42 protein-coding genes, 1 other RNA gene and 2 pseudogenes (1 of these 45 cut by a window edge) are annotated in these 47,286 nt (G+C 63.0%); 31 read left to right on the top strand and 14 right to left on the bottom strand.

What is annotated here, in order from left to right:
• The 3 genes from rbbA to J5M58_RS02345 form a co-directional block, all read right to left on the bottom strand.
• Positions 1–544 carry the start of a ribosome-associated ATPase/putative transporter RbbA gene (gene rbbA, locus J5M58_RS02335; protein WP_207877053.1) on the bottom strand. 2,177 nt of this gene lie to the left of the window's left edge, so 544 of the gene's 2,721 nt are visible here — the first part of the coding sequence; its start codon is at positions 542–544; the stop codon falls past the left edge of the window.
• Positions 541–1,500 carry an HlyD family secretion protein gene (locus tag J5M58_RS02340; RefSeq protein WP_207877055.1) on the bottom strand — a complete coding sequence of 320 codons (960 nt, stop codon included), beginning with the start codon at positions 1,498–1,500 and terminating at the stop codon, positions 541–543. The genes rbbA and J5M58_RS02340 overlap by 4 nt, the downstream gene beginning before the upstream one ends.
• 247 nt (positions 1,501–1,747) lie before the next feature.
• Positions 1,748–2,197 (bottom strand): EVE domain-containing protein, encoded by a 450-nt coding sequence (locus tag J5M58_RS02345; RefSeq protein ID WP_112249839.1) that lies wholly within the window; start codon positions 2,195–2,197, stop codon positions 1,748–1,750.
• A gap of 178 nt (positions 2,198–2,375) precedes the next feature.
• Here J5M58_RS02345 and J5M58_RS02350 point away from each other — a divergent pair, with 178 nt between their 5' ends.
• Positions 2,376–2,528 carry a hypothetical protein gene (locus tag J5M58_RS02350; protein WP_003253683.1) on the top strand — a complete coding sequence of 51 codons (153 nt, stop codon included), beginning with the start codon at positions 2,376–2,378 and terminating at the stop codon, positions 2,526–2,528.
• Positions 2,529–2,546: 18 nt separating this feature from the next.
• Here J5M58_RS02350 and J5M58_RS02355 read toward each other — a convergent pair whose 3' ends face one another.
• The 4 genes from J5M58_RS02355 to J5M58_RS02370 form a co-directional block, all read right to left on the bottom strand.
• A complete protein-coding gene (locus tag J5M58_RS02355; protein ID WP_207877071.1) occupies positions 2,547–3,155 on the bottom strand; it encodes a 5-formyltetrahydrofolate cyclo-ligase in 609 nt (202 codons plus the stop codon).
• A gap of 80 nt (positions 3,156–3,235) precedes the next feature.
• Positions 3,236–3,415, bottom strand: a non-coding RNA gene (gene ssrS, locus J5M58_RS02360) — 6S RNA.
• Positions 3,416–3,432: 17 nt separating this feature from the next.
• Positions 3,433–3,753 carry a cell division protein ZapA gene (locus J5M58_RS02365; protein ID WP_003259368.1) on the bottom strand — a complete coding sequence of 107 codons (321 nt, stop codon included), beginning with the start codon at positions 3,751–3,753 and terminating at the stop codon, positions 3,433–3,435.
• Entirely contained in the window at positions 3,750–3,932 is a 183-nt protein-coding gene (locus J5M58_RS02370) for a TIGR02449 family protein (protein ID WP_029886233.1), read from the bottom strand. Before J5M58_RS02370 ends, J5M58_RS02365 begins: the two co-directional genes overlap by 4 nt.
• 181 nt (positions 3,933–4,113) lie before the next feature.
• Here J5M58_RS02370 and J5M58_RS02375 point away from each other — a divergent pair, with 181 nt between their 5' ends.
• The 10 genes from J5M58_RS02375 (at position 4,114) to gcvP (ending at position 16,637) form a co-directional block, all read left to right on the top strand.
• Positions 4,114–4,668 carry a YecA family protein gene (locus tag J5M58_RS02375; RefSeq protein ID WP_112249837.1) on the top strand — a complete coding sequence of 185 codons (555 nt, stop codon included), beginning with the start codon at positions 4,114–4,116 and terminating at the stop codon, positions 4,666–4,668.
• A 21-nt stretch (positions 4,669–4,689) separates the two neighbouring features.
• A complete protein-coding gene (gene pepP, locus J5M58_RS02380) occupies positions 4,690–6,024 on the top strand; it encodes a Xaa-Pro aminopeptidase (RefSeq protein WP_112249835.1) in 1,335 nt (444 codons plus the stop codon).
• Entirely contained in the window at positions 6,021–7,220 is a 1,200-nt protein-coding gene (gene ubiH, locus J5M58_RS02385; RefSeq protein ID WP_207877057.1) for a 2-octaprenyl-6-methoxyphenyl hydroxylase, read from the top strand. Before pepP ends, ubiH begins: the two co-directional genes overlap by 4 nt.
• Complete coding sequence (locus J5M58_RS02390; RefSeq protein ID WP_207877059.1) at positions 7,217–7,702, top strand: DUF4442 domain-containing protein; 486 nt, start codon at positions 7,217–7,219, stop codon at positions 7,700–7,702. Before ubiH ends, J5M58_RS02390 begins: the two co-directional genes overlap by 4 nt.
• Before the next feature lie 9 nt (positions 7,703–7,711).
• Positions 7,712–8,929: a 2-octaprenyl-3-methyl-6-methoxy-1,4-benzoquinol hydroxylase gene (locus J5M58_RS02395; protein ID WP_181457295.1), complete on the top strand. Its 1,218-nt coding sequence runs from the start codon at positions 7,712–7,714 to the stop codon at positions 8,927–8,929.
• 211 nt (positions 8,930–9,140) lie between these two features.
• A complete protein-coding gene (locus J5M58_RS02400; protein ID WP_112249830.1) occupies positions 9,141–10,142 on the top strand; it encodes an extracellular solute-binding protein in 1,002 nt (333 codons plus the stop codon).
• Between the two features lie 266 nt (positions 10,143–10,408).
• A complete protein-coding gene (locus tag J5M58_RS02405) occupies positions 10,409–11,926 on the top strand; it encodes an iron ABC transporter permease (RefSeq protein ID WP_243432169.1) in 1,518 nt (505 codons plus the stop codon).
• Between the two features lie 125 nt (positions 11,927–12,051).
• Positions 12,052–13,134 carry a glycine cleavage system aminomethyltransferase GcvT gene (gene gcvT, locus J5M58_RS02410; RefSeq protein ID WP_112249829.1) on the top strand — a complete coding sequence of 361 codons (1,083 nt, stop codon included), beginning with the start codon at positions 12,052–12,054 and terminating at the stop codon, positions 13,132–13,134.
• 51 nt (positions 13,135–13,185) lie between these two features.
• Complete coding sequence (gene gcvH / locus J5M58_RS02415) at positions 13,186–13,569, top strand: glycine cleavage system protein GcvH (RefSeq protein ID WP_112249828.1); 384 nt, start codon at positions 13,186–13,188, stop codon at positions 13,567–13,569.
• A 194-nt stretch (positions 13,570–13,763) separates the two neighbouring features.
• Positions 13,764–16,637 (top strand): aminomethyl-transferring glycine dehydrogenase, encoded by a 2,874-nt coding sequence (gene gcvP, locus J5M58_RS02420; protein ID WP_207877063.1) that lies wholly within the window; start codon positions 13,764–13,766, stop codon positions 16,635–16,637.
• Positions 16,638–16,755: 118 nt separating this feature from the next.
• Here the strand turns inward: gcvP and J5M58_RS02425 are convergent, their stop codons facing one another.
• The 3 genes from J5M58_RS02425 to J5M58_RS02435 all read right to left on the bottom strand — a co-directional run bounded on the left by J5M58_RS02425 (position 16,756) and on the right by J5M58_RS02435 (position 19,367).
• Positions 16,756–17,070 carry a DUF2388 domain-containing protein gene (locus J5M58_RS02425; RefSeq protein WP_112249824.1) on the bottom strand — a complete coding sequence of 105 codons (315 nt, stop codon included), beginning with the start codon at positions 17,068–17,070 and terminating at the stop codon, positions 16,756–16,758.
• Between the two features lie 89 nt (positions 17,071–17,159).
• Positions 17,160–18,845 carry a GspE/PulE family protein gene (locus J5M58_RS02430; protein ID WP_112249823.1) on the bottom strand — a complete coding sequence of 562 codons (1,686 nt, stop codon included), beginning with the start codon at positions 18,843–18,845 and terminating at the stop codon, positions 17,160–17,162.
• A 216-nt stretch (positions 18,846–19,061) separates the two neighbouring features.
• Positions 19,062–19,367, bottom strand: coding sequence for a hypothetical protein (locus tag J5M58_RS02435; protein WP_112249822.1), 306 nt, complete (start codon positions 19,365–19,367; stop codon positions 19,062–19,064).
• Between the two features lie 126 nt (positions 19,368–19,493).
• On the opposite strand from J5M58_RS02435, the gene J5M58_RS02440 reads away from it, so the two are divergent.
• Positions 19,494–19,964, top strand: a complete 471-nt coding sequence (locus J5M58_RS02440; RefSeq protein ID WP_015272225.1) for an Lrp/AsnC family transcriptional regulator — start codon at positions 19,494–19,496, stop codon at positions 19,962–19,964.
• Positions 19,965–20,081: 117 nt separating this feature from the next.
• On the opposite strand, the gene J5M58_RS02445 is transcribed toward J5M58_RS02440, so the two are convergent.
• Entirely contained in the window at positions 20,082–21,449 is a 1,368-nt protein-coding gene (locus J5M58_RS02445; protein WP_112249821.1) for a CYTH domain-containing protein, read from the bottom strand.
• Positions 21,450–21,680: 231 nt separating this feature from the next.
• On the opposite strand from J5M58_RS02445, the gene argE reads away from it, so the two are divergent.
• Positions 21,681–22,823, top strand: a complete 1,143-nt coding sequence (argE, locus tag J5M58_RS02450) for an acetylornithine deacetylase (protein WP_112249820.1) — start codon at positions 21,681–21,683, stop codon at positions 22,821–22,823.
• A 124-nt stretch (positions 22,824–22,947) separates the two neighbouring features.
• A complete protein-coding gene (gene argA / locus J5M58_RS02455; RefSeq protein WP_112249818.1) occupies positions 22,948–24,246 on the top strand; it encodes an amino-acid N-acetyltransferase in 1,299 nt (432 codons plus the stop codon).
• Positions 24,247–24,397: 151 nt separating this feature from the next.
• Here argA and J5M58_RS02460 read toward each other — a convergent pair whose 3' ends face one another.
• Positions 24,398–25,774, bottom strand: a complete 1,377-nt coding sequence (locus tag J5M58_RS02460; protein WP_112249816.1) for a glutamine synthetase family protein — start codon at positions 25,772–25,774, stop codon at positions 24,398–24,400.
• A gap of 574 nt (positions 25,775–26,348) precedes the next feature.
• Between J5M58_RS02460 and J5M58_RS02465 the strand changes: the two genes are divergently transcribed.
• The 7 genes from J5M58_RS02465 to J5M58_RS02495 all read left to right on the top strand — a co-directional run bounded on the left by J5M58_RS02465 (position 26,349) and on the right by J5M58_RS02495 (position 34,658).
• On the top strand, positions 26,349–27,707 hold the full coding sequence (locus J5M58_RS02465; protein WP_112249814.1) for a glutamine synthetase family protein: 1,359 nt from the start codon (positions 26,349–26,351) through the stop codon (positions 27,705–27,707).
• Between the two features lie 47 nt (positions 27,708–27,754).
• Positions 27,755–29,116, top strand: coding sequence for an aspartate aminotransferase family protein (locus J5M58_RS02470; protein WP_112249812.1), 1,362 nt, complete (start codon positions 27,755–27,757; stop codon positions 29,114–29,116).
• Between the two features lie 170 nt (positions 29,117–29,286).
• Positions 29,287–30,384 carry a polyamine ABC transporter substrate-binding protein gene (locus J5M58_RS02475; protein ID WP_085621599.1) on the top strand — a complete coding sequence of 366 codons (1,098 nt, stop codon included), beginning with the start codon at positions 29,287–29,289 and terminating at the stop codon, positions 30,382–30,384.
• Positions 30,385–30,542: 158 nt separating this feature from the next.
• A complete protein-coding gene (locus J5M58_RS02480) occupies positions 30,543–31,637 on the top strand; it encodes a polyamine ABC transporter substrate-binding protein (RefSeq protein ID WP_207877065.1) in 1,095 nt (364 codons plus the stop codon).
• A gap of 71 nt (positions 31,638–31,708) precedes the next feature.
• A complete protein-coding gene (gene potA / locus J5M58_RS02485; protein ID WP_016712588.1) occupies positions 31,709–32,851 on the top strand; it encodes a polyamine ABC transporter ATP-binding protein in 1,143 nt (380 codons plus the stop codon).
• Positions 32,848–33,768, top strand: coding sequence for an ABC transporter permease subunit (locus J5M58_RS02490; protein ID WP_112249808.1), 921 nt, complete (start codon positions 32,848–32,850; stop codon positions 33,766–33,768). The genes potA and J5M58_RS02490 overlap by 4 nt, the downstream gene beginning before the upstream one ends.
• A complete protein-coding gene (locus J5M58_RS02495; protein ID WP_112249806.1) occupies positions 33,765–34,658 on the top strand; it encodes an ABC transporter permease subunit in 894 nt (297 codons plus the stop codon). Before J5M58_RS02490 ends, J5M58_RS02495 begins: the two co-directional genes overlap by 4 nt.
• A gap of 104 nt (positions 34,659–34,762) precedes the next feature.
• Here J5M58_RS02495 and J5M58_RS02500 read toward each other — a convergent pair whose 3' ends face one another.
• Complete coding sequence (locus J5M58_RS02500) at positions 34,763–35,218, bottom strand: transposase (RefSeq protein WP_112249805.1); 456 nt, start codon at positions 35,216–35,218, stop codon at positions 34,763–34,765.
• 525 nt (positions 35,219–35,743) lie between these two features.
• On the opposite strand from J5M58_RS02500, the gene J5M58_RS02505 reads away from it, so the two are divergent.
• Positions 35,744–36,016, top strand: coding sequence for a DUF3077 domain-containing protein (locus J5M58_RS02505; RefSeq protein ID WP_112249803.1), 273 nt, complete (start codon positions 35,744–35,746; stop codon positions 36,014–36,016).
• 466 nt (positions 36,017–36,482) lie between these two features.
• On the opposite strand, the pseudogene J5M58_RS27815 reads toward J5M58_RS02505, so the two are convergent.
• A pseudogene (locus J5M58_RS27815) lies at positions 36,483–36,761 on the bottom strand (RHS repeat-associated core domain-containing protein); the annotation flags it as partial.
• A 241-nt stretch (positions 36,762–37,002) separates the two neighbouring features.
• Between J5M58_RS27815 and J5M58_RS02515 the strand changes: the two are divergent.
• The 9 genes and pseudogenes from J5M58_RS02515 to J5M58_RS02555 all read left to right on the top strand — a co-directional run.
• On the top strand, positions 37,003–38,091 hold the full coding sequence (locus tag J5M58_RS02515; RefSeq protein ID WP_112249799.1) for an efflux RND transporter periplasmic adaptor subunit: 1,089 nt from the start codon (positions 37,003–37,005) through the stop codon (positions 38,089–38,091).
• A complete protein-coding gene (locus J5M58_RS02520; RefSeq protein ID WP_112249797.1) occupies positions 38,088–39,155 on the top strand; it encodes an efflux RND transporter periplasmic adaptor subunit in 1,068 nt (355 codons plus the stop codon). Before J5M58_RS02515 ends, J5M58_RS02520 begins: the two co-directional genes overlap by 4 nt.
• Positions 39,152–42,205: an efflux RND transporter permease subunit gene (locus J5M58_RS02525; RefSeq protein ID WP_112249796.1), complete on the top strand. Its 3,054-nt coding sequence runs from the start codon at positions 39,152–39,154 to the stop codon at positions 42,203–42,205. Before J5M58_RS02520 ends, J5M58_RS02525 begins: the two co-directional genes overlap by 4 nt.
• Before the next feature lie 249 nt (positions 42,206–42,454).
• Entirely contained in the window at positions 42,455–42,637 is a 183-nt protein-coding gene (gene oscA, locus J5M58_RS02530; RefSeq protein WP_003258557.1) for a sulfur starvation response protein OscA, read from the top strand.
• Between the two features lie 48 nt (positions 42,638–42,685).
• Positions 42,686–43,693, top strand: coding sequence for a sulfate ABC transporter substrate-binding protein (locus tag J5M58_RS02535; RefSeq protein ID WP_112249794.1), 1,008 nt, complete (start codon positions 42,686–42,688; stop codon positions 43,691–43,693).
• Between the two features lie 100 nt (positions 43,694–43,793).
• Complete coding sequence (gene cysT, locus J5M58_RS02540) at positions 43,794–44,612, top strand: sulfate ABC transporter permease subunit CysT (protein WP_046613605.1); 819 nt, start codon at positions 43,794–43,796, stop codon at positions 44,610–44,612.
• Positions 44,613–44,623: 11 nt separating this feature from the next.
• Positions 44,624–45,496 carry a sulfate ABC transporter permease subunit CysW gene (gene cysW / locus J5M58_RS02545; RefSeq protein ID WP_025341027.1) on the top strand — a complete coding sequence of 291 codons (873 nt, stop codon included), beginning with the start codon at positions 44,624–44,626 and terminating at the stop codon, positions 45,494–45,496.
• 3 nt (positions 45,497–45,499) lie between these two features.
• Positions 45,500–46,489, top strand: a complete 990-nt coding sequence (locus tag J5M58_RS02550; protein ID WP_013974693.1) for a sulfate/molybdate ABC transporter ATP-binding protein — start codon at positions 45,500–45,502, stop codon at positions 46,487–46,489.
• A 402-nt stretch (positions 46,490–46,891) separates the two neighbouring features.
• Positions 46,892–47,286 (top strand): annotated as a pseudogene (locus J5M58_RS02555) (energy transducer TonB); the annotation flags it as partial.

Consider the following 47,286-nt stretch of genomic DNA (forward strand, 5'->3'; position numbering starts at 1 on the left):
GCTCCCAGAAGCGCCGCCGCGACAGCGGGTCGACACCGGTGGTCGGTTCGTCGAGGATCAGCAGGTCCGGCTCGTGGATCAGTGCGCAGCACAGGCCCAGCTTCTGCTTCATGCCGCCCGACAGCTTGCCGGCCGGGCGCTCGGCAAAGCGCTGCAGGTCAGTGGCCTGCAGCAGGTTGGCCATGCGTTGCTCGCACTCGCGCCGGCCGAGGCCGAACAGGGTGGCGAAAAAGCGGATGTTCTCGCTGATCGACAGTTCCGGGTACAGATTGTTGCCAAGCCCCTGCGGCATGAACGCCACTTTCGGGTACAGCGCCGCGCGATGGCGGCGCTGGCGAATCGAGCCGCCCAGCACCTGCAGCTCGCCCTGTTGCAGGCGCTTGACGCCGGCGATCAGCCCCAGCAGGGTCGATTTGCCAGCCCCGTCAGGGCCGATCAGCGCGCAGCGGGTGCCCGCCGGCAGGCTGAACCCAAGGGGGTGCAGAGCCACCAGGTGGCCATATCGATGGCTGATGCCCTCGGCCAACAGTGCCGGGGCGTTCATTGCAGGTTGGCCGGCCAGTCCACTTCAGCCGTGCGTACATAGCCGGCGCCTGGCATGCCCGGCTTGGCCTGCGGCACGGCGCCCGGGTCGGTCAGGCGCAACTTGACCCGGAACACCAGCTTCTGCCGCTCGTCGCGGGTTTCCACCTGCTTGGGGGTGAACTGGGCCTTGGCCGCGACAAAGGCCACCTTCGCCGGCAGCGCCCGCTCGGGCAGGGCGTCGAGCACGATCCGCGCCTGGTCGCCGACGGTCAGCCGGCCGCTGGTGGAGGCCGGCAGGTACAGGTTCATGTACTGGTCGCTGGGGTCGATCAACATCAGCACACGGCCACCGGCACCCAGCACTTCACCCGGCTCGGCCAGGCGCAGCTGGATGATGCCGTCGATCGGTGCGCGCAGGCTGCTGTCGTCGATTTCGCTGGTGAGTTGCGCCACCTGGGCCTCGGCGGCGCCGATGGCGGCCTTGATCGCCGCCAGCTGGGCGCGGGCGGCGACCACGGCGGCGTTGGCTGTGTCGAAGCGCGCCTGCTGTTGGTCGAGCAATTGCTGGCTGGCGTACTTGCGCTGGAAGATCTCGCGCACGCGCTTGAGCTCCTGGCTGGCCAGCAGCAGTTCGCTCTGGCGCAGCTGCACACTGGCCTGGGCGGCTGCGTAGTTTTCCCGGGCGCGCAGCACTTCAGCTTCGGCCTGGCTGCGTTGGGCTTCCATGGTGCGGGTGTCGATACGCGCCAGCAGCTGGCCGCGAGTGACCTTGTCACCTTCGTCGACCAGCACCTCGGCCAGGCGGCCGGGGATTTTGCTGGCGATCTGCACTTCGGTGGCTTCGAGGCGGCCGTTGCCCATGCTCAGGCCTTCGGGCAACTGGTCGTGGAGCGATTTCCAGTATCCCAGCCCGCCGGCTGCTGCGAGTAGGGCGATCAGCGCGATGGCGAAGATCCTGGGGGCGTATCGGTTCATCGTTCTGCATCCTTGCGGTCATGCACACTGCATCATGGCCTGCGGCCATTGGCGATGTGTTGATATCAATCAAAGGCCCCCACAGTCCCTGTAGGAGCGGCCTTGTGTCGCGAAAGGGCTGCAAAGCAGCCCCGGCAATTCATGGGGTGACGCTGACATCCCGGGGCCGCTGTGCGCCCCATCGCGACACAAGGCCGCTCCTACAGCGGACCGCGCCGGTCAGCAAGATCTGACCTTAGCTGCAGTTTCAACGCAAAGCGACAATCACCGCCCATTGCTCCGGCGTCACCGGCATCACCGACAGGCGGCTGCCCTTCTGCACCAGCGGCAGTTCGGCCAGGCCTGCCTGCTGTTTCAGCCAGCCCAGCTCCAGCACCCGTGGCAGGGTTTGCACATGAGCCACATCCACCGCGCTCCACGGGTTCTTGTCGACCGTGGCCTTGGCATCGTAGTAGTGGCTTTGCGGGTCCAGCGCGGTCGGGTCCGGGTAGGCAGCGCGGGTGATCCTGGCGATGCCGGCGATGCCCGGCTGCGGGCAGCTGGAGTGGTAGAAAAAGAACTCGTCGCCAACGCACATGGCCCGCAGGAAATTACGCGCCTGGTAGTTGCGCACGCCGTCCCAGCGCGCTTCGCCGAGGCGGCCGAGGGCTTCGATGGAGAGCTCGTCAGGCTCGGATTTCATCAGCCAGTAGGCCATGGGTGCTGCTCCTGAAAAGGTTTGAAATAACCTGTTGCACGAAACCGACAGCCGGTTGGCGTCAAGGTTTGCGTGCCGACGCAGGTTGTCGGAAAATGCGCCCCGTTTAAAGCGCGATGCTCCGGTGGTTCCCAGAAAACCGCCGAGCCTGAACAGTTTGCTTGGGGGGCAATCTTCGATGAATCAACGTAAAAAGCCGGATCTGCTGTGGATTCTGGTGTTCATTTTTGGCCTGGGTGTGGTCACTACCGGTTATGCGCAAGGGTTCTGGGAGCGCAAGCTGGACAACGCCTATCAGATGCCGGTCGACGCCAGCCAGCCACAACGTTGATGCCCACGCCGGCGCCGCTCAACGCGGCGCCAGGTACCAGCCACGGTCCGAGACCGTCCCCTGCAGCGGCACATCCCAACTGGCCTGAGCCAGCCGCTCGACCTTCTGGCATTCATGTGCCAGCCCCAACAGCAACGGCTTTTTCCAGGTCTGGCGACGCGCCTGGTAGGCCAGGCTGCGATCATAGAAACCACCGCCCATTCCCAGCCGCCCTCCTACTTCGTCGAAGCCGACCAGCGGTAGCAGGATCAGGTCCAATGCCCAGATCGGCCGCTGGCGCTTGCGGTCGGTAACGGGTTCCGGAATGCGAAAGCGGTTGGGCTTGAGCTTTTCACCGTGCTCGAAGCGCTGGAACACCATGCGCGTGCGCGGCCAGGCGTGCAACACCGGCAGGTAGGTGCGCTTGCCGCGGCGCTGGGCTTCGCGCAGCAGCAGGTATGGGTCGATTTCACCGTCGTTGGGCAGGTACAGGGCAATGTGCCGGGCGCGGCGGAACAGCGGGTGCTGCGCCAGCTGGCGATACAGCCCAAGGGCGGCCTGGCGTTGCTGGGCAGGGGTAAGGGCGCGGCGGGCATTGCGAAGCAGGCGACGAAGCTGGGGGCGGGTGAGCTGCGCGGTGTCGGTCATGGCACGGGCGATCCCAGGTGTGCTGGCCGAGCGCTCGGCCAAAACGAATTGCCCGCCGGAGGGGGCGGGCAAGAGAATTCAGGCTCCCCGATAAGACCGCTATCGGTGTAGCCCTTGAACCCGAAAGTTCAAGGTGGAGATTGCAGGGGGCGTTAAGGCTTTCCGTCGGGCGGACATGCACACCGGCCCCAGCGTGCAACCCCCGTGGTTGTGCGTATCGGCTCAGGGACATAACCGACTGGCGCATCCCCCAGGGAGTGGCGCCAGTATACCAATCTCAGCCGATTTTGGTATCCGCGTCGTCGGACAGTGCCTGGTCGACCCGTTCCAGCAGGTCGCGCACCTGTTCGCGGGTGGTGCCGCCGGCCGGGGCATCGTTGCGGTCTTCCTGGCGGTGCAGCATTTCGTGGGTGATGTTCAACGCTGCCATGACCGCAATGCGGTCGGCGCCGATCACCTTGCCGCTGCTGCGGATCTCGCGCATCTTGCCGTCCAGGTAGCGCGCGGCGCTGACCAGGTTGTTGCGCTCTTCCGGCGGGCAGATGATCGAATATTCCTTGTCGAGGATCTGCACGGTGACGCTATTGCTTGAACTCATGAGTCTTGCTCCAGAGCCTTGAGGCGTAAAATCATCGACTCGACCTTGCGCTTGGCGATCTCGTTCTTTTCGATGAGGTGGGCGCGCTCTTCGCGCCAGGATTTTTCCTGAGCTACTAGGAGTGCATTTTGCCGTTTTAGTTGCTCGACACGTTCGATCAGCAGCTCGAATCGGCTCATCAGTGCCTGCAGGTCGTTCTCTTGCGTGGGTTGCACTCGATTCGCTCCGTCGTTGAGTCACCTGGCGATGATGCCTCTCCCTGGGCGGCGACGGCCAGTGCCGATGGTCTTGGCGCGCCTGCCGGTGCTAGGATACAAGGTCTCCATTCTAGTCATTGCGCCGTCTGGCGCCTAGCTGCCCATGCCCAATACCCAATCGCCCTACATCGCCTTCGCCATGCTGCTGTCCAGCAATGGCCATCCTGTCACCCCGGCCGAACTGCACGGCCTGCTGATCGGCCGCAGCTGCGCCGGTGCCGGCTTCGACGCCGACGGCTGGCTGGCCGATGCGGCCCAGCTGCTGGAAACCGAGCCCGGTGACTCCGTTCGCAACGCCCTGGTCGGCCTGCAGGAAATGGTCAAGGGCGAACTCACCAGCGACGACATGGCGATCGTCCTGCTGCTGCCTTCCGACGCCGCCGCCCTGAGCGACCGCGCCACCGCGCTGGGCCAGTGGTGCCAAGGCTTCATTACCGGTTTTGGCCTGAATGCCGGTGGCAAGGACCTGTCCGACGAGGCCAAGGAAGTGCTGCAGGACCTGGTGGCCATTTCCCAGGTTCAGGAAGCCCTCGAGGAGTCCGAGGATGGCGAGAGCGACTACATGGAAGTCATGGAATACCTGCGCGTGGCGCCATTGCTGCTGTTCTCCGAGCTGGCCAAGCCGGCCGCCCCTGCACCCAAGCCATCGCTGCACTGATCAACCGGGGGTAGTCTGCCCATGAGCCACATTCCCAAGGCCGAGTATGCCCGTCGGCGCAAGGCGCTGATGGCGCAGATGGTACCCAACAGCATCGCCATCCTGCCCGCTGCCGCGGTTGCCATCCGCAACCGCGACGTCGAGCACGTCTACCGCCAGGACAGCGACTTCCAGTACCTCAGTGGTTTCCCCGAGCCGGAAGCGGTGATTGCGCTGATCCCCGGGCGCGAGCATGGCGAATACGTGCTGTTCTGCCGTGAACGCAACCCCGAGCGCGAGCTGTGGGATGGCCTGCGGGCCGGCCAGGAAGGTGCGGTGCGCGATTTCGGCGCAGACGATGCCTTCCCCATCACCGACATCGACGAGATCCTGCCGGGCCTGATCGAAGGCCGTGAGCGGGTGTACAGCGCCATGGGCAGCAACCCCGAGTTCGATCGCCGGCTGATGGACTGGATCAACGTGATCCGCTCCAAGGCCCGCCTGGGCGCCCAGCCGCCGAACGAGTTCGTTGCGCTGGATCATCTGCTGCACGACATGCGCCTGTATAAATCGGCGGCGGAAGTGAAGGTAATGCGCGCTGCCGCAGATATCTCGGCGCGGGCCCACGTGCGGGCCATGCAGGCCTGCCGGGCCGGGCTGCACGAATACAGCCTGGAAGCCGAGCTGGACTACGAATTCCGCAAGGGTGGGGCGAAGATGCCGGCCTACGGTTCTATCGTCGCGGCCGGGCGCAATGGCTGCATCCTGCACTATCAGCAGAACGACGCCCCGCTGAAGGATGGCGACTTGGTGCTGATCGATGCCGGTTGCGAGATCGACTGCTACGCCAGCGACATCACCCGTACCTTCCCGGTCAGCGGGCGCTTTTCGCCGGAGCAAAAGGCCATCTACGAGCTGGTGCTCAAGGCTCAGGCCGCAGCGTTTGCCGAAATCGCCCCCGGCAAGCACTGGAACCATGCCCATGAGGCCACCGTGCGGGTCATCACCGAGGGCCTGGTGGAACTGGGCCTGCTGAAGGGCGAGGTGCAGGCGCTGATCGACAGCGAGGCCTATCGTGCCTTCTACATGCACCGCGCCGGGCACTGGTTGGGCATGGATGTACACGATGTGGGCGAGTACAAGGTGGGTGGCGAGTGGCGGGTGCTTGAACCCGGCATGGCGCTTACCGTCGAACCGGGCATCTACATAGGCGCCGACAATCAGGCCGTGGCGAAGAAATGGCGCGGCATTGGTGTAAGGATCGAGGACGACGTGGTAGTGACCAGGCAAGGCTGTGAAATCCTGACTTCGGGCGTGCCGCGCACGGTCGCCGAGATCGAGGCGTTGATGCAGGCCGCCCGCAAGGACGCGGCATGAACCGGGTAAACCTGGCGATCATCGGCGGCGGCCTGGTGGGCGCGAGCCTGGCCCTGGCGCTACAGGCGGGGGCCAAGGCGCGGGGCTGGAAGATTCTGCTGATCGAGCCGTTCGCCCCGGGTGACAGCTTTCAACCCAGCTACGATGCGCGTTCGTCGGCACTGTCGTTCGGTACCCGGCAGATCTACCAGCAGCTGGGCCTGTGGCAGGCCATCGAGCACCGCGCGGAGCCGATTCGGCAAATTCATGTGTCCGACCGCGGCCGCTTCGGCGCCACCCGCCTGGATGCCCAGGAAGAGGGCTTACCGGCGCTGGGCTACGTGGTGGAAAACGCCTGGTTGGGCCAGTGCCTGTGGCAAGGGCTGGACAGCGAGGTGGTGAGCTGGCGCTGCCCGGCGGAAGTGACCGCGATGCAGGCCATCGAAGGTGGCTACCGTTTGCAACTGAACGACGACACCCAGTTGGAGTGCGACCTGGCGGTACTGGCCGACGGTGGCCGCTCCGGCCTGCGCGAACAGCTGGGCATCCACGTACGCCACACGCCCTATCAACAGAGCGCGTTGATCGCCAATATCACCCCGGGCGAGGCCCACGGCGGCCAGGCTTTCGAGCGTTTCACCGAAGCAGGCCCCATGGCCCTGTTGCCGCTGCCGGATAACCGCTGTGCGCTGGTCTGGACCCGCCAGGGCATGGACGCGCGGCGCCTGGCCGACATCGATGAGCGCAATTTCCTACGCGAGCTGCAGGGTGTGTTCGGCTATCGTCTGGGCGCCTTGCGTCAGGTCGGCGCGCGGCACCTCTACCCACTGTCGCTGATCGAGGCCCAGGAGCAGGTGCGGCCGCATCTGGTGGTGCTGGGCAACGCCGCGCACAGCCTGCACCCCATTGCCGGCCAGGGCTTCAACCTGTCGCTTCGTGACGTGCAGGCGCTGGCCGAGGCACTGCTGGCCGGCCCGCAGCAGCCTGGCGACCTGACCACGTTGCAGGCCTACCACCAGCGCCAGCGCATGGACCAGGCCATGACCATCGGTTTTTCCGACCAGGTCACCCGCCTGTTCGGCAGCAGCCAGCCGTTGCTGGCCGCCGGGCGCAACCTTGGCCTGCTCGGGCTGGACCTGTTGCCACCGGCGAAGAGCTGGTTCGCCAGGCAGGCCATGGGCCTTGGTACCCGCCCCGACCCGCGGGGGCAGGCATGAGCGACGACGCGCGCCGGCTGGCGCGCCGGGCACGCCTGTTGCGCTGGCGGTTGAACCTGTACCCGCCGTATCTGGGGGCCGGTATCCGCGTGCAGCACATCAGCCCGGACCTGCGCAGCGCCAAGGTGGCGATGAAGCTGACCCGCTGGAACCGCAACTATGTCGGTACTCAGTTTGGCGGCAGCCTGTATTCGATGGTCGACCCTTTCTACATGCTGTTGCTGATCGAGCAGCTGGGGCGTGACTACATCGTCTGGGACAAGGCAGCCAGCATCGATTTCATTGCGCCGGGCAAAGGCCCGGTGTATGCCGAACTCCACGTCGATGACGCGCTGCTGGAAGACATCCGCCAGCAGACCGCCACCGGCAAGAAATGCCTGCCACGTTTGCAGGTCGACATCCGCGACGGCACCGGCGAGCTGGTGGCGCGGGTCGATAAAACCCTATATGTGCGGCTCAAGCCGCAAGCGAGGCTGGCGTAAGGCATGGAAATGCGCGCAGATCTGTTGATTGTCGGTGCCGGTATGGTCGGCAGCGCCTTGGCTCTGGCGTTGCGCCACAGTGGCCTGCAAATCCTCTTGCTCGACGGCGGCCCGCTGACGGTCAAGCCGTTCGATGTCCAGGCCCCGTTCGAGCCGCGTGTCAGCGCGCTGTCGGCGGCCAGCCAGCGCATTCTGGAGCGCCTTGGCGCCTGGGATGGCATTGCCCGGCGGCGTGCCACGCCATACTCGGACATGCATGTGTGGGATGGCAGCGGCACCGGGCAGATTCACTTTTCGGCTGCCAGCGTGCACGCCCAGACGCTCGGCCATATCGTCGAGAACCGGGTGGTGCAGGACGGCCTGCTGGAGCGCCTGCATGACAGCGACATCGGCCTGTTGGCGAATGCGCGGCTGGAGCAGCTACGCCGTTCTGGCGATGAATGGCTACTGACCCTGGCAGATGGCCGGCAACTGCGCGCGCCGCTGGTGATCGCGGCCGATGGCGCCAACTCGGCAGTGCGGCGCCTGGCCGGTTGCGAAACCCGCGAGTGGGATTACCTGCACCATGCCATCGTCACCAGCGTGCGTTGCAGTGCCGGGCACCAGGCCACGGCCTGGCAGCGCTTCACCGATGAAGGGCCATTGGCGTTCCTGCCGTTGACCCGCGATGGCCAGCAGGACTGGTGCTCGATCGTGTGGTCGACCACGCCGGAGCATGCCGAGCAATTGATGGCGCTGGATGAAGCTGCCTTCCTGAAGGCCCTTGAGCGGGCTTTCGAGGGGCGCCTGGGTAATGTGCTGCAAGCCGACCCTAGAGTGTGCGTGCCGCTGCGTCAGCGCCACGCCAAGCGCTATGTGGATGAAGGCCTGGCATTGATCGGCGATGCCGCGCACACCATTCACCCGCTGGCCGGGCAGGGCGTCAATCTGGGCTTCCTGGATGCAGCGGTGCTGGCCGAGGTGCTGGTCAATGCCTGCGAGCGTGGCGAGCGGCTGGCTGATGTGAAGGTGCTGAGCCGTTACGAGCGGCGGCGCATGCCGCACAACCTGGCGCTGATGGCGGCGATGGAAGGGTTTGAGCGGTTGTTCCAGGCCAACCCGTTGCCGTTGCGCTGGTTGCGTAACAGCGGGTTGAAGCTGGTGGAGCAGATGCCGGAGGCCAAAGCGATGTTCGTGCGACAGGCGCTGGGTTTGAGCGGCGACCTGCCGGATCTGGCCAAGGCATGAGATTGCTGGAGTCTGTGGGAGCGGGCATGCCCGCGAAACAGGCAGCGCGGTGAATGGCACCGGCTTTGCCGGTGTTCGCGGGCTTGCCCGCTCCCACAGGAGCCTTGCAACTGTTATCCCTCTGCAACATCCGGTAACGGCTATGTAGATGAGTCGGAAAATGGGATTCACTACCATTTGCGCCTCTCATACGATCCGAGGAGTGCTTTCCATGTTGCCACGCAAGCCCCTACTGGCCGCCCTGGCCCTGACCCTGTTCGGCGGCGCCGCCCAGGCAGCGGACGAAGTGGTGGTGTACTCCTCGCGCATCGACGAGCTGATCAAGCCGGTTTTCGATGCCTATACCGCCAAGACCGGGGTCAAGATCAAGTTCATCACCGACAAGGAAGCCCCGCTGATGCAGCGCATCAAGGCCGAGGGCGAAAATGGCGTGGCCGACCTGCTGCTGACCGTCGATGCCGGCAACCTGTGGCAGGCCGAGCAGATGGGCATCCTGCAGCCGATCAAGTCCGACATCATCGACCAGAACATCCCACCGCAGTACCGCGCCTCGTCCCACGACTGGACCGGCCTGAGCCTGCGCGCCCGCACCATCATCTACTCCACCGAGCGGGTCAAGCCGCAGGAGCTGAGCACCTACGAAGCCCTGGCCGACAAGCAGTGGGAAGGCCGCCTGTGCCTGCGCACGGCGAAGAAGGTGTACAACCAGTCGCTGACCGCCACCCTGATCGAGACCCACGGCGAGGCGAAGACCGAGCAAATCGTCAAAGGCTGGGTCAACAACCTGTCCACCGATGTGTTCTCCGACGACAACGCCGTGATCCAGGCCATCGAGGCCGGCCAGTGTGACGTGGGTGTGGTCAACACCTACTACTACGGCCGCCTGCACAACCAGAACCCGAAACTGCCGGTGAAGATCTTCTGGCCCAACCAGGGTGACCGTGGCGTGCACGTGAACCTGTCGGGCATCGGCCTGACCAAGCACGCGCCACACCCGGAGGCAGCGAAGAAGCTGGTGGAATGGATGACCGGTGAAGAGGCGCAGAAGCTGTTCGCCGACATCAACCAGGAGTTCCCGGCCAACCCGAAGGTCAAGCCATCGGAAGAAGTGGCGGCGTGGGGCAGCTTCAAGGCTGACAGCATTCCGGTGGAAATCGCTGGCAAGCGCCAGGCTGAAGCGATTCGCTTGATGGATCGGGCTGGCTGGAACTAAGCGCCAGGCTTTATCCTTCCGGGGCCTGCAAGGGCCTCTTCGCGGGTGAACCCGCTCCCACAGGAATATCACTGCCCCCAAGGGCGGCGCCGAACCCTGTGGGAGCGGGTTCACCCGTGAACGACCGCGCAGCGGTCGCCATCGCACTCGAGACTTCAGCCTTGCCCCACACCCCCCAACGCCGCTGGTACCTCCCGGTCATCCTGGTCGCCGCCCTGGTGCTCCTGCCCCTGAGCGTTCTGCTGTTGTCCTGGCAGTCGATTGACATGCAGATCTGGTCGCACCTGCTCGATACCCAGATGACTCGCCTGCTGGGCAATACCCTGACGCTGGTGGTGGGTGTGGGCATCGGCGTCACCGTGCTGGGCGTCAGCCTGGCCTGGCTGACCAGCCTCTGCGAGTTCCCTGGCCGACGCTGGCTGGATTGGGCGCTGATGCTACCGTTCGCCATCCCGGCCTATGTGCTGGCGTTCGTCTTCGTCGGCCTGCTGGACTTCGCCGGCCCGGTGCAGAGCGCCCTGCGCGAGGTGTTCGGGCCGATGCGCCTGCCGCGGGTGCGTTCCACTGGCGGGGTGATCGTCGTCCTGGTGCTGGTGTTCTACCCCTATGTCTACCTGCTGGCGCGTACTGCATTCCTTGCCCAGGGCAAGGGGCTGATGGAGGCGGCGCGGGTGCTGGGGCTGTCCCCGCTGCAAGCGTTCTGGCGTGTGGCCCTGCCAATGGCACGGCCGGCGATCGGCGCCGGTATCGCCCTGGCCCTGATGGAAACTCTGGCCGACTTTGGCGCGGTGGCAGTTTTCAACTTCGACACCTTCACGACAGCCATCTACAAGACCTGGTACGGCTTCTTCAGCCTGTCCAGCGCGGCCCAGCTGGCCAGCCTGTTGCTGCTGGCAGTAATGCTGGTGCTTTATGGCGAGCGCCGTGCCAGGGGCGCCAGCCGCAGCGGCAACGAGCGGCCGCGCGGGCAGGCGCTGTACCACCTGCGCGGGTTCAAGGCGTTGCTGGCCAGTGGCTGGTGCCTGCTGGTGTTCGCCTGCGCCTTCGTCATCCCGCTGCTGCAACTGCTGGCGTGGTTCTGGCAGCGCGGCCGGCATGACCTGGACGAGCGCTATGTCGGCCTGGTGCTGCACACCCTGTACCTGGGCGGCATGGCGGCGCTGGTCACGGTGTGCGTGGCGTTGCTGCTGGCCTTTGCCCGGCGCCAGGCGCCGACGGGTGGTATCCGCGCCGGGGTAGGCCTGGCCAACCTGGGCTATGCCTTGCCCGGCTCGGTGCTGGCGGTGTCGATCATGCTGGCCTTCAGTTACCTCGACAACCACCTGGTCATCCCGCTGTCCAGCTGGCTGGGCGGTGCCGGCAAGCCGCTGCTGCTGGGCAGCCTGGCTGCCTTGCTGCTGGCCTACCTGGTGCGCTTCATCGCGGTGGCCTACGGGCCGCTGGAGAGCAGCCTGGAGCGCATCCGCCCATCACTGCCCGAGGCATCCCGCAGCCTGGGCGTCGGCGGCGCGAGATTGTTTTTCAAGGTGTATCTGCCACTGCTGGTACCTGGCGCGCTCAGCGCCGCCCTGCTGGTGTTCGTCGACGTGCTCAAAGAAATGCCGGCCACCTTGCTGATGCGCCCGTTCGGCTGGGACACCTTGGCGGTACGTGTGTTCGAGATGACCAGCGAGGGGGAGTGGGCGCGTGCATCGCTGCCGGCACTGACCCTGGTGCTGGTGGGCCTGCTGCCGGTCATCGGCCTGATCCGCCGTTCGGCACGTCGACCCGGTCACAGTCACTGAGGGTGTCAGCCCGCGCCCTTGCGGCTACAATGCGCGGCACTCGCGCGGCGGGTCCTACACAAGAAGAGCTGACGACCCAACGTCATCGACCGCCGCCGCTTCGCCACGCCCGGAAGGAGAAACCCATGGGACAGCGCACGCTTTTGTACGACTTGCACCTGGCGCTGGGCGCCAAGACGGTCGATTTCGGTGGCTGGGACATGCCACTGCACTATGGCTCGCAGGTCGAGGAGCACCATCAGGTGCGCAGCGATTGCGGGGTGTTCGATGTGTCCCACATGACTGTGATCGATGTCGACGGCAGCGACGCCACTGCCTGGTTGCAGCGCCTGCTGGCCAACGATGTGGCCCGTCTCGACGATATCGGCAAGGCGCTGTATAGCCCGTTGCTGCAGGAGCAGGGCAAGGTCATCGACGACCTGATTGTCTACCGCACCGAAACCGGCTACCGCCTGGTCACCAACGCGGCTACCCGGGCCAAGGTACTCGATTGGCTGGCCGCACAGCGTGCCGGTTATGCCGTGGACTTCCGGGTCCGTCCCGACCTGGCCATTCTCGCCATCCAGGGCCCGCATGCACGCGAAAAGGTCGCCGCCCTGCTCAGCCCCGCGCGCGCCGCGCTGATTCGCGAACTGCGCCCATTCGAGGGCATGGCCGAAGGCGACTGGTTCATTGCCCGCACCGGGTATACCGGTGAAGACGGCCTGGAGATCATCCTTCCTGGCGAGCAGGCCGTGGCCTTCTTCAACGACCTGGTCGGCGCCGGTATTGCCCCAAGCGGCCTTGGCGCCCGCGACACCCTGCGCCTGGAAGCCGGCATGAACCTGTACGGCCAGGACATCGACGAAGCACACACACCACTCACTTCCAACCTGGGCTGGAGCATCGCCTGGGAGCCCGCCGAGCGCGACTTCATCGGCCGCGCCGGCCTGCTGAAGGAAATCGAACAAGGTGTACAGAAAAAACTGGTCGGCCTGGTGCTGGAAGAGCGTGGCGTGCTGCGTGCCCACCAGGTGGTGCGTGTAGCCGGGATTGGCGAAGGAGAGATCACCAGTGGTAGTTTCTCGCCTACGCTGAGCAAGTCCATCGCCCTTGCCCGCGTGCCCATGGCCACTGGCGACCGGGCCGAGGTGGAAATCCGCGGCAAGTGGTACCCGGTGCGGGTGGTCAAACCGACCTTCGTGCGCCACGGCAAGATCCTGATCTGAACAATTTTCAACCGGCGGGCGTACCGCTGAGCCAATCGAGGAATTCAAGACATGAGCAATATCCCCGCCGACCTGCGTTTTGCCGAAAGCCACGAGTGGGCTCGCCTGGAAGCTGACGGCACCGTGACCGTAGGTATCAGCGACCACGCCCAGGAAGCCCTGGGTGACGTGGTGTTCGTCGAGCTGGCCGAAGTCGGCAAGGTGTTTGGGGCTGGCGACGCTGCCGGTGTGGTCGAGTCGGTCAAGGCCGCTTCGGACATCTATGCTCCGGTCTCTGGCGAAGTGATCGCGGTCAACGAAGAGCTGGCTGACAGCCCTGAGCTGCTCAACGAGCAGCCTTACGAGTCGTGGATCTTCAAGCTCAAGCCAAGCAACCCGGCCGAGCTGGACAAGCTGCTGGATGCTGCTGGCTACAAGGCTGCCATCGGCGAGTAATACCGCGTCGGCCTCTTCGCGGCTAAAGCCGCTCCCACAGGTACTGCACAGCGTCTGATATCTGTGCGGTCCCTGTGGGAGCGGCTTTAGCCGCGAAGAGGCCGGGCCTGCAAGCAACTTTCCCCGCACAATCGGCAATCCCTTCCTAGACTTGTAAGTCTCCATGAGAGCTGTTTCAGGAAGAGAGCGTCGTCATGTCCCAGTCGCCATCCCTGCATCAACTGCAAGAGCTCAACCCTTTCCTGCGTCGCCACCTGGGCCCGGATGCCACGGAGCAGCAGGCCATGCTCAATGCGCTGGGTGTCGCCAGCCGCAGTGAGCTGATCGAGCAGACCGTACCGCCAGACATCCGCCTCAATCGCCCCCTCGACCTGCCGCCGGCACTGGACGAACAGGCCGCCCTGGCCAAGCTCGCCGGTTACGCCGGGCAGAATCAGGTCTGGACCAGCCTGATCGGCATGGGCTACCACGGCACCATCACCCCCACGGTCATCCTGCGCAACGTGCTGGAGAACCCGGGCTGGTATACCGCCTATACGCCCTATCAACCCGAGATTGCCCAAGGCCGGCTGGAGGCGCTGCTGAACTTCCAGCAGATGGTCATCGACCTCACCGGGTTGGCCCTGGCCAATGCCTCGCTGCTCGACGAAGCCACTGCCGCCGCCGAGGCCATGGCCCTGGCCAAGCGGGTGGCGCGCAACAAGAGCAATGCCTTCTTCGCCGACGAGCACTGTCACCCGCAGACCCTGTCGGTACTCAAGACCCGTGCCGAGGGCTTTGGCTTCGAGCTGATCGTCGACTCTGTGGATAACCTTGGCAAACACGCGGTTTTCGGGGCCTTGCTGCAGTACCCGGATACTCATGGCGAGGTGCGCGACCTGCGTCCGCTGATCGATCATCTGCACAGCCAGCATGCCCTGGCCTGCGTAGCCGCAGACCTGCTCAGCCTGGTGCTGCTGGCACCACCAGGGGAGCTGGGCGCCGATGTGGTGCTGGGCTCGACCCAGCGTTTTGGCGTACCGATGGGCTATGGCGGCCCCCACGCGGCCTATTTCGCTTGCCGCGATGACTACAAGCGAGCCATGCCGGGGCGCATCATCGGCGTGTCGCGCGATGCCCGTGGCAATACCGCGCTGCGCATGGCGCTGCAAACCCGCGAGCAGCATATCCGCCGCGAGAAGGCCAACTCCAACATTTGCACGGCCCAGGTGCTGCTAGCCAACATCGCCGGCTTCTACGCGGTGTACCACGGCCCGGAAGGCCTGCAGCGCATTGCCCAGCGCGTGCACCGGCTGACCTTCATCCTCGCCGCCGGCCTCGAAGCCAAGGGTATCAAGCGCTTCAATCAGCACTTCTTCGACACCCTCACCCTGGATGTCGGCGGTGCCCAGGCGGCCATCATCGAAAGCGCCGAAGCCGCGCAGATCAACTTGCGCATCCTCGGCCGCGGGCACCTGGGCGTGAGCCTGGACGAGACCTGCTCGGAGCACACGGTGCTGCGACTGTTCGACATCTTCCTGGGGGTGGACCATGGCCTCGACATCGCCACACTCGATCAGCTGGCCCTGCCCGAAGGCATCCCCGCCAGCCTGGTGCGGCGCACGCCGTTCCTCGCCCACCCGGTGTTCAACCTGCACCACAGCGAAACCGAGATGCTGCGCTACCTCAAGCAGCTGGAGAACAAGGACCTGGCGCTGAACCAGTCGATGATCCCGCTGGGTTCGTGCACCATGAAGCTCAACGCCACCAGCGAGATGATCCCCATTACCTGGCCTGGCTTTGCCCAACTGCACCCGTTTGCCCCGGCGGCCCAGGCCACCGGCTACAAGGCAATGATCGACGAGCTGGAAAGCTGGCTGTGCGCCATTACCGGTTTCGATGCCATCTGCATGCAGCCCAACTCCGGCGCCCAAGGCGAGTACGCCGGCCTGATGGCCATTACCCGCTACCACCGCAGCCGCCATCAGCCGCAACGTACGCTGTGCCTGATCCCGTCGTCGGCCCACGGCACCAACCCGGCGTCGGCGCAAATGGCCGGCATGGAGGTGGTGATCGTCGATTGCGACGACGATGGCAACGTCGACCTGGCCGACCTCAAAGCCAAGGCCCACACGGCCGGGGAGCGGTTGTCGTGCCTGATGATCACTTACCCGTCGACCCATGGTGTGTACGAAGAGGGAATTCGCGAAATCTGCGAGGTGGTCCACCAGCACGGAGGCCAGGTTTACATGGACGGCGCCAACCTCAATGCCCAGGTGGGCCTGGCACGGCCGGCGGATATCGGCGCCGACGTTTCACACATGAACCTGCACAAGACCTTCTGCATCCCCCACGGTGGTGGTGGCCCGGGTATGGGCCCGATCGGCATTCGCGCGCACCTCAAGCCGTTCGTCGCCAGCCACCCGGTGGTGCCGATACCCGGCCTGGACCCGAACAACAGCGCAGTCAGCGCCGCGCCCTGGGGCAGTGCGAGCATCCTGCCGATCAGCTGGATGTACATAGCCATGATGGGGCCGCAGCTGGCAGATGCCAGCGAGGTGGCGATCCTCTCGGCCAATTACCTGGCCAGCCAGCTGGGTGGCGCTTTCCCGGTGCTCTACCGCGGGCGCAACCAGCGGGTGGCGCATGAGTGCATCCTCGACCTGCGGCCGCTGAAGGCGCTGACCGGCATCAGCGAAGAGGACGTGGCCAAGCGCCTGATGGACTATGGCTTCCACGCGCCGACCATGTCGTTCCCGGTGCCGGGCACGTTGATGGTCGAGCCGACCGAGAGTGAGTCGAAGGCCGAACTGGACCGTTTCGTCGAGGCGATGCTGGCGATTCGGACGGAAATTGGCGAAGTGCAGGAGGGCAACTGGCCGGCGGAGAACAACCCGCTCAAGCATGCGCCGCATACCCTGGCCGATGTGCTGGCGGTGTGGGACAGGCCTTACAGCCTGGAGCAGGCGGTGGCGCCCAGTGCTCACGTGCGCCAGCACAAGTACTGGCCAGCGGTGAACCGGGTCGACAACGTGTATGGGGACAGGAATCTGTTCTGTGCTTGTGTGCCGGTGGAGGCTTATCGCTAATTGTGGTTGCCTGTGCCGGCCTCTTCGCGGGTAAACCCGCTCCCACAGGGCTTCTGCAAGTTTTGAATACTGTGCAGTACCTGTGGGAGCGGGTTCACCCGCGAAGCAGGCGACGCTGTTATTCGGCTACTGCATTCTTGGCCAGGATGGCATTGGCCAGTTCCATGTCGGAAGCCTGCATCCCCGGGTTCTGCGCGCGGGCCTGGCGAATCGCCGCTTCAAGGAACGGGCCGCGGATCGCGCCTTCGCTGGCCACGAAGCTGCCAGCGTCATCCTGCGCCGCCATCACCAGCTTGTGATCCCCGGAAGTCAGGTAGCTCGATGCCGTGGTAGCACCGGTAGTCATCACGTTACGCCAGAAGGTATCGGCCATGGCCGAGCCGATAGGCAGCGAAAGCAAGGCAGCGGCAGCGATGGCGGTTTTGAAACGCATGTTGAAACACCTCGAAGGGTGAGGGTTGAAGATGCGCGGTTTGATCCTGCCACGGGGGTGCAAGTTCCTTGAATACAAAGGATTTTTGCTCAGGAACAGGCCCGTAGCACTTCCTCTTGGCGGGTCTGCCCGCAGGCTACCTTGGCTTCACCGCAGCGGCGCAGATCGAGCAATCCATCGGCCACGGCCTGACGCCGCAAACTGGCCAGGTCGCTGCCCGGGCCTATCAGGGCTCGCAGGCTGTCGCTGGGCACCAGCAGCTCGAACAACCCTGTGCGGCCATGGAACCCGGTGCCACGACAGGTACGGCACGGCTGGCCTTCGGGCAGCGCTGCACCACCCCGGCAATCCGCGCACAGCGTGCGAACCAACCGCTGGGCCATGACCCCCACCAGCGTTGCCTTGATCAGGTAGTCGGCCACACCCAGCTCCTGCAGGCGGGTGATCGCGCCACAGGCGTCGTTGGTGTGCAGGGTCGACAGCACCAGGTGCCCGGTCAGGGCTGCCTGCACCGCCACCAGGGCGGTCTCGCGGTCACGGATTTCACCGATCATGATGATGTCCGGATCCTGGCGCAGCATGGCCCGCACACCGTTGGCGAAACCCAGGTCCAGCGCAGGCTGCACCTGCAGTTGGTTGAAGGCGGGATCCAGGCGCTCGATCGGGTCTTCGATGGTGCACAGGTTGACCTGCGGCGTGGCCAGCAGCTTGAGGCTGGCGTACAGCGTGCTGGTCTTGCCGGACCCGGTGGGGCCGGTGACCAGGATGATGCCCTGGCGCTGGCGCAGCAGGCTTTGCCACTGTTCCAGTTGCGCCCCATCCAGGCCGAGCCGGTCGAAGCCTTCTTGCAACTGTTGCGGGTCGAACAGGCGCAGCACCAGCTTTTCGCCGAACGGGGTCGGCAGAGTCGACAGCCGCAATTCTACCTCGCCACCGCCAGGCAGGCGGCTTTGCAGCCGGCCATCCTGCGGCCGGCGCTTTTCCGCGACGTCCATGCGCCCCAGGTGTTTCAGGCGGCTGACCAGCGCCAGGGTCACTCCGGCGGGGAAGGCATAGACGTTGTGCAGCAGGCCGTCGATGCGGTAGCGCAACTGGCCCTGCTCGCGGCGTGGTTCCAGGTGGATATCGCTGGCGCGTTGCTCGATGGCGTACTGCAGCAGCCAGTCGACGATATGCACGATGTGCGCGTCGTCCGCACTGGCCTCGGCCTGGCGCTTGCCCAGTTCCAGCAGCTGTTCGAGTTCACCCAGGCTTGCTGACTGCTGGTGTTGCGCGCCCTTTACCGATTGGGCCAGGCGATGGAACGACTGCCCTGCCTGGCGAACCTGCTGCGGGTTGGCCAGCACGCGACGGACCGGCCGGCCAAGGCTGCGGGTGAGGTCGGCCAGCCAGTCGTCCTGGTAGGGTTGGGCGCTGGCGACGGTGACGCTGGAGGCGTCGGCGGCAACGATGAGGATGCCATGGCGCTGGGCGAATGCAGGGGATATCAGGCCGGTGACCTGGGGCAGGTCCAGTTGCAGCGGGTCGATGCGCAGGTAGGGCTGGCCGACCTTGTTGGCCAGCCATTGGCAGAGGCGGTCCAGGTCCAGGGGCTGGCCAGGGTGTCGGCGGTCTTCCAGGGCGCAGGCGGCGATCTGTTCCAGCGGGTGAGCGGTGGGGTGAGTGGCGGCGTGCTCGAGTACCTGAAGGGTGTCGTTGGCGTGTAGATGCTGGTCGGCGAGCAGGGCCTGGAGCACGCGCTTGAGGTCGAGTGCCGGGTTGTCGGAGGTGTGCATGGTTGGCGTCCGTGCCTGACAGGGGAGTGCTGATCAAGGCTAGACGGGCGGGGCTGGGTTGATGGGGATGAAGGGTTTCGGGATCTTGCAGTGCCTGTGCTGGCCTCTTCGCGGGTTAACCCGCTCCCACAGGGATCGCACAGGCCTTGAATACTGTGCAGTACCTGTGGGAGCGGGTTCACCCGCGAAGAGGCCAGCACAGGTACAGCTGATCGCTCAGACCACCGCCAGTTCCACCCGCTGCAGATTGGTCAGGCTCACTTCACCCACACACACCAGGTTGCGCAATTTTTGCGCAATCACCTCGGCCCGGTGCCAGCTCAGGCCGCCGATGCCGACCTCGATATCCAGCCAGTCATCCTGCTGGTTGACCTGCACGCTGTGCGGGGTCAGGAACTGCAGGGCAAACAGGTTGAGCACCCGGCACAGGCTGTCAGGCTCGGCCTCGGCCTGCAGGCGATAGTGCACGGTGCTGTGGGCGCTGCTGGCGGCCCAGGCGTCGGTACGGGGCTGTGCGTTCATGCTGGTCTCCGCGAATGTGGGAGAAATTCTTGCACGTTGGTGGCGGTATTTTTTCGCTATGATTTGATCATTTCGCCGTATCGGCGAATTGTTCTATTCATGAAGTGCTGTTCAGGAGAATTATTGATGCACAGCGAGCTGGACGCCTACGACCGCCGTATCCTCGAACTGCTGCAGGAGGACGCTTCGCTGTCCAGCGCGCAGATCGCCGAACGCGTGGGGCTGTCCCAATCGCCGTGCTGGCGGCGTATCCAGCGGTTGAAGGAGGAGGGGGTGATTCGCGGGCAGGTGACCTTGCTGGATCGCAAGAAGGTCGGCCTGAACACGCAGATATTCGCCGAGGTGAAACTGAACGCCCACGGGCGCTCCAACTTCACCGAGTTCACCGACGCGATCCGTGGGTTTCCGGAGGTGCTGGAGTGTTATGTGCTGATGGGCTCGGTGGACTTTCTGTTGCGCATTGTTACCCCGGATATCGAGGCTTATGAGCGGTTCTTCTTCGAAAAGCTGTCGAACGTGCCGGGGATACAGGAGGTGAACTCGATCGTGGCGCTATCGGAGATCAAGTCCACCACCAGCCTGCCACTTTCGCGTTGAGGCCATTCGCGGCGGTTCGGCGCCCCGACTCGCCCGCTCCCACAGGTGCTGTGCAGGCCCAGGCCTTGTGCAGTTCCCTGTGGGAGCGGGCAAGCCCGCGAAGAAGGCTACGCGGTATCAAGCCTTGAGCAGGTGCTTCCAGCCGCGGCTCTGATCTACCGCCCGGGCCTGTTCGATACGCGCTTCCAGCACTTCATCGCTGATCGGCTGTTCAGCCAGCTCATGCAGCTTCTTCAGGTCGCCATACAGGCGGTCCATCTGTGGCGCTTCCAGCACCTGGCGGGCATGGTGCAGCCAGGCCAGTAGCTGTTCGATGCGCGGCAACTGCTCGGCCAGGTCTTCCGGGCGCTGGGTGTACAGCGGCAGTTTCAACGCACGGCCTTCTTCGCCCAGCAGGTGCGCCAGCCAGCTGGCCAGCTGCGCCTTGCCCTGGCGCTCGCCGCGGCCTTTGCGCTCCACGGTCCAGGCGCGGGCCAGCAGCCAGCGCGAGGTTTCCAGCGAGAACTGGCCCCAGCGCACGTCTTCCAGCTCTTCGACGAACTGCTCGGGAGCGGCGCGGCGGATATCTTCGTCCTCATTGCCGGCCTGCACCAGTGGGCGCCAGTCTTCGAGCAGGGCGTCGAGGCTGCTGCGCAGGTCGCGGGTAGTGGCGCGCGGCGCGGCCTGGCCCAGGCTGGCGGTCATGGCACGCAGCTCGCTCAGGCACTCGACCCAGTCCTGCAACAGGCGCCAGTGGCCGTTGTGGCGGTATTGCTCGGCCAGGCGCTGGCTGCTGCCCAGCAGTTGCCAGGCCAGTGCGGCGTAGGCGTCGTCCACGGCCATTTCGCCTTCCAGCTCGGTGTGCGGCAGGCCCAGCTCGTAGCTGTCCGGCTCCAGCAGGCGGTAGCCACGCTCGGCCTTGCTGATGTCGCATGGCATCAGTGGCAGGCTGGCGGCCAGCTCGGCGGCCAGTTCCAAAAGAGCCTGAGGCTCGCCTTCACGCAGTTCCAGTTCCAGCTCGCAGATTTCTTCCTTGCGCTTGCCGGCGATCACGAAACCCTGGTCCAGCGCGGCCTCGATCACCACCTTGCTCTTGCCACGGCCCCAGGCGATTTCGGCGTATTCACGGGTGAAGTCGGTGGTGAACAGCGGCTTGATGGTCTTTTTGTCCAGGTTGGCCAGTTGCGCGGGCCAGCAGCTGTCGTCGAGCTTCTTCAGGTCGAGCTTGACCTTGTCCAGCTGCCATTCGTGCTCGTTGCGTTCGGACAGGCCCGCCACGCTGGTGCCGCGGCACTTGAGGGTCTGGATGATGGCCTCGCCATCGCGGCGCAGGCGCAGGGCCACACGGGCAGCGGAGAGCTCGCGCTCTGGGGTGTCGAAGTACTGGTTGAGCAGTTCGCGGGTCTGCCAGCCGGACTTGTTGCGCTTTTTCAGCAGAGGGTGCTCGCGCAGGGCGGCAAGGGTCTCGCGGCTGGCGCGGAGCTTGAGTTCGGTTTCTTTGTGCATCACAGGCTCGAAGGAGGGGGCGTGGTTGCCCAGCAGTCTACAGGAGTCGGCTCTCGTCTGTTGGATCGTGGTGGGCTTCTTCGCGGGTGAACCCGCTCCCACAGGTACTGTGTTGCCCTCAGGTGTGGCGCTTTCCCTGTGGGAGCGGGTTTACCCGCGAAGAAGGCCACACGGTTGCCCTGCGAACGAGTGGCATTGCTATGATGGGCAACGCTTCCGAGGAGTACGCGCATGCCGTTGCCGACGCTGAAAGACCAGTTCGCCGCCTTGATCGCCGCGCCTTCGGTCAGTTGCACCCAGCCTGCGCTGGACCAGTCCAACCGCCAGGTCATCGACCTGCTGGCCGGCTGGCTGGGCGACCTGGGTTTCAAGTGCGACATCCAGCAGGTCAGCCCCGGCAAGTTCAACCTGCTGGCCAGCCGTGGCACTGGCCCGGGTGGCCTGGTGCTGGCGGGGCACAGCGACACCGTACCCTATGACGAACAGCTGTGGGCCAGTGACCCACTGAAGCTGACCGAAACCGATGGCCGTTGGGTCGGCCTGGGCAGCTGCGACATGAAGGGCTTCTTCGCCCTGGCCATCGAGGCAGTCATCCCGCTGCTGGAGCACGATTTCAAGCAGCCGCTGCTGATCCTCGCCACCTGTGACGAAGAAAGCTCAATGTCCGGCGCGCGCGCTCTGGCCGAGGCCGGGCAGCCACTCGGCCGTGCGGCAGTGATCGGCGAGCCCACCGGGCTGCGGCCGATTCGCATGCACAAGGGCATCCTCATGGACCGCATCGACATCCTCGGGCGCAGCGGCCACTCCTCGGACCCAAGCCTGGGCCGCAGCGCCATGGAGGCCATGCACGCAGTGATGGGCGAGCTGATGGGCCTGCGCCAGCAATGGCAGCAAACCTACCGCAACCCGCAATTCACCGTGCCGACCCCCACCATGAACTTCGGCTGCATCCACGGCGGTGACAACCCCAACCGTATCTGCGGCCAGTGCGCCCTGGAATTCGACCTGCGCCCGCTGCCAGGCATGGATGTGGAGCAACTGCGCGCGGCCATCCGTGCCAAGCTGGTGCCGGTGGCAGAGCGCTTCGAGGTGCGCATCGACCATGCGCCGCTATTCCCCGAGGTGCCGCCATTCGAGCAGGCCGCCGACACCGAGCTGGTGCAGGTGGCGGAGCGCCTGACCGGCCATCGCGCCGAAGCGGTGGCGTTCGGCACCGAAGCGCCTTATCTTCAGCAGCTGGGTTGCCAGACCATCGTGCTGGGCCCCGGCGACATCGCCTGTGCCCACCAGCCCGGCGAATACCTTGAAATGTCACGAATCGAGCCTACCGTGCGTCTATTGCGTGACTTGATCCGGCATTATTGCCTGGACTAAACGTCAATCGAATTGATTCGTTCCTGCCTAGAGGAGACCGCGCGTGACCGCAAGCCTGTTCCGACGATGATCCTGAACGCCCCCTGTATCGCCGTTCTCCGTCCACTTATCCACAGGCCCTGTCATGCCCGACTACGTCAACTGGCTGCGTCATGCCTCCCCGTATATCAATGCCCATCGCGACTGCACCTTCGTGGTCATGCTCCCTGGCGATGGGGTGGAACACCCTAATTTCGGCAACATCGTCCACGACCTGGTGTTGCTGCACAGTCTTGGCGTGCGCCTGGTGCTGGTACATGGCTCGCGCCCGCAGATCGAAAGCCGCCTGGCCGAGCGCGGCCTGACCCCGCACTACCACCGTGGCCTGCGCATCACCGATGCCGCCACCCTGGATTGCGTGATCGATGCTGTCGGCGCCCTGCGCCTGGCAATCGAGGCGCGCCTGTCGATGGACATCGCCGCTTCGCCGATGCAGGGCTCGCGCCTGCGCGTGGCGTCCGGCAACCTGGTCACGGCGCGGCCGATCGGCGTGCTCGAAGGCGTGGACTACCACCACACCGGCGAAGTACGCCGGGTCGACCGCAAGGGCATCAGCCGCCTGCTCGACGAGCGCTCCATCGTGTTGTTGTCACCGCTGGGCTATTCGCCCACGGGCGAAATCTTCAACCTGGCCTGCGAAGACGTGGCCACCCGTGCCGCAATCGAACTGGGTGCCGACAAGCTACTGCTGTTTGGTGCCGAGCCGGGCCTGCTGGATGCAGATGGCAAGCTGGTGCGTGAGCTGCGCCCGCAGCAGGTTGCCCCGCATTTGCAGCGCCTGGGCAGCGATTACCAGGGCGAATTGCTGGATGCCGCGGCCGAAGCCTGCAAAGGCGGCGTGGCGCGCAGTCATATCGTCAGCTATGCCGAAGATGGCGCCTTGCTGACCGAGCTGTTCACCCGTGGCGGTGGCGGCACGCTGGTGTCGCAGGAGCAGTTCGAAGTGGTGCGCGAGGCAACCATCGAGGATGTGGGCGGTTTGCTGGAGCTGATCAGCCCGCTGGAAGAGCAGGGCATCCTGGTGCGCCGTTCGCGTGAGGTGCTGGAGCGGGAGATCGAGCAGTTCAGCGTGGTCGAGCGGGAAGGCATGATCATCGCCTGTGCGGCGTTGTACCCGATTGCCGACTCCGACGCCGGCGAACTGGCGTGCTTGGCGGTGAACCCGGAGTACCGCCATGGCGGGCGTGGCGACGAACTGCTGGAGCGTATCGAAAGCCGGGCGCGGCAGTTGGGGCTGAACACCCTGTTCGTGCTGACGACGCGAACCGCGCACTGGTTCCGCGAACGCGGGTTTGCACCGAGTGGCGTGGAGCGGCTGCCGGCGGCGCGGGCTTCGCTGTACAACTATCAGCGCAATTCGAAGATTTTCGAGAAGCCCTTGTAAACCTGTACTGGCCTCTTCGCGGGTAAACCCGCTCCCACAGGATCCTCACCGGACCTGAGGCCGGCGCGGTCCCTGTGGGAGCGGGTTTACCCGCGAAGCAGGCGACACCGATCTTGAACGAAAACGCCGCCCTTGTGGGCGGCGTTTTCATTTACACGGTATGCAGGTACCAGTTGTACTCGAGGTCGGAGATCGAATGCTCGAACTCCTCCAGCTCGCTCTCCTTGCACGCGACAAAGATGTCGATGTACTTCGGATCGATGTACTTGTTCAGGATCTCGCTGTCGTCCAGCTCGCGCAGGGCATCGCGCAGGTTGTTCGGCAGGCTTTGCTCCAGCTGCTCGTACGAGTTGCCTTCGATCGGCGCACCCGGCTCGACCTTGTTGGTCAGGCCATGGTGCACGCCGGCCAGTACGGCGGCCATCATCAGGTACGGGTTGGCGTCGGCACCGGCCACGCGGTGCTCCAGGCGCACGGCGTCCGGCGAGCCGGTCGGAACCCGCAGGGCCACGGTGCGGTTGTCCAGGCCCCAGCTTGGCGCGTTCGGCACATAGAACTGCGCGCCGAAGCGGCGGTACGAGTTGACGTTCGGGCAAAGGAACGCCATGGACGCGGGCAGGGTCTCGAGCACACCGCCGACAGCGTGACGTAGCGCGGCGTTCTGCTCGGGATCCTCGCTGGTGAAGATGTTGTTGCCATCTTTGTCCAGCACGGAAATGTGTACATGCAGGCCGTTGCCTGCCTGGCCCGGGTAGGGCTTGGCCATGAAGGTGGTGTCCATTTCATGGTCGTAGGCGATGTTCTTGATCAACCGCTTGAGCAGTACCGCGTAGTCGCAGGCCTTGAGCGGGTCGGCCACGTGGTGCAGGTTGACTTCGAACTGCGCCGGGGCGCTTTCCTTGACGATGGCGTCGGCCGGGATGCCCTGCTCTTTCGCGCCTTCCAGGATGTCCTGCAGGCAGTCGGCATATTCGTCCAGGTCGTCGATCAGGTACACCTGGGTCGACTGCGGGCGCTTGCCCGAAATTGGCGAACGCGGCGGCTGCGGGCGGCCATTCACGTTCTCCTGGTCGATCAGGTAGAACTCCAGCTCGAACGCGGCGCAGATGGTCAGGCCCAGTTCGTCGAACTTGCTCACCACCTGACGCAGCACTTCACGCGGGTCGGCGAAGAACGGCTCGCCTTCGAGCTCGTGCATGGTCATCAGCAGCTGAGCGGTAGGGCGCTTTTGCCACGGCTCGTTACAGAGGGTGTCAGGGATTGGATAGCAGATGCGGTCAGCATCGCCGATGTCCAGGCCCAGCCCGGTGCTTTCAACGGTGGAACCGTTGATGTCCAGGGCGAAGAGGGAGGCAGGCAGGTTGATGCCTTTCTCGTAAACCTTGTGGAGGCTGGTGCGCTCTATGCGCTTGCCACGCACCACACCATTCATATCTGCAATCAGAAGGTCAACGTAGAGAACCTCAGGATGTTCCTTAAGGAACGCGTTCGCTTCGTTAAGCTGAACGGCACGCGGGGGTACCGACATGATGCAACACCTTTGTTGTTAAAAATATCAATCAAGGGGGGCTTGCAAGACCAGTCAATCGAAAAGACAAACTGATGTCAAGCCAACCCCATGATGCCCTGAAATGGCACATCGACGGCAGATTTGCTGCATCTCGGGGCAAACCATTATCCGCTATTTCCCGCGCAAAGGGCTATCTCCGACCAACCGTGTTTTATTTTTTACGGAGTGGTTGTGTAAAAAAATGAACAAGGCTAAGCTCGGTCTCAACCCAGAACACAATAATACGAGGGTCACATGGTCCGCTTGCCGAGACCTGAAAGCACTGCCTGCGCAGTGCCATCGGGTACATCCGTCATTTTTGCAAGCTTCGTCGATGGCGTGGCCGCCCTGGCCGCAATAATTGACGTTTGGCGCTCACGGACCTGCCCTCATAGCGGCTTGCCGCCCTTCGTTTCGTCTTCCTGCCTTTCGAACTCATTACGGACGCACCTGTTTTCAGTGTATCCACTGTGGCTCTGCGCGGGGGTTTTTGCTTTAGCAATGTACTCCATCCAGAATCAGTGCGCGGACCACCTTACCTCCTGAGGTATTTATGAGTAACAACCTCGACCAGCTCACCGATTGGTTGAAAGAGCACAAGATCACCGAAGTCGAATGCATGATCAGTGACCTGACCGGCATCACGCGCGGCAAGATTTCGCCTACCAACAAATTCATCGCCGAAAAAGGCATGCGCCTGCCCGAGAGCGTGCTGCTGCAGACCGTGACCGGCGACTACGTCGACGACGACATCTATTACGAACTGCTGGACCCGGCGGACATCGACATGATCTGCCGCCCCGACGAGAACGCAGTGTTCCTGGTGCCATGGGCCATCGAGCCGACCGCCCAGGTGATTCACGACACCTACGACAAGAAGGGCAACCCGGTCGAACTGTCGCCGCGCAACGTGCTGAAGAAAGTCCTCAAGCTATACGCCGACAAGGGCTGGCAGCCGATCGTCGCGCCGGAGATGGAGTTCTATCTGACCAAGCGCAGCGAAGACCCTGACTTCCCGCTGCAGCCTCCGGTAGGTCGTTCGGGCCGCCCGGAAACCGGTCGCCAGTCGTTCTCGATCGAAGCCGCCAACGAATTCGACCCGCTGTTCGAAGACGTCTACGACTGGTGCGAACTGCAGCAGCTGGACCTCGACACGCTGATCCATGAAGACGGCACGGCGCAGATGGAGATCAACTTCCGTCATGGCGATGCCCTGCACCTGGCCGACCAGATCCTGGTATTCAAGCGCACCATGCGCGAGGCTGCGCTCAAGCACAACGTCGCCGCCACCTTCATGGCCAAGCCCATGACCGGCGAGCCAGGCAGTGCCATGCACCTGCACCAGAGCGTGGTCGACGTGGCCACCGGCAAGAACATCTTCAGCAACGACGACGGCAGCATGAGCGAACTGTTCCTGCACCACATTGGTGGCCTGCAGAAGTTCATACCAGAGGCGTTGCCGCTGTTCGCCCCGAACGTCAACTCGTTCCGCCGCTTCCTGCCCGACACCTCGGCGCCGGTGAACGTGGAGTGGGGCGAGGAGAACCGTACCGTCGGCCTGCGCGTGCCGGACGCCGGCCCGCAAAGCCGTCGGGTCGAGAACCGCCTGCCAGGCGCCGACGCCAACCCTTACCTGGCCATTGCCGCCAGCCTGCTGTGTGGCTACATCGGCATGGTCGAAGGCATCGACGCCAGCGCGCCGGTGCAGGGCCGTGGCTACGAACGCCGCAACCTGCGCCTGCCACTGACCATCGAAGATGCCTTGGAACGCATGGAAAACAGCCGTGCACTGGTGCAGTACCTGGGCAAGAAGTTCATCACCGGCTACGTCGCCACCAAGCGCGCCGAGCACGAGAACTTCAAGCGAGTCATCAGTTCCTGGGAGCGTGAGTTCCTGCTGTTTGCTGTCTGATCAAACTTGGTGCCGCAGGACGCGGCTGTCGAACAACGGAGAAGCACATGAGCGTCAACAACCCGCAAACCCGTGAATGGCAAGCCCTGAGCGGGGAGCATCACCTCGCACCCTTCAGTGACTACAAGCAGTTGAAGGAGAAGGGGCCGCGTATCATCACCAAGGCCCAGGGTGTGCATTTGTGGGATAGCGAGGGGCACAAGATCCTCGACGGCATGGCTGGCCTGTGGTGCGTGGCTGTGGGCTATGGCCGTGAAGAACTGGTGCAGGCGGCAGAAAAGCAGATGCGTGAGCTGCCTTACTACAACCTGTTCTTCCAGACTGCCCACCCGCCTGCGCTGGAGCTGGCCAAGGCCATCTCCGACGTGGCGCCACAGGGCATGACCCATGTGTTCTTCACCGGCTCCGGCTCCGAAGGCAACGACACCGTGCTGCGCATGGTCCGCCACTACTGGGCGCTGAAAGGCAAGCCACAGAAGCAGACCATCATCGGCCGCATCAACGGCTACCACGGCTCCACCGTGGCTGGCGCCAGCCTGGGCGGCATGAGCGGCATGCACGAACAAGGCGGCCTGCCGATCCCTGGCATCGTGCATATCCCGCAGCCTTACTGGTTCGGCGAAGGTGGCGACATGACCCCGGATGAGTTCGGGGTGTGGGCAGCCGAGCAGCTGGAGCAGAAAATCCTCGAAGTCGGCGAAGACAACGTCGCCGCCTTCATCGCCGAGCCGATCCAGGGTGCCGGCGGCGTGATCATCCCGCCGGAAACCTACTGGCCGAAGGTGAAGGAGATCCTCGCCAAGTACGACATCCTGTTCGTCGCCGACGAAGTGATCTGCGGTTTTGGCCGTACCGGCGAGTGGTTCGGCTCCGACTACTACGACCTCAAGCCCGACCTGATGACCATCGCCAAGGGCCTGACTTCCGGTTACATCCCCATGGGCGGTGTGATCGTGCGTGACACCGTGGCCCAGGTACTCAGCCAAGGCGGCGACTTCAACCACGGCTTCACCTACTCCGGCCACCCGGTAGCGGCGGCAGTAGGCCTGGAAAACCTGCGCATCCTGCGCGACGAGAAAATTGTCGAGAAGGCCCGTACCGAAGCGGCACCGTATTTGCAAAAGCGTTTGCGTGAACTGCAGGACCACCCTCTGGTGGGCGAGGTACGCGGCCTGGGCCTGCTCGGCGCGATCGAGCTGGTCAAGGACAAGGCCACTCGCAGCCGTTACGAAGGCAAGGGCGTGGGCATGATCTGCCGCACCTTCTGCTTCGACAACGGCCTGATCATGCGCGCGGTGGGTGACACCATGATCATTGCGCCGCCGCTGGTGATCAGCCATGCAGAGATCGACGAACTGGTGGAAAAGGCACGCAAATGCCTGGACCTGACCCTCGAAGCGATTCGTTGACAGTTTGCTAGGCTAGCGATGTGACATTAAGTGGTTACAAGGCCCTGCTTTCCTTGATACAGAGCCTTGTAACTTGCCAGACTAGCGACTGTTTCAGTCGCCGCGCGCTCTGCACCGTAGGTCCTGGCTGCTGAACAGATGGCTAAATAATAAATTCTGGAGCATTACGCATGAATAAAATGGGCAAGACGTTGCTGGCCGCCGCCCTGATGGGCGCCATGGCTACCGCTGTTCAGGCTGAAGACAAGGTGTTGAACGTCTACAACTGGTCGGACTACATCGCTCCGGACACCATCGCCAAGTTCGAGAAGCAGACCGGTATCAAGGTCAAGTACGACGTGTTCGACAGCAACGAAACCCTCGAAGCCAAGCTGCTGGCCGGCAAGTCTGGCTACGACATCGTGGTGCCGTCCAACAACTTCCTGGCCAAGCAGATCAAGGCTGGCGTGTACGAGGAACTGGACCGTTCCAAGCTGCCGAACTGGAAGAACCTCGACCCTGACCTGCTCAAGGCCGTTGGCGATGCCAGCGACAAAGACAACAAGCATGCCTTCCCGTACATGTGGGGCTCGATCGGCATCGGCTACAACCCGGAGAAGGTCAAGGCCGCGCTGGGCGTGGACAAGATCGACTCGTGGGACGTGGTGTTCAAGCCTGAGAACATCGCCAAGCTCAAAAGCTGCGGCGTGAGCTTCCTCGACGCGCCGACCGAAATGCTCCCGGCTGCGCTGCACTACCTCGGCAAGCCGACCGACAGCACCAAGAAGGAAGACCTGAAGGCTGCCGAGGACCTGTTCCTCAAGATCCGTCCTTCGATCACCTACTTCCACTCGTCCAAGTACATCGGCGACATGGCCAACGGCAACATCTGCGTAGCCGTCGGTTACTCGGGTGACCTGGAGCAGTCCAAGGCCCGTGCCCACGAAGCCGGCGACAAGGTCAAGGTCGACTACGTCATTCCGAAGGAAGGTGCCGGTACCTTCTACGACATGGTCGCCATCCCCAAGGACGCCGAGCACAAAGACGCTGCCTACCAGTTCATGAACTTCCTGATGCAGCCGGAAATCATGGCTGAAATCACCAACGCCGTGCGCTTCCCGAACGGCAACGCTGCCGCCACCCAGTTCGTGGACAAGGAAATCACCAGCGACCCAAGCATCTATCCGCCAGCCGAAGTGAAGAAACAGCTGTATGCCATCGCTGCACCTGAAGCGAAGGCCCAGCGTGACATCACCCGTAGCTGGACCAAGATCAAGTCGGGCAAATAACCCCGATGCGGCACCTCTGGGCCGGCGAACCCCGGCCCAGAGCCAGTGAAAGGCAATTGATGATTGCGGCATCGAAGCTGCGAAGGTAAGTTGCGCGCCGGTTTTGCGTGTGCGGCAGCATTGTCGCTACCCAGGCACTGATTGTGAGGACCACCCACTTGTCCATTTCTGTATTCCGCAAAGCCTTGATGGCTGGAGCGGGCCTGACGCTGGCATGCAGCGTCCAAGCGGCGCCTACGGTGCACTTCTACAACTGGTCCGACTATGTCGGGCCGACCACACTCGCGGACTTCGAGAAAGCCACGGGCATCAAGCCCGTGCAAGACGTGTTCGACTCCAACGAAACCCTGGAAGGCAAGCTGCTGGCCGGCAATACCGGCTATGACGTGGTAGTGCCCTCCAACCATTTCCTCGGCAAGCAGATCAAGGCGGGCGCGTTCCAGAGGCTCGACAAGAACCTGCTGCCCAATTATTCCAACCTGGACCCGGCGCTGATGAAGCGCCTGGAAAGGAACGACCCGGGCAACCAGTACGCCGTGCCTTACCTGTGGGGCACCAACGGTATCGGTTACAACGTCGACAAGGTGAAGGCTGCGCTGGGCGTGGACACCATCGACTCCTGGGCGGTGCTGTTCGAGCCCGAAAACATGAAGAAGCTCGCCAAGTGTGGCGTGGCCTTCCTCGACTCGGCGGACGAAATGCTGCCGGCGGTGCTCAACTACATGGGGCTGGACCCCAACAGCACCAACGCCAAGGACTACCAGGCGGCCGAAAAGAAACTGCTGGCAGTACGCCCGTACGTGACCTACTTCCACTCGTCCAAGTACATCACCGACCTGGCCAACGGCGACATCTGCGTCGCGGCAGGCTTCTCGGGTGATGTGTTCCAGGCCAAGACCCGCGCCGAAGAAGCGAAGAAGGGCGTGAACCTGGCCTACGCAATTCCCAAGGAAGGCGGCAACCTCTGGTTCGATGTGCTGGCGATCCCCAAGGACGCCAAGAACGTCAAAGAGGCGCATGCCTTCATCAACTATTTGCTGAAGCCTGAGGTTATCGCCCAGGTCAGTGATTACGTCGGTTACGCCAACCCGAACCCCAAGGCTGGCGACCTGATGGACCAGGCCGTGAGGACTGACGCCGCGGTTTACCCACCGCAGGAAGTGCTGAACAAGATGTTCGTGAATTCAGAGTTGCCACCCAAGGTGCAACGGCTGATGACCCGTAGCTGGACCAAGGTCAAGTCGGGCAAGTAAAAATCCAGGCCCGTGGCGGTACCTGTCAAACAGGGCTCGCGGGCACAAAAATCTTGTTGGGAGTTTCACTCATGGCAGTTGCCTCCGGTGCCTATAAAAAAGCCCTCGAGGGTGGCCAGCAACCCAAGCAGGTGCTGGTCAAGATCGACCGGGTCACGAAAAAGTTCGACGAAACGGTAGCTGTGGACGATGTGTCCCTGGAAATCCGCAAGGGCGAGATCTTCGCCCTGCTGGGTGGCTCCGGTTCCGGCAAGTCCACCTTGCTGCGCATGCTGGCCGGTTTCGAGCGCCCGACCGAAGGGCGGATCTTCCTCGATGGCGTCGACATCACCGACATGCCGCCCTACGAGCGGCCGATCAACATGATGTTCCAGTCCTACGCGCTGTTCCCGCACATGACCGTGGCGCAGAACATCGCCTTCGGCCTGCAGCAGGACAAGATGCCCAAGGCCGAGATCGACGCCCGCGTGGCCGAGATGCTCAAGCTGGTGCACATGACCCAGTACGCCAAGCGCAAGCCGCACCAGCTGTCCGGTGGCCAGCGTCAGCGCGTGGCCCTGGCCCGCTCGCTGGCCAAGCGCCCCAAGCTGCTGCTGCTCGACGAGCCGATGGGCGCACTGGACAAGAAGCTGCGCTCGCAGATGCAGCTGGAACTGGTGGAGATCATCGAACGAGTGGGTGTGACCTGCGTGATGGTGACCCACGACCAGGAAGAGGCCATGACCATGGCCCAGCGCATCGCCATCATGCACCTGGGCTGGATCGCCCAGATCGGTTCGCCGGTGGACATTTACGAGACGCCTACCAGCCGCCTGGTGTGCGAGTTCATCGGTAACGTCAACCTGTTCGAAGGTGAAGTGGTCGACGACGCCGAAGGCCACGCGATCATTGCCAGCCCGGAGCTGGAGCGCAAGATCTACGTCGGCCACGGCATCACCACCTCGGTGGAAGACAAGCACATCACCTACGCCCTGCGCCCGGAAAAGATGCTGGTCACCACCCAGCAACCTACCTGCGAGCACAACTGGTCGCGCGGCAAGGTCCACGATATCGCCTACCTGGGCGGCCACTCGGTGTTCTATGTCGAGCTGCCGAGCGGCAAGATCGTCCAGTCGTTCGTTGCCAACGCCGAGCGCCAGGGCACCCGCCCAACCTGGGGCGATGAAGTGTACGTGTGGTGGGAAGACGACAGCGGCGTGGTACTGCGGTCATGAAACTGCGCAAGCTCAAGCGAGCCTTCCAGCGCATCACCCCGGAGGGGCGGCACCTGGTGATCGGCGTGCCGTTCATCTGGCTGTTCCTGTTCTTCATGCTGCCGTTCTTCATCGTGCTGAAGATCAGCTTCGCCGAAGCCGATGTGGCGATCCCGCCGTATACCGAGATCTACAGCTACGTCGAAGACAAGATCCAGCTGGTGCTCAACCTGGCCAACTACGGCCTGCTGACCGAGGATGAGCTATACATCTCGGCCTACCTGGGCTCGCTGAAGATGGCCTTCTTCAGCACCTTGCTGTGCCTGCTGATCGGCTACCCGATGGCCTATGCCATTGCCAACGCCAAGAAGGAGACGCAGACGGTCCTGCTGTTGCTGATCATGATGCCGACCTGGACCGCGATCCTGATCCGTGTCTATGCCTGGATGGGCATTCTCAGCAACAACGGCCTGCTCAACGGCTTCCTGCTGTGGATCGGGCTGATCGACCAGCCGCTGCAAATCCTCAACACCAACCTGGCGGTGTACATCGGCGTGGTCTATTCGTACCTGCCGTTCATGATCCTGCCGCTGTTCGCCAACCTGGTGAAGCACGACCAGAGCCTGCTCGAGGCCGCTTCGGACCTGGGTTCGAGCACCTTCAACAGCTTCTGGAAGATTACTGTGCCGCTGTCGAAGAACGGCATCATCGCCGGCTGCATGCTGGTGTTCATCCCGGTGGTGGGCGAGTTCGTGATTCCTGAACTGCTTGGCGGCCCGGAAACCCTGATGATCGGCAAGGTGCTGTGGCAAGAGTTCTTCAACAACCGTGACTGGCCGGTGGCCTCTGCGCTGGCGGTAGTGATGCTGGCGATCCTGATCGTGCCGATCCTGCTGTTCAACCGCAGCCAGGCCAAAGAAATGGAGGGCAGGGCATGAAGCGCTTCGGTTTCTCCAAGCTGATGCTGGTGCTCGGCTTGTTGTTCATCTACCTGCCAATGCTGATTTTGGTGATCTACTCGTTCAACGCCTCCAAGCTGGTGACGGTATGGGGTGGTTGGTCGGTCAAGTGGTACGTCGGCCTGCTCGACAACACCCAACTGATGGGTTCGGTCATGCGCTCGCTGGAAATCGCCTGCTACACGGCGGTGGCGGCGGTGGCGCTGGGTACCCTGGCGGCATTCGTGCTGACCCGGGTCACCCGCTTCAAGGGCCGCACGCTGTTCGGTGGCCTGGTCACCGCACCGCTGGTAATGCCCGAGGTGATCACCGGCCTGTCGCTGTTGCTGCTGTTCGTGGCCATGGCGCAGATGATCGGCTGGCCGCAGGAGCGCGGCATCGTCACCATCTGGATCGCCCATACCACGTTCTGTGCGGCGTATGTGGCGGTAGTGGTGTCGGCCCGCCTGCGTGAGCTGGACCTTTCGATCGAGGAAGCTGCGATGGACCTGGGTGCCAAGCCGTGGAAGGTGTTCTTCCTGATCACTATCCCGATGATCGCGCCGTCGCTGGCGGCGGGCGGCATGATGTCGTTCGCCCTGTCGCTGGATGACCTGGTGCTGGCCAGCTTTGTGTCGGGCCCGGGTTCGACCACCTTGCCGATGGAAGTGTTCTCGGCGGTGCGTTTGGGCGTGAAACCGGAGATCAACGCCGTCGCCAGCCTGATCCTGCTGTCGGTGTCGCTGGTGACCTTCTTCGTCTGGTACTTCAGCCGCCAGGCAGAAGAGCGTCGTCGCAAGGCGATTCAGCAGGCGATCGAAGAAGGCGCGGCGGCCAATGCCTCGCAGCCACAGGTCAAGCGACCGGTGCAGGTTACGGCTTCGGCCTGATCCGGCCTATTCGCGGGTGAACCCGCTCCCACAGGAAAATCACTGCCTCGGGCCTGTGTTAATCCTATGGGAGCGGGTTTACCCGCGAATGCCTCAACTCTGATTCAAAGCCAGACTGCATCCCAATGTGGATAGTCCCTGACACTTTTGACCAGGCCAGCCCGCAACGGATTGGCAACGATATATCTGGCGAAATGCACCATGCTTTCTTCCCTTCTTAGTGCCCGGTCCTGATACCCGGGTTGCCAAACCGGATCATGCTCAACCCCTGCCCGATGCAACACCAGGCTGGACCTGGATTTGAATCTGCGCATCAAGGTCCCCAGCGTCGTACCTTTCAGCTCAATCAGCCAATGCAGGTGGTCCGGCATCAATACCCAAGCCAGTGACCGACAGGCGTGCTCCTCATCTGACTGGCGCAATTGGTGAATCACCAATCGGGCATGTTGAAAGTCATGGAACAGTGGCTTGCGCTGGTGGGTGACGGTGGTTAGCAGATAGAGCCTGCCATGCTGTGAATAGCGGCCACGGCGCAATAAATGGGATTGGGCCCGAGACATTGTTTTCTTCCTTGAAAAGCAGGTGAGCTCTCAAAGGTAGCGGCTGGGATGCAGGTGCTTTTTGGATCATGGTTTCTGAATATGGCAGACACTCTGGTGGCAATACCGGCCCTTTCGCGGGTGAACCCGCTCCCACAGATATGGTGCACATCTTGAAATCTGGCGCTCCCCCCTGTGGGAGCGGGTTCACCCGCGAAGAGGCCCGCAAGGTGTACGAATTTTCATCAACTCAAACCAAGTGCTTCAGTCAAATCAGCTTGGGAATTATCCTACGAGCCATGTGGAAGCTGCTCTGTTGTAGGGGAAATGCCCCAGGGATAACGTCGTTGGGTCGCCAAGCAAGGTGACCGGGTGTGAGAACCCGCTCGATGTTGAACAGGCTTCCTGTCATGGCGGCCTTGCGTGGGCAGGCTTCGGTCTGGCCGGGTTCAATGTCCTCGGTTTTCTCACCCCACGTACGGCTGCCACCCCTTATCCGTGAGAAAGATGAGCTGGCGGTTCCATAAACGACATTGGATTCCAACCATGACGACGCACGTCCCGAATCACCCAACAAACAGCAGCACCGTCGGTAAAGAAACCTGCATGGACCTCTTCCGCGTCCAGGCCAATATCCCCTTCAACTACGCCTTTTCCGAACTCTCCGTAATGCTCGGCTGCATCAATCACCTGACGACGGAAGCCGAAATGGAAAATGACCGGCTGGCCGGCAGTGCCGCGAGAATTCTCAGTGGCTTTGCCAAAGCTTTGATCGACGACATTGAGTTAGGGCTGAATCGGGCTTCTATTCAGCTCTGACTTGTACAGGCCTCTTCGCAGATATGACTTCGAAGAGGCTTTTGAGCTCAAACTAGCCGGTATTGTCTTGTTCTTCATTTCTTATAGCTTTCGCCTCTGCGTTAAGCATTGTCTTGACTCGTCGGCCAGAATTCCGGAGGGCTATGAATTCTTGTATCTGTGGGTCATCGGCACGCAGAGCCTTTATCTTTGATTTGTTTTCTCTTAACTCGTTTGAAATCATCTTGCTCACAGTTTCCAGCTTGTCCTTGTCGAGGCCTGAAAGATCAAATTCAAACTCCTTTCGCAGAGGTTCAGGTGGCATCTCGATCGGCAGGGTACTGGTTTTTTTCAAGATACTTCGAGGCTGCTGCACGAAATGGGGATCGGGCTTTTTTCGTGGGTACAGAAACGAGTAATTTTCGGAAAGGCTCGCAACAGGCCAGGTTACCCTACGATGGGTGGCAACAGGTCTCTGGGGCATCTCTCCGGTTGGATCAATAAAGTTGATCGGATCTGCCTTGCAATAGGCATAGGCATTGATGCCTCCAGCATTGAATGGGCTTAACGTATCTGGTGATAGGAACCGCATGAGTAAAGTGCTGTAGGCTCTGTAACCTTGGCCCAGGAGGTAGAACCCAGACCAGTCATTTGGCTCGCCGTTGAAGCCGATCAGCGAAATGTCTTGCATCGTCCGCGCAGAATAGCCATAGGGTGAATAGCCAAAATGGCGCTGATGCGCCGAGCAGGATTGCTCCCTAGCCATGTATGCCACCTCTCTGTGAACATCGCCAAGAATGCCGTCTGGAGAGGTTTCTGGTAACTGGCAAATCTGTCAGGCAGCCCTGGCTTGCCCAAACCTCAACTGCACCTTCTGCGCACGTGCTCGGCATCGAAGAGGTCATCACCTCAATGCTCACTGACTCTTGTCAGTGATGTTTATCGAACCCTGAACTACGCTGACAGTCGCATCCCACGAATCATTTGCGCGCAAGCAAGGAGCCTGCATGACGTTGATGCGTCCGCTGTTGGTCGTTTGCCTGGGGCTGGGTACCCTGCTGTCAGGCTGTAGCAAGGAAGAAACCACCGAAACACTGCCACGCGTAGGCGTGCAACAGGTACAGCCGACCGACTTCGCCGCCAGGGTCACCCTGACCGGTGATGTGCAGGCGCGGGTGCAGACCGACCTGTCGTTCCGTGTGGGCGGCAAGATCATTTCGCGCAGCGTCGATGTCGGCGATCACGTCAAGGCCAACCAGGTGCTGGCACGCCTGGACCCGAAAGACTTGCAGAACAACGTCGACTCGGCCAAGGCCGAGGTGTTCGCAGCGCAAGCGCGGGTTACCCAGACCAGCGCGGCCTTCGTCCGCCAGCAGAAACTGCTGCCCAAGGGCTACACCAGCCAGAGCGAATACGACGCCGCCGAAGCCGCCCTGCGCAGCAACCAGAGCGCCCTCAAGGCGGCCCAGGCGCAACTGGCCAACGCCAACGAGCAGTTGAGCTACACCGCACTGGTATCCGAAGCCGATGGTGTGATCACCGAGCGCCAGGCCGAGGTCGGCCAAGTGGTGCAGGCGACCATGCCGATCTTCAGCCTGGCCACCGATGGCGACCGTGACGCGGTATTCAACGTCTACGAATCGCTGCTGGTGGCACCGCCCAGCGATGCCGGGGTGATCGTCAGCCTGCTCGACGACCCCAAGGTTCAGGCCCATGGCTTCGTACGCGAAATCACCCCGACCGTGTCGGAGCAAAGCGGCACAGTGCAGGTCAAGGTAGGGCTCAAGAATGTGCCGCCCGGGATGCAACTGGGCGCGCCGGTCACCGCCACCACCAACGCCCAGGGCCGGCCTAGCGTCGAGCTGCCATGGTCGGCGCTGACCAAGGCTCTGCACGAACCTGCCGTCTGGGTAGTGGGCGAGGGCGACAAGGTAGAACTGCGCAAGGTCGAAGTCAGCCGCTATCTCACCGGCAGGATCGTGGTCGCCAGTGGCCTGAAGGGTGGCGAGACCGTGGTGGTCAATGGCGGGCAGTTGCTGCACCCCGGCATGCAGGTGCAGAAAGTCGACGCCAGGGCCCAAGGGGGTGAGCTATGAAGCGCCTGCTGCTGATGCTGTCGGCCGGTGTGCTGCTGGCCGGTTGCAATAGCGAGGACGAGGCACCAGAGCCGATCCGGCCGGTATTGTCAGTCAAGGTCGAACCCCAGGTGCAGTCGCAGCTGGGCCGCTTTGCCGGCAGTATCCAGGCACGCTTCGAAAGCACACTGGGCTTCCGGGTTTCCGGGCGTATTGCCCGACGCTGGCTGGATGTGGGCGCTCAGGTGAAGCCGGGTGACACCCTGGCCACCCTCGACCCGACCGACCAGCAGAACCAGCTGCGTGCCGCCGAAGGCGACCTGGCCAAGGTGCAGGCGCAGTGGATCAACGCCCAGGCCGATGCCCGCCGCCAGCAACAGCTGTACGACCGTGGCGTAGGCGCCCAGGCCCAGCTGGATATCGCCCAGACCAACCTGAAAACCACCAGCGCGGCACTGGAGCAGGCGCGCTCGGCCGTCAGCCAGGCCCGTGATCAGCTCGACTACAGCACCCTGCGCACCGACCACGCGGCGGTAATCACTGCCTGGCAGGCCGAAGCCGGGCAAACCGTCACCGCCGGCCAGGCCGTGGTAACCCTGGCCAGGCCGGATGTGAAAGAAGCGGTAATCGACCTGCCGATAGGCCTGGCCGAGCAGTTGAGCAAAGGCCTGACCTTCACCGTTGCTTCGCAGTTGGACCCGACCATCAACACCACCGCCAGCCTGCGGGAACTGGAACCCCAGGCGGACGCCACCACTCGTACCCGCCGCGCGCGCCTGACCCTGGCCAGCACCCCGGCGGCCTTCCACCTTGGCACCGCCATCAGCGTGACCCTGAGTTCGGAGGTATCGCCGCGCAGCGAACTGCCCTTGAGTGCTTTGCTCGAGCGCGACGGCAAGACCCAGGTATGGGTGATCGATACGCAGCAGAAGACCGTGGCTACTCGTGACGTGGCCCTGATCGGTCGCACCGCCGACAGCATTGTCCTGACCTCGGGCGTGCAGCCTGGCGAGCGGGTGGTGACTGCAGGCGTGAACAGCCTCAAGCCTGGCCAGAAGGTCACCTTCGACGAGGATGCGCAATGAAAGGAAGCTTCAACCTGTCCGACTGGGCACTCAAGCATCAATCGTTCGTCTGGTACCTGATGTTCGTTGGCCTGCTGATGGGGATCTTCTCCTACTTCAACCTGGGCCGCGAGGAAGACCCGTCGTTCACCATCAAGACGATGGTCATCCAGACCCGCTGGCCCGGCGCGACCCAGGACGAAACCCTGTACCAGGTCACCGACCGCATCGAGAAGAAGCTCGAGGAACTCGATTCCCTCGACTACACCAAAAGCTACACCCGCCCCGGCGAATCCACGGTCTACGTGTACCTGCGCGACACCACCAAGGCCAAGGACATCCCGGACATCTGGTACCAGGTGCGCAAGAAGATCCAGGACATTCGCGGTGAATTCCCTGCGGGTATCCAGGGGCCCGGGTTCAATGATGAGTTCGGCGATGTGTTCGGTTCCATCTATGCCTTCACCGCCGACGGCCTGACCCTGCGCCAGCTGCGCGACTATGTGGAGCAGGCGCGGGCCGAGGTGCGTGATGTGCCCAACATCGGCAAGATCGAGCTGATCGGTACCCAGGACGAAGTGCTGTACCTGAACTTCTCCACCCGCAAGCTGGCAGCCCTGGGCATCGACCAGCGCCAGGTCATGCAGGCCCTGCAATCGCAAAACGCCGTGACCCCTGCCGGCGTGATCGAGGCAGGGCCGGAACGTATCTCGGTGCGTACCTCCGGGCAGTTCACCTCGGAAAAGGACCTGCAAACCGTCAACCTGAAGATCAACGACCGCTTCTTCCGCCTGGCCGACATCGCCGATATCGAGCGCGGCTACGTCGATCCCCCTTCACCGATGTTCCGCTACAACGGCCAGACGGCGTTGGGCCTGGCCATCGGCATGAAGGCTGGCGGCAATATCCAGGTGTTCGGTGCAGCGCTGAAAAAGCGCATGGATCAGGTGGTCGAAGACCTGCCCGTGGGCGTCGGGGTGCATACCGTTTCCGACCAGGCCGTGGTGGTCAAGCAAGCTGTCGGCGGCTTCACCAGTGCGCTGTTCGAGGCGGTGGTGATCGTGCTGGCGGTGAGCTTCGTCAGCCTCGGCGTACGTGCCGGGCTGGTGGTGGCCTGCTCGATCCCGCTGGTGCTGGCCATGGTGTTCGTGTTCATGGAATACAGCGGTATCACCATGCAGCGGATTTCGCTGGGGGCGCTGATCATCGCCCTGGGCCTGTTGGTGGACGATGCGATGATCACCGTGGAGGTAATGGTCACCCGGCTGGAAATGGGCGAAAGCAAGGAACAGGCGGCGACTTTTGCCTATACCTCCACAGCCTTCCCCATGCTCACCGGCACCCTGGTGACGGTGGCCGGCTTCGTGCCGATCGGCCTCAACGCCAGTTCTGCGGGTGAGTACACCTACACCCTGTTTGCGGTAATTGCCGTGGCGCTGATGGTGTCGTGGGTGGTGGCGGTGTTCTTCGCCCCGGTGCTTGGTGTGCACATTCTCAGCAGCGCCAAGCTCAAGGCCCATGAAGCCGAGCCGGGCCGTGTCGGCCGGGCCTTCGAGCATGGTTTGCTGTGGTGCATGCGCAACCGCTGGCTGACCATCATCGGCACCGTGGTGCTGTTCGCCCTGGCGATCTTCTGCGAGCGCTTCGTGCAGAACCAGTTCTTCCCGTCCTCGGACCGGCCGGAAATCCTCGTTGACCTCAACTTGCCGCAGAACGCCTCGATCGAGGAAACGCGCAAGGTGGTCGACCGCTTCGAGGCGCGGATCAAGGACGACCCGGACCTGGTGCACTGGAGCACCTATATCGGCCAGGGCGCGATCCGCTTCTACCTGCCCCTCGACCAGCAGTTGCAGAACCCGTACTACGCGCAGCTGGTGATTGTCAGCAAGGGCTTCGAGGAACGCCAGGCCATGATGGACCGCCTGCAGAAGATCCTGCATGAAGAGTTCGTTGGCGTCGGCACCAACGTGCAATCGCTGGAAATGGGCCCGCCAGTGGGCCGACCCATCCAGTATCGGGTCAGCGGTGCCAATATCGACGAGGTACGCAAGCACGCCATCGAACTGGCCACCTTGCTTGACCAGAACGAGCACATCGGCGAGATGATCTACGACTGGAACGAGCCGGGTAAGGTGCTGCGCGTGGAAATCGCCCAGGACAAGGCGCGCCAGCTGGGCCTGTCGTCGGAGGATGTGGCCAATGTGATGAACAGCATCGTCAGCGGTGTGCAGATCACCCAGGTCAACGACAACATCTATCTGGTCGACGTGGTCGCCCGTGCCGAGGACAGCGAGCGTGGTTCGCCCGACACTCTGCAGAACCTGCAGATCCTGACGCCCAACGGCACCTCGATCCCGCTGCTGGCTTTCGCCACCGTGCGCTACGAGCTGGAGCAGCCGCTGGTGTGGCGGCGTGACCGCAAGCCGACCATCACCATCAAGGCCTCGGTCAACGGCGACATCCAGCCCACCGACCTGGTGGCCCAGCTGAAGCCGAAGATCGACGAGTTCGCCAGCAAGTTGCCGGTGGGCTTCGAAGTGGCCACCGGTGGTACGGTGGAGGAGAGCGCCAAGGCGCAGGGACCGATCCGCAAGGTCATCCCGCTGATGCTGTTCCTGATGGCGACGTTCCTGATGATCCAGCTGCACAGCGTGCAGAAGCTGTTCCTGGTGGTCAGCGTGGCGCCGCTGGGGTTGATTGGCGTGATCATTGCGCTGGTGCCCACAGGTACGCCCATGGGCTTCGTGGCGATTCTCGGCATTCTCGCGCTGGCGGGCATCATCATTCGTAACTCGGTGATCCTGGTGACCCAGATCGACGAGTTCGAAGCCCAGGGCTACTCGCCGTGGGATGCGGTGGTGGAGGCCACCAACCACCGGCGCCGGCCGATTCTGCTGACCGCGGCTGCGGCGAGTCTGGGCATGATCCCGATTGCCCGCGAGGTGTTCTGGGGGCCGATGGCATACGCCATGATTGGCGGGATCATCGTGGCGACCCTGCTGACGCTGCTGTTCCTGCCGGCGTTGTATGTGGCCTGGTACAAGATCCGCGAGCCGCAGAAACACAACTGAAGCCCTGGTACGGACCCTGTGGGAGCGGGTTTACCCGCGAATGCGATGGTGGAGCCACCGCCGCATTCGCGGGTGAACCCGCTCCCACAGGGCCTTCTGTCGCCTTCAAATTGGTCTTTTTATTTGGTTATATAAACATTCTTAAACAGTATTTTTAAGAATAACCCCGCCTCACTACTATTGCCCTCAAGCCAGGCGCAAATCCCCTTCAAACCTCAGCCCGGCACCCTCACTCCAAGGAGAACGAGCATGAGTGCATCTCTGCGTAGCATCGACGGTCAGGACGAAGCCACCATTCTGCGTGAAATCCAGAGCGCCCTGCGCGACCTGCGATTCGGTGCGGTGGAGATCACCGTGCACAACGCTCAGGTCGTGCAGATCGAGCGCAAGGAGAAGTTCCGCCTGCAGCAGCCCGGCAACAAGACCGGCTGATCGCACCACCCATCCAAAACTAGAAAAATGCCAATCGGGAGCTTCACCATGTCCATCCGCCGTTATGCGCTCGCCGCCCTGGCCAGTGCTGTTTTTGCCGGTTCCGCCATCGCCAAGGACTACGAACTGCTGAACGTGTCCTACGACCCGACCCGCGAGCTGTACCAGCAGTACAACGCCGAGTTCATCAAGCACTGGCAGCAGGCCCACCCGGGCGACAAGGTGAAGATCCAGCAATCCCACGGTGGTTCGGGCAAGCAGGCTCGTGCGGTGATCGACGGCCTGCGTGCCGATGTGGTGACCCTGGCCCTGGCCGGCGACATCGATGAAGTCGCCAAGCTCGGCAAGACCCTGCCGGACAACTGGCAGACCCGCCTGCCGGATGCCAGCACCCCGTACACCTCGACCATCGTGTTCCTGGTACGCAAGGGCAACCCGAAAGGCATCAAGGACTGGGGCGACCTGATCAAGAAGGACGTATCGGTCATCACCCCCAACCCGAAAACCTCCGGTGGCGCCCGTTGGAACTTCCTGGCTGCCTGGGCCTACGGCCTGAAAACCGGGGGTAGCGAAGACAAGGCCAAAGCATACGTGCAGGAGCTGTTCAAGCACGTACCAGTGCTGGATACCGGCGCCCGTGGCTCGACCATCACCTTCGTCAACAACGGCCAGGGCGATGTGCTGCTGGCCTGGGAAAACGAAGCCTTCCTGGCGCTGAAGGAAGACGGTGGTGCCGACAAGTTCGAAATCGTCGTGCCGTCGCTGTCGATCCTCGCCGAGCCGCCGGTGGCCGTTGTGGACAAGAACGCCGAGAAGAAGGGCAATACCGAGATTGCCGGCGAATACCTCAAGCACCTGTACAGCCCGGCCGGGCAGAAGATTGCCGCCGAGAATTTCTACCGCCCTCGTGACGCGAAGGTCGCTGCCGAGTTTGGCAAGCAGTTCCCGAAACTGGAACTGGTAACCATCGACAAGGACTTCGGTGGCTGGAAAACTGCACAACCTAAATTCTTCAACGATGGCGGTGTGTTCGACCAGATCTATCAGGCACAGTAAACGCCAAGGAAAAGCGGGGCTGCGCAGCAGCCCCAGGATTCAGAAGCTAGCACCGGCCCGGGATATGTCCCGGGTTTCGTGCGTTCAACCAGGGATATTTATGTCACGCCGCATTTCCCCCGTCATACCCGGCTTCGGGCTGACGCTGGGCTACACCTTGGTGTACCTCAGCCTGATCGTGCTGATACCGCTGGCCGCCATGTTCGTGCATGCCGCGCAGCTGACCTGGGAGCAGTTCTGGAACGTCATCAGTGCGCCGCGGGTGATCGCCGCGCTCAAGCTGAGTTTCGGCACCGCTCTGTTCGCCGCCATCATCAACGGTGTGATCGGCACCCTGCTGGCCTGGGTGCTGGTGCGCTACACCTTCCCCGGGCGCAAGATCATCGATGCGATGATCGACCTGCCGTTCGCCCTGCCCACGGCCGTAGCCGGTATCGCCCTGACCGCCCTGTACGCGCCCTCGGGCTGGGTCGGCCAGTTCGCCACCGACCTGGGCTTCAAGATCGCCTACACCCCGCTGGGCATTACCCTGGCGCTGACCTTCGTCACCCTGCCCTTCGTGGTGCGCACGGTGCAGCCGGTACTGGCCGATATCCCGCGTGAAGTGGAAGAGGCCGCCGCCTGCCTGGGGGCCAAGCCGCTGCAGGTGTTCCGCCACGTGCTGGCGCCAGCGCTGCTGCCTGCCTGGCTGACAGGCTTTGCCCTGGCCTTCGCCCGTGGCGTGGGCGAGTATGGTTCGGTGATCTTCATTGCCGGCAACATGCCGATGAAGACCGAGATCCTGCCACTGTTGATCATGGTCAAGCTCGACCAGTACGACTACACCGGCGCGACCGCCATCGGCGTGCTGATGCTGGTGGTTTCCTTCATCCTGCTGCTGCTGATCAACCTGCTGCAGCGCCGCATCGAAACCCCTTGAAGGAGGCCGGCATGTCCAGTTCATCCCTGAATGCAACCGCCGCCGCCAACGCCGCCCGCCGGGGCAGTGCCACTTCGCGGCGTATCCTGATCGGCCTTGGCTGGCTGGTGTTCGCGCTGTTCCTGCTGCTGCCACTGGTGATCGTGGTATCGCAGGCGCTGAAGAATGGCTTTGGCACCTTCTTCGAGGCGATCTTCGAGCCTGACGCGTTGTCGGCGCTGAAGCTGACCCTGCTCGCCGTGGTCATTTCGGTGCCGCTGAACTTGGTGTTCGGCGTCAGCGCCGCCTGGTGCGTGAGCAAGTACACCTTCCGTGGCAAGAGTATCCTGGTCACCCTGATCGACCTGCCGTTCTCGGTGTCGCCGGTGATCGCCGGCCTGGTCTACGTGCTGATGTTCGGCGCGCAAGGCCTGTTCGGGCCGTGGCTGCAGGACCACGATATCCAGATCGTGTTCGCCCTGCCGGGCATCGTCCTGGCCACCATATTCGTCACCGTACCGTTCGTGGCCCGTGAGCTGATCCCGCTGATGCAGGAGCAGGGCACGCAGGAAGAGGAGGCCGCGCGCCTGCTCGGCGCCAATGGCTGGCAGATGTTCTGGCACGTGACCCTGCCGAACATCAAATGGGGCCTGATCTACGGCGTGGTGCTGTGCACCGCGCGGGCCATGGGCGAGTTTGGCGCGGTGTCGGTGGTGTCTGGCCACATTCGCGGCGTGACCAACACCTTGCCGCTGCACGTGGAGATCCTCTACAACGAGTACAACCACGTGGCGGCCTTCAGCGTGGCCAGCCTGCTGCTGATCCTGGCGCTCTTCATCCTGCTGCTCAAGCAGTGGAGCGAGAACCGTATTAACCGCCTGCGCCACAGCGCCGCGGAGGAATGATTCATGTCGATCGAAGTTCGTAACGTCAGCAAGCGCTTCAACAGCTTCCAGGCCCTGGACAACATCAACCTGGACATCAACAGCGGCGAGCTGGTGGCCCTGCTTGGCCCGTCCGGCTGCGGCAAGACCACGTTGCTGCGCATCATTGCCGGCCTGGAAACCCCGGACCAAGGCAATATCGTGTTCCATGGCGAAGACGTTTCCGGCCATGACGTGCGCGACCGCAACGTCGGTTTCGTGTTCCAGCACTACGCGTTGTTCCGCCACATGAGCGTGTTCGACAACGTCGCTTTCGGCCTGCGCATGAAGCCCAAGGGCGAGCGCCCGAGCGAGAGCAAGATTGCCGAGAAGGTGCATGAGCTGCTGAACATGGTGCAGCTGGACTGGTTGTCCGACCGCTACCCCGAGCAGTTGTCCGGCGGCCAGCGCCAGCGTATCGCCCTGGCCCGTGCGCTTGCGGTGGAGCCCAAGGTGCTGCTGCTGGACGAGCCTTTCGGTGCACTGGATGCCAAAGTGCGCAAGGAACTGCGCCGCTGGCTGGCGCGCTTGCACGAGGACATCAACCTGACATCGGTGTTCGTTACCCACGACCAGGAAGAGGCCATGGAGGTGGCTGACCGCATCGTGGTGATGAACAAGGGCGTGATCGAGCAGATCGGCTCGCCGGGCGAGGTGTACGAGCACCCGGCCAACGATTTCGTCTATCACTTCCTAGGTGATTCCAACCGTCTTGCCCTGAGCGAAGGGCATCATGTGCTGTTCCGCCCGCACGAAGTGTCGCTGTCGCGGCATGAGACCGAAGGGCACCATGCGGCCGAGGTGCGGGACATCCGGCCGTTGGGCGCGACCACGCGGGTGACCTTGAAGGTGGAAGGGCAGAGCGAGCTGATCGAGGCCGAGGTGGTCAAGGACCATGACAGCCTGACCGGGTTGGCGCGGGGAGAGACATTGTTCTTCCGGCCGAAGGTTTGGCAGAAGGTGGCGGATATCTGAGTCGCCTTTGATGATGAAAAAGCCCGGGGTTGGTCCCGGGCTTTTTTATGCCTGATGGATTGCCGGGGCTGCTTTGCAGCCCATCGCGACACAAGGCCGCTCCTACAGGGGATCGCGTAATGCCTGGGCTTGCGCGGTCCATGTGGGAGCGGCCTTGCGTCGCGATCGAGGGCGCAGCCCTCGCGGCAATCTCATGCCGTGCACGAATATTTTGCATGCCCGCAATGCATCGTCTTAAGGCCCTAAAGCCACAGGCCGCGAATTCCGCGGCTTCGCCACAATCCCTCAAAAAACATATTCATTAAAGTTATAACGATAATTTTAAACATTACTTTAAGAGATAAGCCCCTGCCCCCGATGATTCAGCCACACACCTGAATCGAGACCCCAGGAGTTTGATCAATGGGTAATGTCCAGTCGGCCGTCAGGGCCTACGACCAGCCATGGCGCCCAGCCCCGGGCGACCTGGTCGACCTTGGACGCACGCTTCGCCTCCCGCTTGGCCAGCTGCGCCTGCAACGCACGCCCGTCAGCGGGCTCAAGCGCCGCGACAAGCTGGTGTTGGGCCTGCTAGTGCTGGCCCTGCATGGCGCTGCAGCGTACTGGGTGAGCCAGGCACCAACACCCGAGCTGCCGGTGGTGCCACCGCAGGTACCGCCGATGACCATCGAGTTCGCTGCGCCGGCACCGCCTGTGGTCGAACCACCGCCCCCAGCCCCGGCACCGCCGGTGGTCCAGCCGCCACCACCGCCGGTGGTCGACGAACTGGCGGCCAAGCCCAAACCCAAGCCAAAGCC

The organism is Pseudomonas sp. 32_A (assembly GCF_017490905.1).
GTDB classification, from domain to species: Bacteria; Pseudomonadota; Gammaproteobacteria; order Pseudomonadales; family Pseudomonadaceae; genus Aquipseudomonas; species Aquipseudomonas inefficax.

Coding starts and splice junctions, on each gene's coding strand:
- J5M58_RS02350 (WP_003253683.1), top strand. CDS start 2,376: ATGAATCAACGTAAAAAGCCGGATCTGCTGTGGATTCTGGTGTTCATT.
- J5M58_RS02400 (WP_112249830.1), top strand. CDS start 9,141: ATGTTGCCACGCAAGCCCCTACTGGCCGCCCTGGCCCTGACCCTGTTC.
- pepP (WP_112249835.1), top strand. CDS start 4,690: ATGAGCCACATTCCCAAGGCCGAGTATGCCCGTCGGCGCAAGGCGCTG.
- J5M58_RS02500 (WP_112249805.1), bottom strand. CDS start 35,218: ATGTCTCGGGCCCAATCCCATTTATTGCGCCGTGGCCGCTATTCACAG.
- J5M58_RS02520 (WP_112249797.1), top strand. CDS start 38,088: ATGAAGCGCCTGCTGCTGATGCTGTCGGCCGGTGTGCTGCTGGCCGGT.
- J5M58_RS02465 (WP_112249814.1), top strand. CDS start 26,349: ATGAGTAACAACCTCGACCAGCTCACCGATTGGTTGAAAGAGCACAAG.
- J5M58_RS02375 (WP_112249837.1), top strand. CDS start 4,114: ATGCCCAATACCCAATCGCCCTACATCGCCTTCGCCATGCTGCTGTCC.
- J5M58_RS02475 (WP_085621599.1), top strand. CDS start 29,287: ATGAATAAAATGGGCAAGACGTTGCTGGCCGCCGCCCTGATGGGCGCC.
- J5M58_RS02345 (WP_112249839.1), bottom strand. CDS start 2,197: ATGGCCTACTGGCTGATGAAATCCGAGCCTGACGAGCTCTCCATCGAA.
- J5M58_RS02430 (WP_112249823.1), bottom strand. CDS start 18,845: ATGCACACCTCCGACAACCCGGCACTCGACCTCAAGCGCGTGCTCCAG.
- gcvP (WP_207877063.1), top strand. CDS start 13,764: ATGTCCCAGTCGCCATCCCTGCATCAACTGCAAGAGCTCAACCCTTTC.
- J5M58_RS02355 (WP_207877071.1), bottom strand. CDS start 3,155: ATGACCGACACCGCGCAGCTCACCCGCCCCCAGCTTCGTCGCCTGCTT.
- J5M58_RS02445 (WP_112249821.1), bottom strand. CDS start 21,449: ATGCACAAAGAAACCGAACTCAAGCTCCGCGCCAGCCGCGAGACCCTT.
- J5M58_RS02435 (WP_112249822.1), bottom strand. CDS start 19,367: ATGAACGCACAGCCCCGTACCGACGCCTGGGCCGCCAGCAGCGCCCAC.
- argE (WP_112249820.1), top strand. CDS start 21,681: ATGCCGTTGCCGACGCTGAAAGACCAGTTCGCCGCCTTGATCGCCGCG.
- J5M58_RS02390 (WP_207877059.1), top strand. CDS start 7,217: ATGAGCGACGACGCGCGCCGGCTGGCGCGCCGGGCACGCCTGTTGCGC.
- gcvH (WP_112249828.1), top strand. CDS start 13,186: ATGAGCAATATCCCCGCCGACCTGCGTTTTGCCGAAAGCCACGAGTGG.
- cysT (WP_046613605.1), top strand. CDS start 43,794: ATGTCACGCCGCATTTCCCCCGTCATACCCGGCTTCGGGCTGACGCTG.
- J5M58_RS02370 (WP_029886233.1), bottom strand. CDS start 3,932: ATGAGCCGATTCGAGCTGCTGATCGAACGTGTCGAGCAACTAAAACGG.
- potA (WP_016712588.1), top strand. CDS start 31,709: ATGGCAGTTGCCTCCGGTGCCTATAAAAAAGCCCTCGAGGGTGGCCAG.
- gcvT (WP_112249829.1), top strand. CDS start 12,052: ATGGGACAGCGCACGCTTTTGTACGACTTGCACCTGGCGCTGGGCGCC.
- cysW (WP_025341027.1), top strand. CDS start 44,624: ATGTCCAGTTCATCCCTGAATGCAACCGCCGCCGCCAACGCCGCCCGC.
- argA (WP_112249818.1), top strand. CDS start 22,948: ATGCCCGACTACGTCAACTGGCTGCGTCATGCCTCCCCGTATATCAAT.
- J5M58_RS02525 (WP_112249796.1), top strand. CDS start 39,152: ATGAAAGGAAGCTTCAACCTGTCCGACTGGGCACTCAAGCATCAATCG.
- J5M58_RS02550 (WP_013974693.1), top strand. CDS start 45,500: ATGTCGATCGAAGTTCGTAACGTCAGCAAGCGCTTCAACAGCTTCCAG.
- ubiH (WP_207877057.1), top strand. CDS start 6,021: ATGAACCGGGTAAACCTGGCGATCATCGGCGGCGGCCTGGTGGGCGCG.
- J5M58_RS02365 (WP_003259368.1), bottom strand. CDS start 3,753: ATGAGTTCAAGCAATAGCGTCACCGTGCAGATCCTCGACAAGGAATAT.
- J5M58_RS02505 (WP_112249803.1), top strand. CDS start 35,744: ATGACGACGCACGTCCCGAATCACCCAACAAACAGCAGCACCGTCGGT.
- J5M58_RS02340 (WP_207877055.1), bottom strand. CDS start 1,500: ATGAACCGATACGCCCCCAGGATCTTCGCCATCGCGCTGATCGCCCTA.
- J5M58_RS02515 (WP_112249799.1), top strand. CDS start 37,003: ATGACGTTGATGCGTCCGCTGTTGGTCGTTTGCCTGGGGCTGGGTACC.
- J5M58_RS02470 (WP_112249812.1), top strand. CDS start 27,755: ATGAGCGTCAACAACCCGCAAACCCGTGAATGGCAAGCCCTGAGCGGG.
- J5M58_RS02395 (WP_181457295.1), top strand. CDS start 7,712: ATGCGCGCAGATCTGTTGATTGTCGGTGCCGGTATGGTCGGCAGCGCC.
- J5M58_RS02495 (WP_112249806.1), top strand. CDS start 33,765: ATGAAGCGCTTCGGTTTCTCCAAGCTGATGCTGGTGCTCGGCTTGTTG.
- oscA (WP_003258557.1), top strand. CDS start 42,455: ATGAGTGCATCTCTGCGTAGCATCGACGGTCAGGACGAAGCCACCATT.
- J5M58_RS02535 (WP_112249794.1), top strand. CDS start 42,686: ATGTCCATCCGCCGTTATGCGCTCGCCGCCCTGGCCAGTGCTGTTTTT.
- J5M58_RS02440 (WP_015272225.1), top strand. CDS start 19,494: ATGCACAGCGAGCTGGACGCCTACGACCGCCGTATCCTCGAACTGCTG.
- J5M58_RS02490 (WP_112249808.1), top strand. CDS start 32,848: ATGAAACTGCGCAAGCTCAAGCGAGCCTTCCAGCGCATCACCCCGGAG.
- J5M58_RS02405 (WP_243432169.1), top strand. CDS start 10,409: ATGCAGATCTGGTCGCACCTGCTCGATACCCAGATGACTCGCCTGCTG.
- J5M58_RS02460 (WP_112249816.1), bottom strand. CDS start 25,774: ATGTCGGTACCCCCGCGTGCCGTTCAGCTTAACGAAGCGAACGCGTTC.
- J5M58_RS02425 (WP_112249824.1), bottom strand. CDS start 17,070: ATGCGTTTCAAAACCGCCATCGCTGCCGCTGCCTTGCTTTCGCTGCCT.